46 protein-coding genes and 9 tRNA genes (1 of these 55 running past the window's edge) are annotated in these 55,807 nt (G+C 46.0%); 29 read left to right on the top strand and 26 right to left on the bottom strand.

Annotated elements, in window-relative coordinates; translation table 11 throughout:
* Window positions 1-111: 111 nt before the first annotated feature.
* A complete protein-coding gene (locus tag WCK19_RS07140; protein ID WP_342396683.1) occupies window positions 112-1,104 on the bottom strand; it encodes a tyrosine-type recombinase/integrase in 993 nt (330 codons plus the stop codon).
* A 249-nt stretch (window positions 1,105-1,353) separates the two neighbouring features.
* Here WCK19_RS07140 and WCK19_RS07135 point away from each other — a divergent pair, with 249 nt between their 5' ends.
* The 3 genes from WCK19_RS07135 to WCK19_RS07125 all read left to right on the top strand — a co-directional run bounded on the left by WCK19_RS07135 (window position 1,354) and on the right by WCK19_RS07125 (window position 4,868).
* Entirely contained in the window at window positions 1,354-2,550 is a 1,197-nt protein-coding gene (locus tag WCK19_RS07135; RefSeq protein WP_342396682.1) for an acetyl-CoA C-acetyltransferase, read from the top strand.
* A gap of 181 nt (window positions 2,551-2,731) precedes the next feature.
* Window positions 2,732-3,235 carry a hypothetical protein gene (locus WCK19_RS07130; RefSeq protein ID WP_342396681.1) on the top strand — a complete coding sequence of 168 codons (504 nt, stop codon included), beginning with the start codon at window positions 2,732-2,734 and terminating at the stop codon, window positions 3,233-3,235.
* Between the two features lie 292 nt (window positions 3,236-3,527).
* Window positions 3,528-4,868, top strand: a complete 1,341-nt coding sequence (locus WCK19_RS07125) for a hypothetical protein (protein WP_342396680.1) — start codon at window positions 3,528-3,530, stop codon at window positions 4,866-4,868.
* Window positions 4,869-4,929: 61 nt separating this feature from the next.
* On the opposite strand, the gene WCK19_RS07120 is transcribed toward WCK19_RS07125, so the two are convergent.
* Entirely contained in the window at window positions 4,930-5,901 is a 972-nt protein-coding gene (locus WCK19_RS07120) for an L-threonylcarbamoyladenylate synthase (protein WP_342396679.1), read from the bottom strand.
* Window positions 5,902-6,175: 274 nt separating this feature from the next.
* Here WCK19_RS07120 and WCK19_RS07115 point away from each other — a divergent pair, with 274 nt between their 5' ends.
* Entirely contained in the window at window positions 6,176-7,123 is a 948-nt protein-coding gene (locus tag WCK19_RS07115) for a uroporphyrinogen decarboxylase family protein (RefSeq protein WP_342396678.1), read from the top strand.
* 47 nt (window positions 7,124-7,170) lie between these two features.
* Here the strand turns inward: WCK19_RS07115 and WCK19_RS07110 are convergent, their stop codons facing one another.
* Window positions 7,171-7,872 carry a hypothetical protein gene (locus WCK19_RS07110; RefSeq protein WP_342396677.1) on the bottom strand — a complete coding sequence of 234 codons (702 nt, stop codon included), beginning with the start codon at window positions 7,870-7,872 and terminating at the stop codon, window positions 7,171-7,173.
* A 376-nt stretch (window positions 7,873-8,248) separates the two neighbouring features.
* On the opposite strand from WCK19_RS07110, the gene WCK19_RS07105 reads away from it, so the two are divergent.
* The 5 genes from WCK19_RS07105 to WCK19_RS07085 all read left to right on the top strand — a co-directional run bounded on the left by WCK19_RS07105 (window position 8,249) and on the right by WCK19_RS07085 (window position 13,887).
* The gene (locus WCK19_RS07105; protein ID WP_342396676.1) at window positions 8,249-8,596 is read left to right on the top strand and encodes a hypothetical protein; all 348 of its coding nucleotides are present in this window, start codon (window positions 8,249-8,251) and stop codon (window positions 8,594-8,596) included.
* A gap of 282 nt (window positions 8,597-8,878) precedes the next feature.
* The gene (locus WCK19_RS07100; protein WP_342396675.1) at window positions 8,879-11,266 is read left to right on the top strand and encodes a glycosyltransferase family 39 protein; all 2,388 of its coding nucleotides are present in this window, start codon (window positions 8,879-8,881) and stop codon (window positions 11,264-11,266) included.
* A 106-nt stretch (window positions 11,267-11,372) separates the two neighbouring features.
* Window positions 11,373-12,146, top strand: coding sequence for a 5-oxoprolinase subunit PxpA (locus WCK19_RS07095; RefSeq protein WP_342396674.1), 774 nt, complete (start codon window positions 11,373-11,375; stop codon window positions 12,144-12,146).
* Window positions 12,147-12,148: 2 nt separating this feature from the next.
* Window positions 12,149-12,952, top strand: a complete 804-nt coding sequence (gene pxpB, locus WCK19_RS07090) for a 5-oxoprolinase subunit PxpB (RefSeq protein WP_342396673.1) — start codon at window positions 12,149-12,151, stop codon at window positions 12,950-12,952.
* Between the two features lie 5 nt (window positions 12,953-12,957).
* A complete protein-coding gene (locus WCK19_RS07085) occupies window positions 12,958-13,887 on the top strand; it encodes a biotin-dependent carboxyltransferase family protein (RefSeq protein WP_342396672.1) in 930 nt (309 codons plus the stop codon).
* 202 nt (window positions 13,888-14,089) lie between these two features.
* On the opposite strand, the gene WCK19_RS07080 is transcribed toward WCK19_RS07085, so the two are convergent.
* From WCK19_RS07080 to WCK19_RS07055, 6 genes are all read right to left on the bottom strand, one after another.
* Window positions 14,090-16,504 carry an ATP-binding protein gene (locus WCK19_RS07080; protein WP_342396671.1) on the bottom strand — a complete coding sequence of 805 codons (2,415 nt, stop codon included), beginning with the start codon at window positions 16,502-16,504 and terminating at the stop codon, window positions 14,090-14,092.
* A gap of 402 nt (window positions 16,505-16,906) precedes the next feature.
* Entirely contained in the window at window positions 16,907-17,752 is an 846-nt protein-coding gene (locus WCK19_RS07075; RefSeq protein ID WP_342396670.1) for an alpha/beta hydrolase, read from the bottom strand.
* Window positions 17,753-18,010: 258 nt separating this feature from the next.
* Window positions 18,011-18,466 carry a hypothetical protein gene (locus tag WCK19_RS07070; RefSeq protein WP_342396669.1) on the bottom strand — a complete coding sequence of 152 codons (456 nt, stop codon included), beginning with the start codon at window positions 18,464-18,466 and terminating at the stop codon, window positions 18,011-18,013.
* 21 nt (window positions 18,467-18,487) lie between these two features.
* A complete protein-coding gene (locus tag WCK19_RS07065; protein ID WP_342396668.1) occupies window positions 18,488-18,613 on the bottom strand; it encodes a hypothetical protein in 126 nt (41 codons plus the stop codon).
* A gap of 122 nt (window positions 18,614-18,735) precedes the next feature.
* On the bottom strand, window positions 18,736-20,334 hold the full coding sequence (locus WCK19_RS07060; RefSeq protein WP_342396667.1) for a tetratricopeptide repeat protein: 1,599 nt from the start codon (window positions 20,332-20,334) through the stop codon (window positions 18,736-18,738).
* A gap of 82 nt (window positions 20,335-20,416) precedes the next feature.
* Window positions 20,417-21,634, bottom strand: a complete 1,218-nt coding sequence (locus WCK19_RS07055; RefSeq protein ID WP_342396666.1) for a hypothetical protein — start codon at window positions 21,632-21,634, stop codon at window positions 20,417-20,419.
* Between the two features lie 277 nt (window positions 21,635-21,911).
* Between WCK19_RS07055 and nth the strand changes: the two genes are divergently transcribed.
* Window positions 21,912-22,595, top strand: a complete 684-nt coding sequence (gene nth / locus WCK19_RS07050) for an endonuclease III (protein WP_342396665.1) — start codon at window positions 21,912-21,914, stop codon at window positions 22,593-22,595.
* Between the two features lie 60 nt (window positions 22,596-22,655).
* Window positions 22,656-23,297, top strand: coding sequence for a tetratricopeptide repeat protein (locus WCK19_RS07045; protein WP_342396664.1), 642 nt, complete (start codon window positions 22,656-22,658; stop codon window positions 23,295-23,297).
* 157 nt (window positions 23,298-23,454) lie between these two features.
* On the opposite strand, the gene WCK19_RS07040 is transcribed toward WCK19_RS07045, so the two are convergent.
* A complete protein-coding gene (locus WCK19_RS07040) occupies window positions 23,455-23,748 on the bottom strand; it encodes a hypothetical protein (protein ID WP_342396663.1) in 294 nt (97 codons plus the stop codon).
* Between the two features lie 68 nt (window positions 23,749-23,816).
* A complete protein-coding gene (gene xylA / locus WCK19_RS07035) occupies window positions 23,817-24,986 on the bottom strand; it encodes a xylose isomerase (RefSeq protein ID WP_342396662.1) in 1,170 nt (389 codons plus the stop codon).
* 621 nt (window positions 24,987-25,607) lie between these two features.
* Here xylA and WCK19_RS07030 point away from each other — a divergent pair.
* From WCK19_RS07030 to WCK19_RS06990, 9 genes are all read left to right on the top strand, one after another.
* A complete protein-coding gene (locus tag WCK19_RS07030) occupies window positions 25,608-26,378 on the top strand; it encodes a dolichyl-phosphate beta-glucosyltransferase (protein WP_342396661.1) in 771 nt (256 codons plus the stop codon).
* Window positions 26,371-27,582, top strand: a complete 1,212-nt coding sequence (locus WCK19_RS07025; RefSeq protein ID WP_342396660.1) for a glycosyltransferase — start codon at window positions 26,371-26,373, stop codon at window positions 27,580-27,582. Before WCK19_RS07030 ends, WCK19_RS07025 begins: the two co-directional genes overlap by 8 nt.
* 8 nt (window positions 27,583-27,590) lie before the next feature.
* Window positions 27,591-27,929, top strand: coding sequence for an STAS domain-containing protein (locus WCK19_RS07020; protein ID WP_342396659.1), 339 nt, complete (start codon window positions 27,591-27,593; stop codon window positions 27,927-27,929).
* Entirely contained in the window at window positions 27,922-29,436 is a 1,515-nt protein-coding gene (locus WCK19_RS07015) for a SpoIIE family protein phosphatase (RefSeq protein WP_342396658.1), read from the top strand. Before WCK19_RS07020 ends, WCK19_RS07015 begins: the two co-directional genes overlap by 8 nt.
* Window positions 29,436-29,891: an ATP-binding protein gene (locus tag WCK19_RS07010; RefSeq protein ID WP_342396657.1), complete on the top strand. Its 456-nt coding sequence runs from the start codon at window positions 29,436-29,438 to the stop codon at window positions 29,889-29,891. The genes WCK19_RS07015 and WCK19_RS07010 overlap by 1 nt, the downstream gene beginning before the upstream one ends.
* 2 nt (window positions 29,892-29,893) lie before the next feature.
* Window positions 29,894-30,238, top strand: a complete 345-nt coding sequence (locus tag WCK19_RS07005; RefSeq protein WP_342396656.1) for an STAS domain-containing protein — start codon at window positions 29,894-29,896, stop codon at window positions 30,236-30,238.
* Between the two features lie 18 nt (window positions 30,239-30,256).
* Window positions 30,257-30,625 carry a response regulator gene (locus WCK19_RS07000; protein ID WP_342396655.1) on the top strand — a complete coding sequence of 123 codons (369 nt, stop codon included), beginning with the start codon at window positions 30,257-30,259 and terminating at the stop codon, window positions 30,623-30,625.
* A 3-nt stretch (window positions 30,626-30,628) separates the two neighbouring features.
* Entirely contained in the window at window positions 30,629-33,508 is a 2,880-nt protein-coding gene (locus tag WCK19_RS06995) for a response regulator (protein ID WP_342396654.1), read from the top strand.
* A 186-nt stretch (window positions 33,509-33,694) separates the two neighbouring features.
* Entirely contained in the window at window positions 33,695-36,688 is a 2,994-nt protein-coding gene (locus WCK19_RS06990; protein WP_342396653.1) for an alpha-galactosidase, read from the top strand.
* Between the two features lie 52 nt (window positions 36,689-36,740).
* Here the strand turns inward: WCK19_RS06990 and WCK19_RS06985 are convergent, their stop codons facing one another.
* On the bottom strand, window positions 36,741-38,030 hold the full coding sequence (locus WCK19_RS06985) for an NAD(P)/FAD-dependent oxidoreductase (RefSeq protein WP_342396652.1): 1,290 nt from the start codon (window positions 38,028-38,030) through the stop codon (window positions 36,741-36,743).
* A 100-nt stretch (window positions 38,031-38,130) separates the two neighbouring features.
* On the bottom strand, window positions 38,131-39,876 hold the full coding sequence (locus tag WCK19_RS06980) for a hypothetical protein (RefSeq protein ID WP_342396651.1): 1,746 nt from the start codon (window positions 39,874-39,876) through the stop codon (window positions 38,131-38,133).
* Window positions 39,877-40,207: 331 nt separating this feature from the next.
* Here WCK19_RS06980 and WCK19_RS06975 point away from each other — a divergent pair, with 331 nt between their 5' ends.
* Window positions 40,208-40,471 (top strand): helix-turn-helix domain-containing protein, encoded by a 264-nt coding sequence (locus WCK19_RS06975; RefSeq protein ID WP_342396650.1) that lies wholly within the window; start codon window positions 40,208-40,210, stop codon window positions 40,469-40,471.
* 122 nt (window positions 40,472-40,593) lie between these two features.
* Window positions 40,594-40,797 (top strand): hypothetical protein, encoded by a 204-nt coding sequence (locus WCK19_RS06970; protein ID WP_342396649.1) that lies wholly within the window; start codon window positions 40,594-40,596, stop codon window positions 40,795-40,797.
* A gap of 88 nt (window positions 40,798-40,885) precedes the next feature.
* On the opposite strand, the gene WCK19_RS06965 is transcribed toward WCK19_RS06970, so the two are convergent.
* The 10 genes from WCK19_RS06965 to WCK19_RS06920 all read right to left on the bottom strand — a co-directional run bounded on the left by WCK19_RS06965 (window position 40,886) and on the right by WCK19_RS06920 (window position 42,951).
* Window positions 40,886-41,881: a universal stress protein gene (locus WCK19_RS06965; RefSeq protein ID WP_342396648.1), complete on the bottom strand. Its 996-nt coding sequence runs from the start codon at window positions 41,879-41,881 to the stop codon at window positions 40,886-40,888.
* A gap of 190 nt (window positions 41,882-42,071) precedes the next feature.
* A tRNA-Glu gene (locus WCK19_RS06960) sits at window positions 42,072-42,145 on the bottom strand.
* A gap of 13 nt (window positions 42,146-42,158) precedes the next feature.
* Window positions 42,159-42,241, bottom strand: a tRNA-Leu gene (locus WCK19_RS06955).
* Window positions 42,242-42,254: 13 nt separating this feature from the next.
* Window positions 42,255-42,336: transfer RNA gene (locus tag WCK19_RS06950), tRNA-Leu, on the bottom strand.
* Between the two features lie 17 nt (window positions 42,337-42,353).
* Window positions 42,354-42,430, bottom strand: a tRNA-Ile gene (locus WCK19_RS06945).
* A 29-nt stretch (window positions 42,431-42,459) separates the two neighbouring features.
* Window positions 42,460-42,531, bottom strand: a tRNA-Cys gene (locus WCK19_RS06940).
* A gap of 34 nt (window positions 42,532-42,565) precedes the next feature.
* A tRNA-Trp gene (locus WCK19_RS06935) sits at window positions 42,566-42,638 on the bottom strand.
* 27 nt (window positions 42,639-42,665) lie between these two features.
* A tRNA-Val gene (locus tag WCK19_RS06930) sits at window positions 42,666-42,739 on the bottom strand.
* Between the two features lie 31 nt (window positions 42,740-42,770).
* Window positions 42,771-42,845, bottom strand: a tRNA-Met gene (locus WCK19_RS06925).
* A 34-nt stretch (window positions 42,846-42,879) separates the two neighbouring features.
* Window positions 42,880-42,951 (bottom strand) — tRNA-Met (locus tag WCK19_RS06920).
* Between the two features lie 221 nt (window positions 42,952-43,172).
* Between WCK19_RS06920 and WCK19_RS06915 the strand changes: the two genes are divergently transcribed.
* Window positions 43,173-44,300 (top strand): glycosyltransferase, encoded by a 1,128-nt coding sequence (locus tag WCK19_RS06915; RefSeq protein ID WP_342396647.1) that lies wholly within the window; start codon window positions 43,173-43,175, stop codon window positions 44,298-44,300.
* A 4-nt stretch (window positions 44,301-44,304) separates the two neighbouring features.
* Here the strand turns inward: WCK19_RS06915 and WCK19_RS06910 are convergent, their stop codons facing one another.
* From WCK19_RS06910 to WCK19_RS06900, 3 genes are read right to left on the bottom strand one after another with little or no spacing between them, the layout of a single operon-like run.
* On the bottom strand, window positions 44,305-45,702 hold the full coding sequence (locus WCK19_RS06910; protein ID WP_342396646.1) for a folylpolyglutamate synthase/dihydrofolate synthase family protein: 1,398 nt from the start codon (window positions 45,700-45,702) through the stop codon (window positions 44,305-44,307).
* Window positions 45,703-45,706: 4 nt separating this feature from the next.
* Complete coding sequence (locus WCK19_RS06905; RefSeq protein ID WP_342396645.1) at window positions 45,707-47,203, bottom strand: hypothetical protein; 1,497 nt, start codon at window positions 47,201-47,203, stop codon at window positions 45,707-45,709.
* On the bottom strand, window positions 47,200-48,243 hold the full coding sequence (locus WCK19_RS06900) for a glycosyltransferase family 2 protein (RefSeq protein ID WP_342396644.1): 1,044 nt from the start codon (window positions 48,241-48,243) through the stop codon (window positions 47,200-47,202). Before WCK19_RS06900 ends, WCK19_RS06905 begins: the two co-directional genes overlap by 4 nt.
* A gap of 228 nt (window positions 48,244-48,471) precedes the next feature.
* On the opposite strand from WCK19_RS06900, the gene WCK19_RS06895 reads away from it, so the two are divergent.
* The 6 genes from WCK19_RS06895 to WCK19_RS06870 form a co-directional block, all read left to right on the top strand.
* Complete coding sequence (locus tag WCK19_RS06895) at window positions 48,472-48,948, top strand: DinB family protein (RefSeq protein ID WP_342396643.1); 477 nt, start codon at window positions 48,472-48,474, stop codon at window positions 48,946-48,948.
* A gap of 101 nt (window positions 48,949-49,049) precedes the next feature.
* A complete protein-coding gene (locus WCK19_RS06890; protein WP_342396642.1) occupies window positions 49,050-50,153 on the top strand; it encodes a hypothetical protein in 1,104 nt (367 codons plus the stop codon).
* A 43-nt stretch (window positions 50,154-50,196) separates the two neighbouring features.
* Window positions 50,197-50,421: a hypothetical protein gene (locus tag WCK19_RS06885; RefSeq protein ID WP_342396641.1), complete on the top strand. Its 225-nt coding sequence runs from the start codon at window positions 50,197-50,199 to the stop codon at window positions 50,419-50,421.
* A gap of 92 nt (window positions 50,422-50,513) precedes the next feature.
* Window positions 50,514-54,494, top strand: a complete 3,981-nt coding sequence (locus WCK19_RS06880; RefSeq protein WP_342396640.1) for an AAA domain-containing protein — start codon at window positions 50,514-50,516, stop codon at window positions 54,492-54,494.
* Window positions 54,495-54,620: 126 nt separating this feature from the next.
* Entirely contained in the window at window positions 54,621-54,866 is a 246-nt protein-coding gene (locus WCK19_RS06875; RefSeq protein WP_342396639.1) for a hypothetical protein, read from the top strand.
* A 40-nt stretch (window positions 54,867-54,906) separates the two neighbouring features.
* Window positions 54,907-55,807 carry the beginning of a hypothetical protein gene (locus tag WCK19_RS06870; RefSeq protein WP_342396638.1) on the top strand. The gene runs 1,061 nt beyond the window's last position, so 901 of the gene's 1,962 nt are visible here — the first part of the coding sequence; it begins with the start codon at window positions 54,907-54,909; its stop codon lies off the right edge, out of view.

The following is a 55,807-nucleotide window of genomic DNA, read 5'->3' as shown; positions in this document are numbered from 1 at the left end:
TTTTACTTCTGTCTTTTTTTTCGCTTCTCCTAATTCTAGCAAACCTTTCTTCTTTGTAGTTCGCCAACAGTATCAGCCCTGCTTTATGCCGCATTACTCCTGCTCCTATTCCTAATCAAAGGGCAACTTTATCAACTCTGCCGCTTTCTGCTTGGCAACCTCTCCTCTCCGGTCATAGCGAGCGGTGGTGGTGACGCTGGCATGTCCTGCCAACTTCTGCACCGTGGCTATATCCGCCCCCGCATCCAGCAAATCTGAAATGAAGGTGCGCCGCATATCATGGGGGCTGAAATGCTCTAGCCCTGCCTCCTTGCCCCGCTGCGCCAAAATCCATAACACCGCTTGGTCGCTCAAACGCCTTCTCAACAGCTTCCCCGTTTTGGTCACCGGCAAGAACAGCGGTCCAACTTCTTCGCCTCTGGCTTTAATCCACTCTCCCAGCGCTTCCCCTGACCGTTGTCCCAAATAGGTCACGCGGTCTTTGCCCCCCTTACCGGAGCGCACTTTCAAGGAATTGTCTTTTAGGTCAAAATCCTTCAAGTCCAGTTTGACCACCTCACTCCGTCTGAGACCGGCGCCATACAATACCGCCACCATCGCCAAGTCTCTGATTCCCTTGGGGCTGTTATCTTTCTGGCAGACCCGGACTAGCAGGGTTAACTCGGTGGGAATTAGCGCCCTGCCTTTGGGCAGACTCTCACCTCTGATACTCTTAATTTTGGTGGTGCGGCGGAAATCGTCAGCGGAGATAAGCCCAAGATTCTCGGCTTGGGAAAGTACCCCTCTGAGGGCGGAGAGCATGTGGTTGACGGTGGCAGGACGGTAGCGTTCGGCGAGTTTAGCGCGTAAGGCTTGGGTGTGTTGGAAGCGGAGGGTGTGCCAAGGAAAGTCGAGCGGGTCGGAGGATTCGCCCTTGATGGTTTCAACTATGGCAGTAAGGGCGCGGCGCATTCCGCGACGACCAACCGGGCGGAGCGAAGCCAAGTAGATGGCAGCGGGGTTCTGGTCAAGGGGCAGCGAGGGAGGCAGTTCTACTCTGACCAACTCCATGGTAGCGGAGGCAGGGACAATGGTTTCGGTATCCAGCTTTTCAGGCTCCGGCATAGTAAGGTGCTTTCGGTTGTTCAGTCAACAGTCGAGTTATCTCTATTGCACAATCTGGTATATCCGCAATAAAGGCTACATAGGTTATATAATTAGGAAGGAGGTAGTAGGGAGCGGTTAGGCGACCAATTAGTGGACGGCTACTCCTCTCCACTGGAGTAAAGTATAGCATAAATATACGTAACTTTGAACAACCCATGCTATCATAGGAATAACAATTCAGATCATAAAAAATGGAAGAAGGCTGACATGGCAAAATTAAAAAGTGACGAAGCGTTAATTGTAGGCGCAACTCGTCTGCCTACCGGTAAGTTTCTCGGCGCATTGAGCGGGTACACCGCTCCGGAATTGGGCGCACTTGCTATTCGTGCTGCCTTGAAACGCGCTGAGCTACGCCCCGAATTGGTCGAAGAAGTGATTATGGGAAACGTAGTACAAGCGGGAGAAGGGCAAGCCCCAGCGCGACAAGCAGCTATAAAAGGCGGCGTTCCTGCCGAAGTTCCGGCGCTAACTATCAATAAAGTTTGTGGAAGTGGCTTGAAAGCGGTAATGCTGGCAGCTAATTCGATTAAAGCGGGTGAGCAGGATATAGTGGTAGCAGGCGGTATGGAAAGCATGAGCAGCGCACCTTATATGCTACCTAAAGCTCGTAACGGCTACCGGATGGGTAATGGCGAACTGGTTGACCTTGTTGTTCATGATGGGCTGTGGTGTGCCTTTGAAAACCTGCACATGGGTATGAGCGCGGAGTTAATAGCCGATAAATTTGAAATTAGCCGTGAAGCGCAAGACGAATTTGCTTACAACAGCCAGCGCAAAGCCGCACATGCTATTGAAGCAGGGGTTTTCAAACGCGAAATTACTCCGGTTGAAATAAAAAGCAAAAAGGGTGTGACCTTGTTCGAGGTGGACGAACCGCCCCGCCCTGATACGACTCTTGAATCGTTGACAGCCCTGAAACCCGCTTTTAAGCCACAAGGCGGTTCGGTTACGGCTGGCAATGCGCCCGGTTTGAGCGATGGAGCAAGCGCAATGGTGATACTCAGCCGAACCGCTGCCGAGCAATACGGAATTGCGCCACAAGCCCGTATCACCGGATATGCTTCCGCCGCGCTTGCGCCTAAATATGTCTTTGCTGCGCCACCCCTTGCGGTAAATAAATTGCTGGAACAAACCGGCTTAAAGCTAGGCGATTTTGATTTGGTAGAAGTCAATGAAGCGTTTGCGGCGCAGGTGTTGGCAAACCACAAAGAACTGAACTTCGACCTCACCCGTGTAAATGTGCGGGGAGGCGCAATCGCTTTAGGGCATCCAATCGGGTCGAGCGGCGCAAAAATCCTAACTACTTTGATTCACGCCTTGCAGGATACCGGCGGCAAGCGAGGGCTTGTAACTTTGTGCTTGGGCGGTGGCGGGGCAGTGGCTCTCAGCATAGAACTCGTCTAAGTCTGAAGCGAAACCAAAAAACGAAGATGGTTGCCAATGCCCCACAGTAAATTTCTATTCAGGGGTTCTTTTAACGCTTGAAATAGTATATAATTGCTACGATCTTCAAAGTGGATGTATTAATTACATCCATTTTTACTTTCCAGCTTACACAATTGGTTACAGGGGAAAAAGAAATCCGATGCCTCAGTTGAAACGTAAAAAGTATCTGCTCGTGCCATTAGCCTTATTATTGCTGTCGTTGATTCTAGCGGCATGCGGCGAACAAAGTGCCTCCGTTAGCAATAAGGATTACAAAGTGCCGGAATATACTGGTACTACTCCAATATCACTTGACACTGCCTTTACCGCCGAATTGTTAAAAGATAACAATAATGCTAGTTTTCCCAACCCGAAAGTAAGCGCTTACAGCACAAATTCTGCTCTTTCCGATACTCAGAACTGGTATCGCAACGAAATGACCAAGCTCGGTTGGAGTGATCGCACCCAAGAAATTCTTAAAGCCACCACGCTGGGCAGCAACGGTTGGGTATTGGGCTTTGTAAAAGACCAGCAGGTACTGTCCGTTATTATGATTGGTACAGGTGGGCGCAACGAAGGGATTTTAAAATCGTATGCAGGCAGCCTACCCGCAGGTAATATTCTGGTTGTGCTGGAAGCGGGCTATAAAGCGGTTGCCAAATAAAGGTTTGGCTTAGAATTTGCCTGTTTTTATCTTCAGGCTAGAGGAGGAGAGTTGTTAACCTCTTCCTCGATTTATATCTCTCCTTCAAAGTTAGTGCAAGCGGGAAGATGCAAGGGACAGAACAAGTATCCTGAAATCACATCTTTACCAACATATTTGAATATTCTGTGAGGTTACTCATAGACTCTACAGTAATCTAACTATATTATTGGTTAATACGGCTGTAACAAAATTAATCAGAATTTTCCCAAAAAATCTGAACCAATTAGAGTATTAGTGAAAGGGTTGGAAAATGAATCCTCCACAGGGTCCCGGTGGAAATTATGGAAATTATCCGCCACAGGGCGGCGGTTACGGTCAACCAACCGACCCCGGTCAGGGTAGTTATCCCCCTCCGGCGGGCGGTTATCAACAACCCGGTGGTTATCCCCCTCCGGCGGGCGGTTATCCTCAGCAACAGGGCTATGGGCAAGGCGGTTACGGGCAAACGCCACCACCTCCGAAAAAGGGTAACACCGGTTTAATTATCGCTATCGTGGTCGGGCTAATTGTCATAATCGGCGCTATCGTGGGTATCGTATTGGTAGTGACAAGCGGCAACAAAGGGGATAGCACGCAAGCTTCCGCCTCTACTGCTACTAGTTCATCCCAAGCAACTCCCGGCGCAAAATCCACTGCAATAGGCACGGTTACCGCTGGAAGTAAAACCACTGCCGCCGGAACGACTAGCAGTGGTAATAGCAGCGTCTCAAATATTCCGGCTTATCCGGGCTTAACAACTGTTACTCTTCCCGATGCGGTAAAGAGTCAATTCGCCGATAGTATAGGAAATGTACCTAACGGTACAGTGGATGCTTTCAGCAGCGCCGATGATACTGCTACGATTAAATCGTTCTATCAGAGCGAATTTCCTAAACAGGGCTGGAACGACCTCACCAACACAGCGATGGGACAAGCAGACTCCGGTACTTTATCTCAACTTGAAACCCTAGGTGCTTTCATCATTATTTACCAGAAGGGAGCCAATGCAGTGGGTATAGTTGGCTTCCCCGGTAGTATTGCTAGTGCAACAGGTATTACCGGAATCAACGCTAAAGATTCGCTGATACTTATCATCAGTGGCTCAGGTGCAGCCTTCACCGGTACAACCAAAGCAGCCACTACTGCGGCAATTGGAACGACCAAAGCAACTACTACTGTGGCAGTTGGAACGACCAAAGCAGCCACTACTGCGGCAGTTGGAACGACCAAAGCAACTACTACTGTGGCAGTGCAGCAGGGCAGCAGCGTTGTTTCGGTGTATCCCAACGCACAGCAACTTGAAATCAATTCACTGGTTAAAAGCGCATTTGAACAGAGTTTCTCCAGTTACAAACAGTTCAACTACAATCTCTATGCCAGCGGTGACTCGCAGGATAAAGTAGTGGCTTTCTACAAAGGTGAACTGAGCGCCAAAGGATACTCTAACGTGACCGAAAGTAACACTTCGGGACAGCGTACTATTACCGCTTTTTCCTCAAACTTCACTGATGGTTTGCTGGTAATGGTTTACGATTCAACTATGGCGAAAGCATACACTAATACAGATGTCACAGGGAAAACCGTATTTCTGGTATTGGGCTTCCAGCTATAGCTTTTAAATAGCCCCTATTCCTTTACCGGAAGGGGCTTTTTCATTAGATTTTGTCTTTAGCCTAAAGGGGTGTTTCGGCAGCTTTATTAAGTCGGTTCATAAGCGCACGCCCAATGCCTTTTTCCGGCAAACGTTGGGCGTAAACCTGACTTATCTCCCTACGGTCGCATTCTCGCATGAAAGCGAAAAGCTCATGGGCATATTGCACCGCAGAATCAAGAATCAGTTGGAAATCGGTTTCAAAAGCAGGCGGCTCAAGCCCAATATAAGCCACCGGATGTTCCAACAATCCGGCGGAAGGTTGACTCCCTCCTTCCAACATAAACACACGAGCGCGAGGGGCATAGTGGCGGTATTTCATACCGGGTAACGCTATTACCTTATTGGCAGTATGTGCCACAATACCCGGTACAAGTTGTGCCAATTCTTCCAGTGTAATGATGCCGGGTCGTATTAATACCGGATTCGTACCTGTACAATCCACAATTGTGGACTCCAACCCATGTGTGGCTTCGGGACCGCGCAAAATAGCCCCTACTCTACCGTCCATATCTTCTAGGCAATCCTGCCAACGGGTGGGACTAGGGCGACCTGAAATATTGGCACTCGGCGCAGCTACCGGCAAATTACAAGCTACGAGAAACTCGCGAGCTATCGGCAAGGAAGGCATTCGCAGACATACCAATTTGCTACCCGCCGTTGTAATATCGGGAATGATAGAGTTTTTGTGGAGTAAAATGGTAAGTGGACCGGGGAAATAATGCTCCATAAGCTTATAAGCGTAGGTAGGCACACTATGCGCGAGTTCTTCTACTTGCGTCAGATCGTGAATATGCACGATTAGCGGATTATCGGCAGGGCGTTGCTTGGCTTCATAAATCGCCAATACTGCCGCCGGGTTAGTCGCATCCGCGCCCAGCCCATACACCGTTTCGGTTGGAAAAATAACTGTCTGACCGAGCCGTAAGCATGCGGCGGCTGCTTCTACCGAATCCGTTATTAAAGTGTGATATTCCACCATCTGACCATTCACATTACATCCTTCCAATACTTTAAGCTTCATTGCCCGCGAAATTATACTTTACCTATTTCCTTAAAACAAGAGTAGATTAACGCTTAAGAGAACGTTATAATTTTGAGAGTATGCAGGCTAGGACAGTTATTTTATAATAAGCAGCGATTACATTTGTCGTTAAATTATGTGATACATGTAGATTTCGAGCAGTTATCGGTCTAACTATTCCCGCGCTCCACTAAACTGGGGCAATCTCACAAAAAAATGATGCCATTTCCAGAAAGGAATTATTATGAACAAGCGCGATGCAATCTTAAGTGTGGTTGATAGTAGCAAACCATTTTCCTACATCCCAGCCGCCTTTTTTCTGCATTTTCCAAATGAATTTCACACCGGACGTGCGGCAGTTGAGAAGCATCTGGAGTATTTCCGCTATACAGGTATGGACTTGCTAAAAATACAATATGAAGGTAAATATCCCACGCTTCCAGAAATCCAGTCTCCCGCCGATTGGCTCAAAATGCCGTATTACGGTCGCGAGTTTTATGAAGGACAATTGGAAGCCATAGAAGGTTTAGTTAAGGCTATCAAACATGAGGCAGTGGTGGTAGTTACGCTTTACTCCCCCTTTATGTGTGCAGTACATTCTACCAACGATGAGATTGTCACTGCGGCTTTAAACACCGAGCCTGAATTAATCAAGAAAGGTCTGGAAACAATTACCGAAAGCCTTTTGCTGTTCACGCGAGAGTGTATCAAGTTGGGGGTGGACGGTTTCTATACTTCTACACAGGGTGGTGAAACCGGGCGTTTTAATGACCCGACAGTCTTCGAGAAATATATCAAACCCTATGATTTGGTTTTAATGGAAGAAGCCAACCGGGAATGCTTGTTTAATATTCTGCATGTTTGTGATTACCACCTCGATTATGACGATTTTGGGAAGTTCGCGGATTACCCCGGTACAATAGTAAACGCTCCTTTAAAAGTTGGGAATAAAGCATTGACTCCCAAAGATGCCGCGCAATTCTTTAACCGACCCTATATGGGGGGCTTGGAGCGCAAGGGAATTATTACCAATGGTACGCCTGCTCAAATCCGTGAAAGCGTAGAAAAGGTTATTGAAGAAGCGCCCGAACGCTTTATTCTGGCGGCAGATTGCACCGTACCATCCGAAGTCTCATGGAATAACCTAAAATATGCAATTGACCTTGCACACAATTACAAGCTGAAAAGCTAAAAACAAGTCCGGGCAAAAATTCTCCCGGATTTGCTCAAGTATTGTAATTAATTGGCTTTAGCCTCAACAGGGGCTTTTTCAACATTAGCCTCTGTTGAGGAGAAACGCTTTACAGCCCTTGATAAAATTCCGCCGGCAGCCTGTTTTGCAGGCGACTTCGGCAACTGCACACTTTTGGGCTTGGATAAAATATTGCCAGAAGATTGTTTCGTAGGCGCCTTTGGCTTTTCTTCATCAAACAGCTTGGAAGCAGGTTTTGATAGTTTCGTTGCAGCAGGTTGAGCAACAGGTTTTGGTAATTTTGCTTCAACCAGTTGTTGGACAACAGGTTTCACTTCCCTAGTGGGGGATTTTACGGCAGTTATTTTTTCCTTGCGGTTTTGAATAATTACCTGAGAGGCAAAGCGGGTGAAGTTAAGCTGCCCTTCAATTTTGCCTAAGCCTTGTTCGGATAACAGCGCATTCAGGGTCTTGTCACCTGACCCAACGCTATCTAGGTATAATACTACACTGGTAATAGTTGCCAGATCCACCGCTTTAAGTTTGAGCAAACTCAAGGGGATTTTAAGATCGCTTCCTTCTTTTTTGCCAAATTTACTCTTGGCATTTTCGCCCAAAGCTTTGAAAAAACCGGCATGCTTTTCTCCGGCTAATTCCCTGATTTCCTCTACTAATTCCTTCACAGTTTTGTCAGGGTTAAAAGACCTCACGACTTTCGTTGTAGCTTGGACGGGGTTTTCTTGAGACATGTTAACCTCCCGGTTAAATCATTTCTACAGCCGACTGAGCATAAAGAGATACAGCTACTACAATAATACCAGATAAAATTTCAAGCTACTATATACAAAGAGAAATTTAGGATTGCAGATTGTGCGGCTATGTTACAAGCTGTTGTAAATCCCATATATTAGGCGCAAAGCGCTGACAATCCTTGTGAATGGAGAAGCCATCTTGTTTTTGTGCAAACTCAAACATAGTATCCATGCTTTCTTCACAAAACCGCGATTTTGTCTGTGCGGGATTTATGCTAATATTAAATGGAAGTTATACAGCATATATTTTTTCAAGCCTTGTATTACTTCTACCAATACTGAAATTTCTTTACCAGAATAGGAAAATAAATATATGGAACCCGTACTAATTACAACCAAATATCAGGATTTATACCGCTTGCTGGCAGCAATGGAAGTAATGGTTTACGAGAATGACAAGCCTGAGAACATTTTGATTTGGTCTCCTGAAAGTTCTTCACGCCTATTAAACAGCCTCGACAAACTTGAAGTGGTCAATCGTTATGCGGGCAAGTTGGGCGTTAAGGTGGTTCTATCGGCAGCATCAGATAATAAGCTGAGGAAATTGGCGAAAGCGGCAGGCTGGACGGTAGTTTGGGATATTCCGACCCTTGATAACTCAGCATACTCTTTCGACTTCAATCTGAATCAGATTAATACCGAGCATCAATTGGCATCATAATTGCAAACCTACTAATAAGTTAGCTAAATAAGAAACAGGATGACTCCACAATACGCATGGAGTCATTTTGTTTTCCAGATAAATCTGTTGTAATATTGCCAAATATTAAAGCTTAAGCAATTTCCCATCTTCCCATTCGAATCGTGGAGGGAGCGGTGGAAAACACAAACAGTTGTTATAGATTTTGGGGAAATACGGCGTGGGTTAAGCGCAAAACCTGACAGAAGATTCCAAATATCTACAGCTTAATATATGTAATCAATTAGGAAGGGACACGCAGCTTTGGGTATAACAAGTCAAAAGCAAACAGAAACCAAAATTGAAGTTGCTAACCGAGCTATAAACCTAAAAATCATTCTACAATGGGTTTGGCCTTCTCTAGCATTAGTCACAATTCTATTTCTTTTTGCTACTTCTCTGGTGCAAGGCTCAGTCTCATATAGTGCTGGTACGGGTTTGCCGAATATTGAACCTAATGTAGAAGGAGTTTTTGGGGAAGAAAAAAACGAACAGTTCGCCTATCGCTGGACTCGCCCTGAGTGGAAAATTTCGTTATTAGTTGCGCCAATCCGCCCGTACGAATTGCGCCTAACCGCTTTGAGCCTACAATCTCGTTCGGTTGAGGTGCGTGACGACAACGATAATTTGCTATTTACCTTCACTCCTGATAACAATTTGCAAAACTACCGCTTTGATATTCCGGCTTCAGCAATATCTTCCAAAGGTATGATTCTTAAGTTCAAGACTCCCAGCTATTTACCCGGTGATGGTCGCAGATTGGGCATCTTGTTAACCGAAATTGAGCTAAACAGTAAAAATGGATTTGGATTACCCGGTCAAACACTTATCTATATTTCTATAGGACTGGGAATTGGGCTGAGTTGGCTCTTTACCGAGATAGTAGTGGCGATAAGGGGCTGGCGTAAACGTCCTCTATGGCCCTATGCTATCGGGTTAGTGAGTGGTGCATTTGCCTGTTGGTTTACGGTTAATGCTCAATCAGATGCTCTCCGACTCTTGCCCATGCCAATCACTTATATTTGGGATGCTGTAGGAATAATTTTCCTTTCTCTTGGGTTGGCGTGGCTACTCAATTTTGCCAGCAAATATCTAACTTTTCTTCAATTTCGCCCAACTGAACATGAAATAAATGTGTTGCCAAAACCGAGAGAAACTACCCCTAAAAAATACCTGTACATTCTGGCAGCAATTGTGTTAATAGGCTTTGCCGGACGGTTGGCAAACCCGCTTGTCTTACCTATTTTTGTGGATGAGACTTTCCATACCAAAGCGGGAGCTTATGTAGTGGATGGCACAAACTCGTTGTTTTTTTTGGCATCGGAAGGGAGAATTCTTTATAGTTGGGTTTTATCGGCTGTGTATCTCTTCACAGGTTTAGACAACTTGCTGTTGTGGGGTCGCTGGCTAAGCGCATTTACCGGATTAGTTACAATTCTGGTATGCTACAAAATCGGCGAACGCCTTTTTTCAGCACGGGGCGGCTTGATAGCGGCAGGATTATGGGCAATTATCCCTTATTCCTTCTGGCATGAGCGTATGTCACTGGTTGACCCAATGTCTGCAACGTTCATCGGTATCACTATATACTTCACCCTGCGTTTGCTGGAAGTCTCCAAGCCGCGTCAGGTTTTGTTGTTCGGCATACTGACAGGGTTGGCGCTTTCTGCTGCTCTACTTACCAAGTTACTGTCATTGCTGATGTTACCAATATCAGGGTTATTGCTAATATTTATATATTCGCCAAGACGTTGGGCTAACTATTTGCCGCGAATAGGGATAACATACGCAACCTACTGGCTTAGCACAATTTTCTTTGTAAGCCAATATCAAGGAGATTGGGATTCTTCTCATCGCTTCAGTTATGTAGGCAGCCCCACCTTTAACGATATGTTGAACAGTGTTTCGGAGTTTGTTCAGTGGTTTTATGCTTATGTAACCCCTCCCCTTTTGCTTGTTTGCTTGATCGGAATTGGCTGGTTATTTACTCAACGTTGGCGGATTGCTACCCCGTTGGTATTATCCACTCTTTTCGCGATTGTTCCGCTCTTTCTCTTTTCACGACTTTTCTTTCCTCGTTATATGCTGTATATAATGCTACCGCTGATAGTAGTTGCCGCCGGGGGATTGGATTTAATCTTTAATAAATTGAGACAACACCGAATGATTAAATGGGGCTATATTGGGCTGGCAATAGTGTTATTACCGGCACTCTGGTTTGATTACCTAGCGGTAACAGCGCCAGTTGAGGCTGCGCTCCCTCAACTTGATAAAGTCCAGTATCAAATAGGTATGTCGTCAGGTAAAGGTGCTTCTGAAGCAAGCGACTTTTTACTCAAAGAACAAGCGGTACGTCAACAGCCATTAGCTGTTTTGGAATATTCGTGGGTTAGTGATTACCTTAGTGTACTAATGTATGGACACAGTGAATTTATACATATTAACTTCAACAATATCGATTCGTCAAAGGTACAAAAACAATTATTGGCAAGTGACAAGACCAATCTGTTTTTGATTTATGTTTCGTCAAAACTAGACCCTACTCAGGATTTTTTGGCATTGTATCCTAATATAAAATTTAAGCAGGTACTCGCAATCGCCCGTCCCATAGATACTATGTATATTTACGAAGTGACGCGACCGCTTCCTTAATAATCAAGACAGTTATATTTCAAAGTAACAATAACACTCGATGCTAATCATCCGCATTCCGTCGGTTGTCTTGCTATAGTGAGAAGTGCTTTATTGGGTGAGATTAATGCAAATTGATATAAATTGCGATATGGGCGAGAGTTTCGGACATTATAAGCTTGGAAATGACATTGCCTTGTTGGAATATGTTACTTCTGCAAACGTGGCATGCGGTTTCCACGCGGGTGACCCGCTGGTAATGTCCGAAACGGTAAGGCTGGCGTTAGATAAGGGTGTAGCAGTTGGGGCGCATCCCTCTTACCCTGATTTGCAAGGCTTCGGGCGGCGCAAAATGGAGATGACTCCTGCTGAAATCGAGGCATTTATCCTGTATCAAATCGGCGCGTTGGCAGCTTTTGTCCACACACAGGGTACAACCTTGACCCATGTTAAGGCACACGGGGCGGTTTATAACGTGGCGGCGTTGGAGTTGCCGGTAGCAGAAGCAATTGCGCGGGGCATCGCCCGCTTCGACCAAACGCTGATAATGGTCGCGCTTGCAACCTCTCCCCTGATGATTGAAGCAGGACATCGAGCAGGTTTGCAGGTGGCGCGAGAAGCTTTCGCCGATAGAAAGTATAACCCAGATGGCACGTTGGTAAATCGAAAATTGCCGGGTAGCCTTATTACCGACCCGGTTAAAGCTGCAGAACAAGTGGTGCGTTTGGTTAAAAAAGGCGAAATCATAGCAAGCGATGGCTCAATCTTGGAATTACAGGCGGACACGGTGTGCATACATGGCGATGGTCCTACCGCTTTGGAAATTGCCCGACACCTACGCGAGACGCTTGCCACAGAAAATATCAAGACTTGCGCCTTACAAAAGCGGGGCGAGAATTAAAAGTGTCAACCGATTTTCCCGTATTGCCTCACCGTATTCTCGACCCGCGCCCTTTAGGAAATAATGCTATTCTGGCGCGGCTGACCTATCCAAGCGGCGCTGAAAATCATGCAGCGTTGGATGCCACAACTCGTTACAAACGGCTGTTGCTGGCGCGTGGTTGTACCCAATATCTACGCGAAATACACCCAGAATGGGAAAAGGGCTTGGTAGCGGGTTACGATAGTGTACTGATTCCGCTTGAACCAACCCAACCCAACATGAGGGCAACTCTGAGTTGGCTTCAGGAAGTGGGCGAATCGCCTGAATTTGCGGAATACTTGCGCCACTATCTGGCAGGGGGCGGCTTGAATCCGGCAAGACGGCATCGCATCCCAGTGGTTTATGGGGGCGACTATGGCGAAGACCTTGAGGAAATAGCGCGGCTTAAAGGTTTGAGCATAGAGGAAGTCATCAGGCTACATTCTTCCGCTATCTACTCGGTATATATCGTAGGCTTTACCGCCGGCTATGCTTATATGGGCGCATTGCCGCCTGAAATTGACTTGCCGCGAATAGCACGACCCCGCACGCGAGTCCGGCGTGGCGCTGTAGCGCTGGCTGCCGGAATGACGGGCATCTACCCGCTTGATATGCCGGGCGGGTGGAGGTTGTTGGGTTATACGCCGCTCTCAGTTTTCGAGCCGATATGCGAACCGCCCTCTCGATTTCAACCCGGTGATTTGGTACAGTTTTTTCCCATCACCGCGAAAGAGCTTGACCATTACCAGCACAATATACACAACCTTGATTCCAGTTTGGAGTAAATAAAATGTGCAACCATCCTGAATGTCGGGTTCATGTGCAGAACGGGGGGATTTTCTCCACCCTTCAGGATTTAGGACGTACCAGCGGCAAGCCCTACGGAGTAACGCCGGGTGGCGCTTTAGACCGTTTCGCCCACCGTGCCGCCAACGAATTGGTCGGCAATAAGCCACATGCCGCTACTCTCGAAATGACCTTGCGCGGGGCAACACTTAGATTCGAGCAAAAGGCGTTGATTGCGATAACCGGCAGCGATTTCAAACCTCGCCTTAACAAGCGTCCTATCCCAATGTGGCACAGCGTGTTTGTGCGTGCCGGACAAACCCTCGATTTTGCAGGGGCAGAAGGCAGGCTGGCATATCTGGCAGTGCATGGCGGTTGGGATGCGCCCCTACTGATGGGCAGCCGTTCCACCAATGTACATGCTCGCTTTGGCGGTTACGCCGGGCTAGGGCGTACTTTGAATGCAAGCGATATACTCACCAACGCTAACGATTATCTTAAACCTGTGCAGCATTTGGCAGGGGCGGCAGGACATTCGTACTCGCAAGATTTGCGCCCACACTACGGCAAAGAGGTAATAGCGCATATTGTTCCGGGACCTTATCTTGAACACTTTGCGCTCGATTCGCTAGAATTACTTTGCCAAGCGTCCTACGAAATTAGTAGCGAATCGGAGCGTATGGGCTACCGCCTAAAGGGTGAGAGGGCGCTATATCGGGGCGAAGAATGGGCAGAAATTGCGGTATGTGGCACGGTTTTTGGCACAATCCAAGTTCCACCGGACGGACAACCGATTATCCTGATGGCGGATCATCAAGTTACAGGCGGTTATCCCATTATTGGTGTAGTTGCCGAAACCGATTTGCCGCTTATCGCACAATTGCTACCGGGTCAAAAAGTTCGTTTCAAGCTGTTCGAGGAAGAACTCATCTAAATCTGGCGGTAGCGGCACTGGATTGATTGGTGGCTTAAATACCAATGTAATGGTTTGACCTATATGGGTGACGGTCATAAGACGGCAAACCATTCCAAGAGACCAATGAAGGTTGGTCGGGTTTTATATTCTCCTAATCCTGATTTTCTCAATGCAAAAATCTGACACGCCTCCGAATCACATTTTATATGAAATCAGACCGTTAATTAAGTTTGTTATCCAATACCGTCCGCACTTTGGAGATAAACTCAATAGCGGTGAAAGGTTTTTCTAGGAAGTTCAATTCTTCGGCTAAATTCAAATTAGGGACCAAATCGCTGGAATATCCCGACATAAGTAGAACCTTTAGATCGGTGTATTTTTTCATCAATTCTCTCGAAAGGCTCCATCCTCCCATTTTGGGCATTACCATATCACTTATTAATAAATGAATTGTATTTGTAAAATTTTCAGAAACTTCCAGTGCCTCGAAGCCATTTTGTGCCTCTAGTACCGTATAGCCATTTTCTTTCAGAATTTTGCTGGCAAGTTTCCTTATAAGCTGTTCATCTTCGACCAGCAAGACAGTTTCTGTGCCTTTTGTTACAATCCTATTGGTTGGTTTTAAATCCACTGCTTGCTTTACCAACGCTGAGACCAACGGCAAATAAATTTTAAATACAGTTCCTACCCCTTTTTCGCTATAAACCCAGAGATGCCCGTTGTTTTGCTGTACTATTCCATACACAATTGAAAGCCCTAATCCGGTGCCTTTGTTTGGTTCTTTGGTGGTGAAAAATGGTTCAAAAATATGGATTTGTGTTTCATAATCCATTCCTATTCCATTATCGCTAATCTCTATCAGGATATATGCTCCCGGCTTGACCTCGTAGTGTTCACCCGCATATGCCTCATCTAGGGTTACATTAGAGGTTTTAAGCTTGAGGGTGCCTCCTCCGGGCATTGCATCACGGGCATTCACAGCCATATTCATAATTACTTGCTCTAGTTGTCCAGCATCTGCCCGTATTTTACCTAGGTTAGGTTGTAAGTCGTAATCAAGCAAAATATCCTCACCGATAAGCCGTTGTAGCATATTATTCATATTTGAAATAATTGGATTTACATCAAGGACTTCGGCTTTTATTACTTGACGGCGACTGAATGATAACAACTGACTTGTCAAGGAAGCGGCTTTTTTGGCGGCTTTTTGTATTTCAGTTATAATATCAGTATCTTGCGCTTGCTCTTTAAGTTCAATTTCTAACAATTCTGTATATGATAAAATTATTGTTAATATGTTATTGAAATCGTGCGCTACGCCACCGGCTAACCTTCCGATAGCCTCCATTTTCTGGGTTTGTCGCAGTTGCTCTTCTAGGGACAATAGCTCGCTTACATCTCTAACGGTGTTGGCAATTGCAGTTAATTCCCCTTGACTGTTATATATCGGTGCGGCGCTGATTAGTAGGGTGCGCCAAGTTTTATGGTCTGGCTGGAAGCGAACCATTTCATCTCTAATTATTTCTCCTTGAGAAATAGCGCGTTCCAGCGGCCATTCTTCCGGTAAATATTGCGTGCCATCTTTATGGAAGATTCGTATGTTTTGATAATCAAATATTCCATTATGGTGGTTAACATCATATTGCCAGTGCTGTTCCATAGCAGGATTCCAGCGCAATAATTCGCCGGAAGGAACTTGAGATATAAAAACACCGATTGGCAGATGCTCTATGACAGTTTCAAGGAAGACATGCTCTGCTTTTAACTGTTCAAGGATTTGTTCACGTTCGAACTCAGCATGGCGAGCTACGGTGACATCGCGGAAAACTAGAACCACGCCTATGATATTGCCTAAATCATCGAGAATTGGTGCGCCACTATCAGAGATAGGGGTATGATTACCCTCTTTCGAAATTAGCATGGTGTGGTTAGCCATCTCTATTGTTTTGCCCTCTAACAATACTTTTTCTACCGGGCTTTCCACTTTCTTTCCGCTATGTTCGTTAACTATTTCGAAAATGCTGGTTATAGTACGTGTCAGCGCTTCTTCTTCTTTCCAACCGGTTAATCTTTGTGCTTCTGGATTTATAAGCGTGAGGCAGCCGTTAGAATCGGTTGCAATGACCCCATCTCCAATACTTAATAAAGTTACTCTCAACTGTTCACTTTGCGCTTTTACAGTGGCTTCTGCCGTTCTAAGTTCTTTTATTACTATTTCAGAACGGTTTATATATTTGCGTAAATTGTGAATCAAAAGATTGAGAAGCATTGAATCGAAGATAAAAATCAGAAGATTGGGCAAGCCCGAATTAGAAAATAACGAAATATTGTAAATCGGCGCTACGAAAAAAAAGTCTCCAGCGATTGCACTTAAAATTAGGGTAATAATTCCCGGCTTAATGCCGCAATACCAGACGGCAAATATTATTGCGGGGATATAGACTAAAAAAGGGACAGAAGGGTCTTTAGGGTTATCCGTTGAATAAACTAAAGCCAGCTTTATAAGTGTGGCAAATATAACCAAAAGTAAGGCAAGCCCATAACGATACAGGTAAGCTTTTTCAGGTATCGAATATAATAAAAGCTTACTAATCGTTTCTTTCTTGCCTATTGTCTGTGACTCAATAATGGTCATCTATCTTCATCCTTATCGGCGTAGATAAGTGCAGGAGCAAATATGTGCAGTAAATGTAGAAAGAAGATACCCATGTTAAAGATAGTTTATCACAAACTGCAATTAAAAAGTAGGGATGCAATATTAATTTTCATATAGAAAATGCTTTTGATTTGAAATTCGAGCCTAAATATAGTTAGAATGGTTCGATTTTAGCCAGATTCTTGTAACCGTTCATGGATATCTGAAAAGTTATATTATAGGAACATACCCATAACATTCTATGGTATATATGCGCTTTCCAAGGGGAAATGAGAAGTAAGAAACAGGCAAGCGGTTTCAAACCACTTGCCTGAAAAAACGTTTTTGTGCTATGGGGAGAAGTGAACAAAACTAACAACCGGAAACCACCGTCAGTAGGGATTAATCGATAAAATCTCTTATAAGGTTGTTCAGTTTGGCTGCTCCCTCGATAAACATGAAGTGGCTGCCTCCCTCGCTTTCATTGAATATTGCCAGTTGCGAGCCGGGGATTTGTTGATGTACCCACTCTATAGCTTTTGCCGGAAATATGCTGACCGTTCCGCCGATTACTAAGCTAGGAATGTTAATTTGAGGAATCACATCGCGCCAGTCTTGCGTGCAGTGATTGTACAATAGCGTGGAGGCGTATTGACGCGGAAACTTTAGGTTCAAATCAACAGCCCACTGTTTCAATTCATCAGCGGCGGCTCCTGTGAACATGCTCCCAACCAAACCGGCGCTGGTAGCATCTCCCTCTGGTCCGGCTATTCCATTGCATAGACCAACCAGTGTCGGATGGTCAAAAATTGCGCCTGCCGCTTCCAGTTCTTCCGCGCTCCAATCCGGGTTCGAGGTCACGAAGGCTACCTGATCTATTAGCACAAGTTTTGAAATCCGCTCTGCGCCAAAGGTATCCCAATAGCTCCAAATTATTGAACAGCCCATCGAATGACCCAGCAACACCACGTTTTGCAGGTCAAGCGACACCAATATGTCATGCAAATCCTGAGAGAAACGCGCTATTCGGTAGCCGCTATTGGGCTTGTCTGAATCCCCATGCCCGCGCATATCAAGGCTAATAACTCTATAGCGATCCGAAAGACCCTCGATTTGATGGCTATATTGGGCGGCTGTCTGTGACCAACCCGGAATCATCACGAGCGGTTGCCCCTCGCCCGCCTCGATATAGCGCAAAGTTACGCCATCTCCGGTAGTAATCTCCCCGGTTTTGGTAGCTACATTCATCTTTGTGTCCTCCATTCATCATTGATTGGCAAGTTAAGCAATAAGAAATAGTCCATACATTAGTATATGGGTTTAAGAATAATATCGGGTGAAAACGAATTTCACACCCTGAAAATCTTAATAGAAGCCTATAGTGGCGAAAGCACACTTTTAGAAGATTGTCACGGGCTAATGATACGATTGTGCATATTATAGCTGGGTTTGTGGGTGCGTGGCAAAGTAGAACGGACTGATTTTTCCAGACAGACCGCCTTAAACTTAGGTGCGAAGTAACGAATCAAGCAAAATTTGGGGGTGGGGGCGGTCGAGTTGGTTGCGCCCACTATAGGCAAAGGTGATTTTGCCTTCCGCGCTCACTGCAAAGTCCCCCCCTTTCTGCAATACATCCTCACGGGTTTTGAGGATTTTCTTGCCTTGTGCCGCATATAGGGTATATTTCGCCAGCACGGAGGGTCCGTACACCGTCAGCATTGAGTATTTGCCCAATCCATAAGCACGGTACACTTTCAGTAATGGGTCATTGAGAAAGACTGTCTGCTGTAGCAGTTGATTGACTTCAGGCGTTCTCTTTTCTGCTATTTCGGGCGCAAGGTGAATCTGCTTCCAATACTCCCGCCATTTGCGGAAATGTTCTGGAGGCGCAAATGAAATCACCAGTAAGCGTGCTTTCAGAGTGACCAATTGCTCTATAAAATTAGGCTGATGCAACTGCACCAGATGTTCTGCTCAAGGCATTCAAGCCAAATGCCGCATAAAGCAAATTAATTGCGGTTGTTGGTAGTCTGATAGGCGTATCAAGGAGCCATCCGGCGCGGATAATTGAAAATCGGGCGCGTTTGCACCTATTTTAGGTAATGCCATAATTTTTACCTCATTTTTACTTAGTAGAGCGGATTATAGCAAAGGATAATTGTGAAAAGAATAGAGAGTGTGCCTACAATGAGGTAATTCGCTTATTATTCCTGAAAACTTAACGCAAGGAGTTAATCGCGACGCACCCAGCGGCTACTGGGTTCGATGTCGTTAGCCATATCAAAATAGCGGGTAGCTTGCTCTTTATCGCCTCGCTCGAAAAAAGCAATGCCCAAACGGTAAGTAGCAAGGGGCCAGTTGGGTTTCATTTCCAACGCTTTTTGAAATTGGGTAATGGCAAGGTTGTATTTGTTGCACAATACGTTGGAAAGCCCCGCAAAATACCAACTATCAGGGTCTTGCGGGAAATCTTGTACCACTCGCTCAGCAAACATGCTGCCTCTACCGCAAGGGTCAACCCCAATTTCAGTATAGAGTTGTAGAAGCAATGCTTCCACGTTCAAGCCGGAAATTTGCGCTTTATCGTTCAGTTCTAGTGCTTTGATATAGGCTTCTTCCGTTTTGCTGTACTGTCCTTGCACCATATAAAAGCGTGCTAAATCCACCTGCAAGAGCGGGTCATCGGGGCGTTCTTTCAATAAACCTTGAATTAATCCTTGTGCATAATCCCTAGCTTTATTGACCTGTTCGGTAGAATTAACGGCAGGTTGTGCATGTTGCAACTGGTCTATCAGCAATTGTACAAAAATCTGGCGGGCAAAGCGGTTAGTGGGGTCGGTTTTCAAGACTGAGTAAAGCGTATCCTGTGCTTGCAAAACTCTGCCGGTGCGCCAGTAAATAGAGGCGAGGTATGCCTGAGCGTCCACGAAGCCGGGAGTAAGTTGCAGCACCCGCACCAGTTGTTCTTCCGCCAACCCAAATTCCTCTCCATTTAGCAGGGTGTAACCCGCTTTAGTGCGCCGAACCGCTTCGGCTTCTTGGTTTGAGTCTGCTGGAAGCGGTGCTGTAATTTGCCGTATGCGCTCGTTATATTTGGAGATGCTCCAAGCCAGCGGGGCGTTATTTTGCCATTTACCATCGGGGAAAATCGAAGCGGTGCGTTTGAATTGGGCGCGGGCATCGTCAAAACGCAAGTCGCTTAGTAGCAGCAGGGAATAAAGATAGTTGGCGCGATACGCTTCGGGTGTATCAAAAGAGCCTCCCAACTTTATGGATTCGTAAATGATAAGACGCGCTTCTTGAAAGCGACTTTGCCGATAGTAGTTTTCCCCCATCGCCAGCAACATCCGCGCTCGATATTCGTTATTAGTAACAGCAGTCAGCGTTTGTTCCGCTTGCTCATACTTGCCGTCATCGGTAAGGGCGCGTCCTAGCCAATAGGTAGCGGCAGGGTCATCGGGGTGGGTTGCGAGTACATTGCGTAAATATCCGGCGGCAGGTTGCGGCTGTTGCAATTGCAACAATCCTTGTGCCAGCAATAAACGGCTCTCATAATCGGATGGGTTTTTGCTAACATACTCCCGCAGTCGGCGCACCGCTTCGGTATAATGTCCCTCATAGTAGAGGTTACGGCTGCGGTCAAGCTCAGTTTCAACGGTAGTCAGCGCAGTGCGCCACCACATTACCGCCACAACCGTAAACAGTACCAGAGCCGCACCGCTCAACGCCAATTTCAACCAGTGGGCGTGCCACCACGATAGATGCGGTTCGCTTATCTCCACCGCAACCGGAACTATGCTTCTTTCAGGGTGTTTCGTAAATATCGGCATTTATCTCAGGTCTGTTTAACAAATGTAACCTACGTTGAATTATACGGCATTTATGTAAAGCAATTCAAGGAGGTTTGGCAAACTATATATGGCTGGAAGACACACAGGCAAGTTGGTTATTGCCGCTAGAGAGCGGGACGGTTAATTGTTGGAGGCTGAACTTGGCAATTTTAATGCCGTATAGCAGGTTGTTTCCATCCAATATCAACCCTTTGGAGTTTATACCTGTGCCTGAGCCATCAAGGGTAATCTCTGCCCCTGTACTACATCTGCCATAAATCAACGCGCCTGCTTGCAAGTTGTGATAATTCAGCGAACCGGTAAAATTAATTTGTGTTACAGTCGGCTGGAAAGTAATTGCCTCGTCCGTCCCCGCGTTTTTGATAGCCCATGAAAAAGCCCCGCTTGTACCCCCCGTACCATCATCCGCTTGGCTGGCAACCTCCCATCTTTTTGTTGCTGTGATAAAATTAACTTTGTTAAGAAGTAATTTGTAAGGGTCTCCATGCCAATTACTGTCAAGCTGCACGCTAATAGTAAGCTTATCCCCAAAGGTGGAAGGGGGCGCAGTTTGAGGCGCAATCGTTGTCAAGTCGTTTGCAACTCCATCCAGCGTAAAATTTTTATAAACTACCTGATCGCTGCTATTTATCTCTCCCTCGAATAAGAACGTATGCCAACTATTACCCAGAAGGCACTGGTGGAGAGGGTTAGGCAGGTCTGACCAACTACCCGAATTTCCGTTTGCGTTCCAGTAATGCCATGCAGGACCATGCGTTGCAGAATAACCATCCCACACATTTTGATATTGGAGCGCGAATTCGTATCTTTTTGACAGGTAAAATTTGTTAAAGGTAAATTCCAGTGCCTGTATTACTGAGGAGATGCCTCCTGCATTATCGCAGGTAGTGGCAGGTATCCAGAAAGAAAAGCTTAGGATAAAGCTTTTCGAGTTGGGCTTGGAGAGCATATCATGATAGCAATAAATATTGGCGTAAGGGGAATTGCCGGGTTCAATCGAGCATTCCAAAGATCCTCCGCTCTCCGGGACATAGCGTTTTTGTCCGTAATAAGGGGATGTCGGTCCCTCGCAATACACCCCCCAATCTTCGGCGTAGCGTTCCAGAAATAGGGCGCGGGATGAACGGGGGTTAGTTGGCGATTGGTCGCATAACGTTGTCGCTAGGCGTGTTCCAGTCGGAATGGGAAAATGTACCGAGTATAATTTTACCGTTAAGGTTAGAAATACCATAATTACAATGGTAATGGTAAGTAGCAATTCTGGGAGCCATCGTTTCATTTGCTTATTATATGTGGATAAATAAATTGCATGACTAAGACTACAACGGAAATAATTGACGAATTAAAGATTACTTCACCATGCTAATTATACAACACCCGCTAATCAGTGGAATAAGCTTATTAATTGCAGTTGGCGGGAGAAAAATCCCGGTCAGCCATGTATCTGCTTTCCCATGCTTACCTAACAGTCAGACCCGGCACAGCGTGTTATAATTCTGCGAAAGAAGCGATAATTACCAACAGCCGGAATCAAAGTTGCAGGAGAAATCATAGAAGTGGAAGACGCAGAACAGGAATATTATTCGAAAATAAAGCGCCAATTTGAGATAATTTACCCCCGTTTGGTCGAACGCTACCCTGACGCACATTGCGAATTGAACTACCAGAACGCTTTCCAATTGTTGGCGGCTACTATCCTTTCGGCGCAATGCACCGATGAGCGCGTGAATATGACCACTCCTGCCCTTTTTGCTCGCTACCCTAACCCGCTAACCCTCTCCGAAGCGCAACCGGAAGAACTGGAAAGTATCATTAAAAGTTGCGGCTTTTATCGCAATAAAGCGCGTAGCTTGCTTGGCATGAGTAAAATGCTGGTGCAAGATTTCAATGGTCAAGTGCCGGATACAATGGCAGAACTCATTCGCTTGCCGGGAGTGGCGCGTAAGACTGGCAATGTGGTGTTGGGCAACGCGCTTGGCAAGAACGAGGGTATTCCGGTTGATACCCATGTGATGCGATTAGCTGCGCGTATCGGTTTATCCAAACAAACAACCCCTGAGAAAATCGAGCAAGATTTAATGCGAATTTCGCCCCGTGAGGAATGGGCAATGGTTTCGCATCGGCTCATTTGGCACGGGCGGCGGGTTTGTAACGCCCGCAAGCCTTTGTGCGAACAATGCTCGCTTGCGTCTGCTTGTCCAACCGGAAAGCAAAATCTGAATCTGACAAATCAGCCCTAGCCTATATTGGACCAATTTTAGTGGGGTGGTAACCCCTGATTTCACAAGAGAAAACTACACATGGCAACTAGACAAAAACCTCCAAAACCCGGCGCTGTAACTCGCGGTCGTGATATTCCTGAAGTAGTTGAAGTTAACAAACTATCTTTTTGGAAACTTTTCTGGATAATCCTGTTCGCAGGAATAGTTCTTTTTACGCTCGGCTATGGCGTATGGCGTTTAATGGGCGGTAGCTTCAAACCTCAGCCGGTGGGAGAATGCGCCGATGCTGCCAAACGAGCAGTGATACTCGACCCAATTACCGCTAACCCAACCGATTTTACAGCCCAATTGAAATATGCCGATTTCGAGTACGGCTGCCGCGAGTTTGCTGGCGCGATTACCAACTATAGCAAAGCGGTACAAGTGGCGACTCAGCCCAATGCCGCGGTAACAAAAACCGACCGATTGAAGGCGCAATTGGGTTTGGGTTTTTCCTATTTCTATAATCAAAATTTGAAGGAAGCGCAAGCTGAACTGAAAAAATATCTGGATGAGGAACCCGACAAAACGCTTGCGCTTTATGTGTACGGCTATGCACTCAAAGCGGATGACCCTGCCAAAGCTATCGAACAGTGGCAAAAGGTAATTAAGCTTGTGCCTGCCGGAGACAACCTCGCGGTTCAGTCGCAAAAAGCCATTGACGAAGCAAAAATAAAGTAAGCAAAATGTACCCTGAATAAAGGCAAGGGGGTTTAAACCCTCTTGCCTTTACCTAACTTAGTGATTCACCAGACCCTTGCTCCGGCATTTTGCTAGTATTGGCGAGGGTTCTTTGCGCCCGGAATGGCAATGGCTACAATACGATAGCAGCTTAAAATTAACGATCTTGGGGAAGGCGATTGAAGAAAATCAAAGAATCAAGACCGCCCCTGAGTGCTTGATTGGCAATCGAAAGAGCTTTTGTCAAGTTATCGTAACGTAAATTCAACTCAGGTTTTTCAGGCGCTTTCTCACCTTTACGCGCCACTTTATAAACCTCAATCAGAAATTGTCCTTGGTCTTCCCTATCTAACTGACGATGTAGCGTAACCTTATAAGCGCCATTTTCGGTGAGTTTGGAAACTTTACCGTTTTTCTCAAAACCTTTTAAAGCAGCAGCCATACTCAGCATAGAAAATTTCCTCTTGGCTTACACGTTGGGAACGTATCTCTTAACACGTTCCCATATTAATCTAGGATTTAGCGAATTCCTAGTAACAATTCGATTACAAGCTGGTCAAGTTGTTCATACATCAAGCCCAATTTGGCAATATTATCAATATCAAAGCTGGCGGCTTTGAGCGCCTCGGCAGTAGCGCTGTTGTAATTTGCGGTATCGAAAGGTGAATCGCTACCTAATGATTTCAATTCCTTGAGAATCGCCTGTATTTCAGGGTCTTCCTCGAAGCGATGCACCTTTTCTTTGAGTATCATGTACGAGCGCATACAACCATAGGCGAAAGTCCATACGCCTTCCTCATCTTCGGAACGGTAAGCGTGTGCATCAAAATGGCGAGGACCCTCATAGCCGCTTTCTTCAAGTAGCTTAACCAAATAGAACATGCCTTTGATGCTCTCGCTACTAAAGCGCAAATCTTGATCATAGCGTCCGGGCTTCTGGTCATTCAGGTCAACATGGAATAGCTTACCTGCTTCGATTGCCTGTGCGACCCCATGGTAGAAATTTAACCCGCTCATTTGCTCATGGGCTACCTCAGGATTAACGCCTACCATATTAGAATGCTCCAACGTTTCGATAAAAGCCAGCATATGCCCGGTAGTGGGGAAATATATGTCACTGCGAGGTTCGTTTGGTTTAGCTTCGAGCGCGAATTTAAAATCATAGCCCATATCAATGTTATAGTGGCACAGGAAGTTCATCGCCTCGCGCATGCGTTTAATCGCTTCGCGTGCATCTTTAGAAGCATCAACTTCAGTGCCTTCGCGCCCTCCCCAGAAAACATAAATCTTTGCGCCCAATTCTGCGCCCAAATCCATTGCTTGCATAGTTTTCTGTAGCGCATAATGGCGCACCCGCTTGTCATTACTGGTAAAAGCTCCATCCTTGAAAACGGGATGGTAAAAAAGATTGGTGGTAGCCATTGGTACTACCATTTCGGTATCATCCAATGCTTTCTTGAACTCTTTCACAATCCGGCTACGCTCTTGTAGGCTTGCTCCAAAAGGTATGAGGTCGTTATCATGCAAATTTACGCCCCATGCGCCCAGTTTTGAAAGCCTTTCTAGGCTGCGAATGGGCGAAATGGTATCGCGTACCGCTTCCCCAAAAGGGTCACGCCCACGATTACCAACCGTCCAAAGACCAAAGGTAAATTTATCTTCTTTTGTAGGTGTATATTGATTTCCCATTTTATTTCCTTCCTCTTCACTAGATTGTTGGTCTGACATCATTGTCACCACAATAGCAGTATTCTATTATACCAATTAAAAATAGTAACTATACAGCCCGGACGAAAAGGGGTGCAGGGGAAACTCCCCGCCGGGGTAATAGGGGTGTCCCCTATACTCCCTTCCTCTCTTTCCCCCCTTGAGGGGGTTAGGGGGTGAATAGTTACTAAAAATATAGTTTTGCCGTTTATAAATGTTGCGAAATATCTAGTGTATTCAAAATGTGGTTAGCTTTTTTTTAACACAACCGGGAAGGTGAGTCAACAGCAAAAGACTGAAATAAGGTAAAGGAGAGGCAATATGCGGCGGTTTTTAGTAATTAATTATTATTTGCCTTTGCCAACTATAATAATGCGTAGATTTATAACATCCTATATTAAAAAACATTAAAATTTCACAATATCAATTGTTATAATTGATATGTAGTAATAAAATAATATCAAACACAATGCTTTGTATTATTATAGTTAAAAATGAATTATTGTGCTTAATATAATGGTAATATTATCGTAAATATGGTGTAACATGCTTATGTTATTATAAAATTAATAGTTACTTCTTGGTTTCTAAGGGGCGCAAATTATGAGCTATGATGCCTACGAAAATTGGAAAACAGTTTCTATCAAGGGCGAACCTTACCTCTCAATAGTAATTCCGGCTTATAACGAAGAAGAACGGATTGTGCCTACGATTGGCGCAATAGCCTCGCACGTTTGCAGCTTTGGCTATGATTGGGAATTAATCATTGCTGACGATGGTTCAAAAGATAATACTGTAAAGCTTATCAAAGAACTCGAATTGGCGAATCTGCGGGTGTTGGTAGCCGAAAAGAACGGCGGGAAAGGCAGCGCCGTCAAGCGGGGAATGCTGGCAGCGCGTGGCAAGTACATTCTTTTCGATGATGCCGATAATTCTACTCCGGTAGAAGAACTCAATAAGTTGTTAGCTAAGCTGGATAAAGAGCAATACGATGTTGCCGTAGGCTCGCGGGCGGCTAACGGCTCACAGGAAGCGCATCGTACCATCTTGCGCCGAATACTAAGCGGGGGGTTACGCTGGATTGTGCGTTATATTTTCCGAATCGGTGTGCGAGACACTCAATGTGGCTTTAAGCTTTTCACAAAACAAGCAGCACATCGGCTGTATGCGGCGCAAACTATCAGCGGCTTTTCTTTTGATTTGGAAATACTTTACCTAAGTTCAAAATTGGGCTACAAAATAGCAGAAGTTCCGGTTGAATGGGTAGATGCGCCCGGCTCAAAAGTGGATACCTCCAAAGAAATCCAACGCTTCTTGCGCGATTTGGTCAAAATCAAGATGAACGATATAAAAGGAGTGTATTCCAATGCCTAGCTATAAAATTGCGCTGATAACAACCTTCCCACCCGGCAAAGGCTCACTCAACGAATATGCCTATCATTTTGTCAGATACCTACGCCAGAAACGCGAAGTTAGCGAATTGGTACTACTGGTTGATTACTTGCCGGGTAAGGAGCAATATCCTGAGTTTGAAAAAGACGGCTATGCGCCCACTCGTATAGTCCCTTGCTGGGATTTTGACTCAAAAACTAACGCTTTACGCATTTTGAAGGCAGTGCGGCAGGAAAAACCCGATGTAGTAATACTCAATCTCCAATTTGCCAGTTTTGGCAGTGGCAAGGTAGCAGCAGCATTAGGTCTTACAACCCCTGCATTAATCAGGCTCTCCGGTTTTCCGGTTATCACCTTGCTACATAACATTATGGAGACTATTGACCTAAAAAAAGCTGGCTTTGGCGGAAACCCTTTACTGGAAAAATTAATTCGCGTTTTTGGCTACATCTTCACCCGTTTGTTGCTACTCTCAAATCTAGTGGCAGTTACCATTCCAAAATATGTTGAAATTTTGGAGAATAAGTACAAAGCTAAAAATGTATTGCTGACTCCGCATGGTTCATTTGAGGAGGCAAGCGCAGACCCCGTTTTTGAACCGCCGCCGGGTCCACAACGCATCATGACCTTTGGGAAATTCGGCACTTACAAAAAGGTCGAGCCATTGGTAGAAGCTTATAAAATTTTGCAAGCTAAAAACCATCACGATATGGAGCTTGTAATTGCCGGAACAGACAGCCCCAATTCTCCGGGCTATCTTGAGTCGGTCAAGCAAACTTACTCCGAGGTGAAATCCATCTGCTTTACCGGTTACGTGGCAGAAGAAGATGTGCCTAAAGTATTTGGTGATGCCTCTGTAGTGGTCTTTCCTTATAATTCCACCACCGGTAGTTCGGGTGTGCTACACCAAGCCGGTGAGTATGCCCGTGCAGTTGTGCTACCAAACATAGGGGATTTTGCCGCCTTAGTAGCGGAAGAAGGGTTTACTGGGGAGTTTTTTGAACCAGATAATACCGAAAGCCTTGCCCAAGCTATAGAGAATATACTGGATAATCCGATACGCCGTCTTGAGATTGCTTCTCAAAACTTTGCTGCTGCTACCGGGTTGCCGGTTTCAGATGTAGTAGATTGGTATTTGTTGCACATACAAACCTTAGTCTCAAAAAAACCGAAAGCTAAGAGGTAAAGCTCATTATGGAAATGGTTAGCAGGGTATCGGGGAATATTTCAATTCTTGAATTAAAAGGTCGCTTTGATGCTTATGAGTTGAAACCTGTGCAGGAATGGTTCGAAAATAATACAAGTGTGAGCAACCCAAAGTTGGTAATAAATCTCGCTGGCGTACATTTCCTTGACTCCTCTGCGCTTGCTTCATTGGTACAAGGTATGAAGCGCTCTCGCGATAAAAACGGAGATTTGCACCTGTGTAATTTGCAACAATCGGTCAGGATTATCTTTGAGCTAACCAAAATTAACCGGGCAATTGATATATTCCCAAGCGAGCTAGAAGCGGTCAAGGCGTTCAATGAATGAAGCTTTACAGGCATTACGGGATTTGGTAATGTCGCGCTTCTCTTATTTTGAAAAACTCGCCAATTTGTGGCAGTCAGCAGGTGCAACCTCCTTTGAAATAGTCGGCGGCGGTGAACAAATCATGCGCTGGGATTATCCCGGCAACGCAGCAGGTATTGTTATAGCTCCACTGGAAGTGGATGGCGAGATAATTGGAGAACTGCGCGTTCAAGGATTGGATGAGCAATTATTTTTTGCTCGTTTGGAAGCAGACGCTACCGCTCTTGATAATCTGATTCGATATGAAGTCGAATTGGGGATGTTGACTTCTGAATTGGTTCAGAATCAGGATCAGCTTCTGGCTCTATACGAGCTTTCTAATTCAATGCGCCGTTATTTAAACCCAGAGGAAATTTTAGCCACGTTATGTAAAGAAGCCGCGCGTTTGTGTTCTTGTGATAAAGCGTTTGCCATGCTGTTTGAATCTGGGAAACCGAAGCTGCTGATTCAATATCCTGATAATTTTCTCGAAGAACAACAAGCGCAAGAACTTCACAATAAGGCGCGGGCAAACGACAGACCATTGGTGCTGAATAGCGGCTACAACGGAACAAAAAACTTACTATTTCTGCCCATAACGATAAATAATGCGCCATTTGCCGGTTTGGGACTGGCTAATCATCACAAGGCATTTTCTATGCCTGTTATCAAATTGGCACAGGCAATTATCCAACATGCAGGAGCGCAGCTTGAAAACGTCATTCTATATTCAGAAACGCTTTCGCAAGTCCGCATGCGTTCAGAACTTGAGTTGGCAGCCAGTATTCAGCTACGGTTGTTACCACAGAAATTTCCAAGTATAAAAGGACTAGATATTTTTGCGGTCTCCTATCCTGCTCGTCAGGTTGGGGGGGATTTTTTCAATTTTATCAGCCACTCAAACGGGTCTCTTAATTTTGTGGTGGGTGATGTTTCCGGCAAGGGTCTTCCTGCCGCTCTGATGATGGCAATGGCGCGTATAGCTTTTCAGAATACCTCTCGTTTCAGTCATCTGGTAAACCCAGCAAAGCTGATGAGCCGCGTAAATGAAGATTTGTACGGAGATTGCACAGATCTGTCAATGTTTATTACAGCCTTTTATGGGTTTTATGAGCCTACTACCCGCTGTTTAAGTTATGCCAATGCAGGTCATTCTCCGGTTATATATTGTAAAGCAGATGGCGTAATCCAGTTCTTCGATGCTGATGGACCCGCCTTGGGAGTTTTACCCGTTTCACTATCAGAACGGCAGGAAGTACAATTTGAATGTGGTGATATACTCGTAGCTGCTACCGATGGTTTTAGCGAAGCCTTTAATGCCGCAGGTGACATGTACGGGTATGACCGGTTGTTGGAACTGGTAAAAAATAACCGCAGCTTAACTGCAAAACAACTATCTGATTTATTATTCAAAGAAGTTTTAGCATATGAAGCGGGGGCTGAACAATCTGATGACCGCACCTTGGTTGTTTTGAAAGGTATTGAGTAATGAACAATAGGGCTGAATCGGAAATTTTAATCAAGTTGGAATTACCGGCTGATTATAAATATTTGAATATACTTGGTTCGCTGATAAATGGCATCCTTGAAAGAATTGAAGACCTAGAAGAACCGGAAAACCTCGCGTATGGTTTGCAATTGGCGGTTCACGAAATTTGTACAAATATTGTTGGGCATGCCTATGAGGAAAAACCGGGTTATCGTATCTGGCTGGAGTTTCGATTACTAAATGAACCCTTACGCATCTTGGTAAAAGTCAGTGATACCGGAAAAGAATTTCAAAGTGACATCGAAACAGCCCCAGACCTTGAGAATGCTCAGGTGCATGGTTACGGTCTGTTTCTAGTCGAGCAATTGACCGATTCTTTCGAGTACAGGCGCGATGGTTTATACAATCGCTGGACTATAGAAAAAGCCCTAACAATAAGCAAGAAAGATATTTAATTATGAACATCAATGTTTTTGACATAGTAATCAGAATTGTAACGCTGGAATTAGAAGGACGGTTGGATGCGTTCACCGCCCCTCAATTGCGGTCAAAATTGGATGAATTGCAAAATCAGTCAGTTATCCGTTATGTGCTTGACCTGACCAACCTTGAATTTATGGATAGCGCCGGAATGGCTGTAATGGTAACCTTACTAAAGCATGCCCGCCAGCAAGAAGGGGATGTGAAAATGGTATTGCCAAAACTTGAAGCGGCTCGGCGAATTTTACGCTTGACTCGATTTGATCGGGTCTTCGATACTTTTGAAACCGCAGAAGAAGCTCGAAAAAGCTTCAGCATATAATTCAAGGTGTTAATTACGATGAGTACGATACTAGTTGTTGACGATAGTCTTATAATTCATAGAACGCTTGGGTTTACCCTTAGAAAGCATGGTTTTGAGGTTCTTCAGGCTCTAAACGGACAGGAAGCCCTGACTTTGCTTGAGAAATCTACGATAAATTTGGTAATATCCGACCTGGCTATGCCAAGAATGGATGGTATGGAATTGTTGCGTAGAATGCGCCACGATAAAAATTTAGAGGCAATTCCATTTATTATGTTGACTGCAAGCGGTCAGGATGAGGATAGAATTACTGCACGAAAAGAGGGCGCTAATGGCTTTCTTACAAAACCAGCCAGTAGCAGTGAAGTTATCCAGGCTATTGGCGCAGCGCTTGAACAAAAATAGGAAATGATAGAGCCTCGAATACCTGCCGATGAAGCCGAGCGGCTTAATAGTCTCAGAGCCTTAAATATACTCGATACAGATAGCGAAGAGCGCTTTGACCGTATTGTACGCTTAGCCACTCGCCTTTTTAATGTTCCTATTGCATTGGTAAGTCTGATTGACGAAAAGCGGCAATGGTTTAAAGCTTATTTTGGGCTGGATGTACGGGAGACAGGTCGCCAAGTTTCTTTTTGTGGGCATGCTATCCTAAGTGATGAGATATTTGTTGTTGAAAATGCCCTAGAAGACCCTCGTTTTTTTGACAATCCCTTGGTTGTTGGTGAGCCACATATACGCTTCTACGCCGGATACGCTCTATCTAGTACCACAGGTTATAAAATTGGTACTCTTTGTCTAATAGATAATATGCCTCGCAAGTTTAGCGAGACTGATAGAGAAAACCTGCGTGACCTCGCTATGATAGCGCAAAATGAGTTGAGTCATATTGACCTAGCAGAATTGCTGACTCAAAAGATACAGAATGAGCAAGAACTGTTGGAGAGTCAGCGATTCGTCGAGAGCATAGCTTACACTTTACCTTATTTGCTGTATGTTTATGATCCAGTTAACGATCTTAATCTGTACGTAAATTCTGGAATCGAAACATTGTTAGGTTATAGCCAGCAACAAATTGCTGAGATGGGTGAGGGTGTACTCGGCAAGTTAATATATCCTGAGGATTATCCTTTGTTATTCACTGCTTTGAATAATTTGCAGGAAAGCGCACCCGGCAAAATAGTTGAAATAGAATACCGCATGTTAAATGCCAATGGAGAACTGCATTGGTTCAATGACCGTGTTATTGCTTTTAAACGGGATGCTACGGGTAAGCTTATCCAAACACTTGGCGTTTCTCAGGATATTACCGAGCGTAAAAACATTGAGTTGGAATTACGTACCCAGCGAGATTTTGCGCTAAAAATAATGAATACGATGGGGCAAGGCTTGACTGTAACTAATCAGGAAGGCAAGTTCGAATATGTCAACCCTGCTTATGCGGCAATGCTGGGTTATAAATCAAAACAGTTGATTGGTAAGTCCCCTCTTGATTTTACCTTTGAAGAAGATATTCCCTATATGCAGCAAATATGGGAATTGCGTTTAGCAGGTAAAACTTTTAATTATGAAATACGCCTTTGCCATAGTTCCGGCAACCCTATCTATGTACTTATTAATGGTTCTCCGCGTTGGGACAATGGGAAAATCATAGGTTCGGTGGCAGTTATCACAGATATGACAGAACGCCGCCAAATAGAGCAAGCCTTGAGAACGGCTAGAGATGAAGCTCTGGAAGCTTCAAGGCTTAAATCTGAGTTTCTTGCTACTGTCAGCCATGAAATTCGGACACCGATGAACGGTATCATTGGTATGTCCGAATTGCTATTAGATGCGGGGCTTGATGAGGAGCAACTTGAATTTACTACAGTTATTAAAGATTCGGCATATGCTCTTTTGTCAATAATAAATGATATTCTCGATTTCTCAAAAATTGAAGCCGCCAAACTGATTTTGGATGAAGCACCTGTGGAGATTACAGGCGTAGTGGAGAGCGCCGCAGATTTACTTACCGCAAAAGCAACTGAAAAAAGAGTATCACTCCTTACTTATGTAGCGGTTGATGTACCAAAACGAATTAGTGGCGATGCCGGACGTTTAAGGCAAATCCTGCTTAATTTACTGGGCAATGCCATTAAATTTTCGGATAAAGGCGAGGTTGTAATACAGGTCGTTTGTATTGAGGAAACCAAAGATAATTGCATCTTGAAATTTTATGTGCGTGATAATGGTATCGGTATTTCCCAAAACAAGAAAGATATTATTTTCCAGCCGTTTATTCAGGCAGATAATTCAACCACTCGCCAATATGGAGGAACCGGTTTAGGATTGGCAATTACCCGGCGATTGGTTGAGAAAATGAACGGCGAGATTGGAGTTGAAAGCGAAGAAGGAAAAGGAACTACTTTCTGGTTTAGAATCCCCTTTAAGGTTCTGGAAGGCGCAACTATGCTTGAAAATCCGCTTCTCAGAGGACGCGAGGTTATTTTGGTTAGCAGCAGCCAAAATATAAGGGATATTCTATATCGTTATTTGGAACCGTTAAAGCTCAAAGTTAAGCGGGTAGCAACCGGTAAAGCTGCTTTGGAATATTTTAATTCCATGCCTGAAAATCAACAGGCCGATTTTTGTTTGATTGATAATAGCCTAGATGATATGAGCGGGTTAGATTTGGCTAAGACTATAAAAACTAAATATGAATTAAAAGCCAACCATTTAATACTACTTCCAAATTATGAAAGTCGCCTTGAATTGCGCGATTATTTCAGCGCTGAGTTGAGCCGCCCATTTAAACAATTACAACTTATAGATACACTCGAAGAATTGATAAGAAAATCAAGAAAACAGGGCAAAAACCTGCCAAAAACAAGCATCAGATCCGAAATATCTTATACAAAAGAATTAAAAGCAGGGCGCATGATATTAGTGGTAGAAGATGTAATTGCCAATCAAAAACTCGCTAGTAGCCAATTAGAGCGGCTTGGTTATGCGTCGCACATAGCTGCAAACGGTCAGGAAGCCCTTGTTGCTCTTGAACACATAAATTATGGTTTGATTTTGATGGATTGTCTAATGCCGGTAATGAATGGATTTGAAACCACTCGTAAGATTCGAGCCAATGAAAAGGTTACTGGTAAGCATATACCGATTATTGCAATTACCGCCAATGCGCTGCCAGAAACCCGGGATGAGTGTACTGCGGCTGGAATGGATGATTACATGCCCAAACCTGTTACATTACAGCAACTCGAAAAGTGCCTAAACCAATGGCTGCCGCCGAAAGCCTAGTTTGAAACACCTTAAATTACCCTATGACAAAAATAACCTCAATAAATACCTTGATAAGTCCCCTAAATTCTTGAATTGTCACTGATGTACTTGCGTTATCACTTATCTCTCTAATAATAGATAGTATGCTATTATATCGCATTAAATCTTGTTTTATGGCTTTTTCATTCGGAGAATGTTGAACAGTTGCAGATATTACGACTTAGAAAAATCTCAATTCTTGCGCTTACGCTGCTATGCCTTGTCGAGCTTGTCCAAGCCGGCGATGTAACCACCATATCCTATGCAAGTACCAGCAACGCTATTGGAAAATTTAGTAACCTCTGGTCACGTAATGATATGCCTGTTGCGGCAGGTCAAGCGGCGCGTAGCTGGCTGTGGGGAACGCAGCCCATTAAAGTTGATTTTGAACCTTATCTTGAAGCTCCGGGCGGTTCGCGACAGGTGGCTTACTGGGACAAGAGCCGGATGGAGATAAATAACCCCAATACCGACCCTACTAGCCCTTGGTATTTAACAAATGGCTTATTGGTGAAAGAACTGGTGAGCGGGCAAATACAAACTGGCGACAACCGCTATAGCGCTTCTTCTCCTGCTACTGCTCCGGTTGCAGGCGACCCGGCACAAGTTAATCCCGCTGCTCCTACCTACGCTACTTTTACCATTTTCGCTTCTTTAAATAACGACCATCGCGCTACCCAAAATATCGGCAACCCTGTAAATCAGTGGATAGATAATAGGGCAAATCTAAGGGTGGATAGCTTACTTGAAGGCTATAAGGTGGTCAATAGTTATTATGAGCCTTTGGTGGGGCATAACATCCCGGATGTATTTATTAATTATTTTAATTCGAGGGGCGTTGTTTATAAAGATGGCTATTATTCGTATGACCGACTTTTTGATTGGGTTTTCGCAGCCGGTTTGCCGATAACAGAGCCTTACTGGATTACAACAAAGATTGCAGGTAAAGAACAAAATGTATTGGTTCAGCTTTTTCAGCGGCGCGTCCTAACCTATAACCCGGCAAACTCTCCTGAATGGCGCGTTGAAATGGGCAATGTAGGGCAACATTATTATACGTGGCGGTATGGTTCGATGCCATCGGCTGCTATACAGGGTACGAAAACTGCCAGTTTTGTACGATTTGCTGATAACTGGCAAGGCGATAAATTGCTCGAAATCGGCAACGGCGCTATCCAACGTGAAGTGCTTTTTGGGAATGAAGGCGGAGCAATTTCAACCAGCCTTCAGAATCTTCTGACCGGGCAGGAATATTTATCCAGTTCGGGGGCTGAGTTCAGGATTACTCTATCACACGAACTAGCTGGTGAACCCGATAATAATGTTGTGCTGGACTCTGGCATGTTCAGAGCCACCGCTTTTGAATTACCGGTGCAAGGTATTACAGGAAGTGTGGCGCGAGTACAGTTAGAAGGCGAGTTTCAGGGAGCGTTCGTAAAGGTATGGCTCTATTATCAGGCTTTATCGGCTGAAAACTTTATCAGGAAATGGATTGAGGTTGCGCCTTTTGAAGCCCCTGATTGGGTTATTAAACAGGTCATTCTGGAAGATTGGCAAGCAATACCCACGCTTGAGCCGATTGCCCCTGCACAACGCTTTGCACAAACCTTTGGGTCAGCCGAACCGAACTACGATGCCTCGATAGTCAAAAAACAGGTAAACTTAGATTCATTGTCGGAGCGTTATTTTGTTGCAAACGAATCGAACGCTATTGCTGCTTTGCATAATCAAAAGGAAGGGTTGTATTTCTTTGATGAGTCGCTATTTGGAGATGAGCTTTTTACCAATAAAGGCAATCTGAAAATTGGGAACACCGATTTTGTAGAACCTGCTAAAGGTTTTAGAAGTGGCAGCAGTGTGCTTGGAGCGTGGCGCGGCAATCTTGAACTTGGGTTTAAACGCTACAACGAATATATCTATAATCAGTATGCGGTGGTCAAAGGCAAGCGTGACCCGGTTTGGTTTAGCACTTGGTATCCGTATGAGCAGGAAATAAATGAGAAGCTATTGCTAGATGTGATTGACCAGATGCAATTGGTAGGCTTTTACGATATGCTGCATATTGATGCGGGTTGGCAGTTAGGCGCACCGCTTCAGGTAAATCCCGAACGCTTCCCCAACGGACTAGACCCTATTGTAGCAAAGCTCAAGGCAAATAATAAAACACTTGGCTTGTGGATTAATCCTTTCAGTCGCAGCTATGAAGCACAGGAGGGCTATAACGAGTTTGCCGCACAACATCCAAAATGGGTGGATAAGCAAGACCCCAAACAACGGTTTTGCCCACTTTCAGGCGCAGGCGATTATATTCATGCTCGTATGCTAGAAATTGCCCGCAATTATCCGCTTGAGGAAATATATTGGGATGGTAGGGACTGGTATATTAGCGGTTGCCAGAGTAGCGAGAGTCGTTGGCGCACTCCTGACGAAGAGCATCATGAGATGATTAAATATTATGCTTCTCTCCTAAGCGAGCTAAGAACCATTCGCCCGGATTTGCGAGTTGCGTTATGGAGCGCCCCGGCGAATGTTCATTGGTTGAGCGTGGTTGATCAGGTGCAATTATCTGACCTCGATACACCTCCGATACTGGAAGGCGAACTAGCACGCCGCCAGCAAATATTTCAGGCAACCTATGAGTATCCCTATAGCTCTATCTGGGGCGATTGGTATGGCGTTAACTATCGCCGCACTTTGAATCAAGGGTTGGGGCAGCCTTTGAACATTCTGAAGTACGCAACGATTAGCGTTATTGGAAATGGGGCAACGCAAGCGGGAGGTTCGCTTGACCTTACAAAAGTACCCAAAGAATATCTGAGTTTTCTCAAGGAATTATTCAACTGGCGCAAGCAATTTGCCGAATATTTTACGGTTTATCAGCATGTGCTTAACTTCCCTGATGGCGTGAATATTGATGGAGCAGCGCATATTCTGAATGGGCGTGGTTTTATTATCCTGTTCAACCCTTCGCCAAATTCTGGTCAGGTTGATTTGCCGCTCTCAGAACCAAGCCTTGAACTAAATGCCGCTACTGCATATACCCTTAACGACTGGACAGAACTAACAGAGCCTATCCAGATGGGCAAGGTGAAACCCGGCGATACCTACAGGCTCACCATTCCCGGCTATGGCTATCGGATAATCGGGGTGAATCTCTAAAAGGAATCAAAAAACCCCTTTCCGATTAGTTGGGATAGGGGCTTTTGCTTTACTATAGCAGTTTGGCGATTTTCTCGCCAAGCTTGATACTGTAATTCTGTCCTCGGTCTTGCGGGTACACGTGCGCCATATTTGCCAAATATACATTGGGGATGGGCGTTTCGTGCGGTGGAAGCTTGGAATAATAGTCCATCGTTACAATTGGCTGAGCGTAAGGTCCGCCCCAAACCCAGAAACGGTTTATCCAACTTTCGTCAAAATCCGGGTTGATGCGTTTGATTGCCGGAATGAATTCCTTGACCATTTCCTCAGCGGTTTTTGAAAAATAGGGGTGCGTGTGCGGCAAGTAATTGCCCATATAAAGCAAGTGTTGCCCATCGTAGTCGGAAGTAGGCATAAAGTTGGTATGCTCCACCATCGCTAGGAAGGGATAGCCGGGGTCGGTGATACTCAACCAATAGGCGGGCATTACCGAGCGTTTGAGCGACAATACTACCACCTGCGCCCCGTAATGCTCCACCGAATTTGCCCCACCGTATTTTTCAATATAACTTTGCGGAAGGCTTGATTCCGCCATTTTGGTAAAGACGCGGGTCGGTACTGTAGTCACTACCTTATCGAATATATACTCTTGCCCACCTTCGGTAATACTCACTTTGCCATCTGGCTTGGGCTTGATGTCGCTGATGTTTGCGCCAAATCGCACTTGCCCACCGGCTTTTTTGACCGCTTTTTCTAACGCAACATAAAATTTATTGAACCCGCCCTGCATATAGCCTAGCGCAAAAGTGCGCTCATGGATACGACTCCACAGCCACGGCATGGCAATTTGGTCGTATTTGTCGCCGAACTTGTTGAGCAGTTGCGGCTTCCAAACCACCTCGTAGCTGTTTTTGCCCATCCATTTTTGCACCCAAGCATTGGCGGTAGTTTTTGCTAAACGCTGGTAGTTGCCTTCCAGCTTTAGATATAGCCCTACTACTCCCATACGAATCCGGTCAATGAAGGGGATGGGCTTCAGGCGCAAAATGCTGACTACCCCATCCAATCGGAAAATCTTGCCATCGCGCAAAATGGCAGAATTGGGCTTTTTCCAGACCATTTCTGAGGTTAGCCCAAGCTCATCAATCAGGCGAATAATGTCTTTGTCTGTACCGAAGATATGATGATAATATTTCTCAAGGTGTGAACCATCTTTGCCCTTTGCAGTAACGGGGAAACTAGCAGCAAGTCCGCCCGACTCTTGTCCTTTCTCGAAAATTACCACTTCATCGCCTGCTTGAGCGCGGCGCAACGCCACCGTCAAGCCTAACGCTCCTCCGCCAATAACCCCTAATTTCATCTTTCTTCCTTTTTGCATATCTGTATGTTGCTGCAAACCAAATTCCATTATAATTGCTTCGTAGCTCTGATTTCACGCGAAATGATACCATGTTTGCGCTTTACCCGCAGCGTTTGCTTTTATCTTTGTCCTTTGGTTCGTAGATAGTGGCGCGGTCTGGACAGGTCTGGTCGTAGTTTTCCAGAATCGCGCTTGCCAAGGCAGGTGATAAATAAATATCCTGCAATTGTCCACCTCCGCTCACTCGTTTCTGGATACTCTCTCGCAGGACAATAACCGAGAATTTGCGTTCCCTGACCATTTGCACCAATTGAGACTCATCCCAACGCCCGTAGAAAGTGGCATGGGTTTGGGTGAAGGTGTCGGTGGTAAAAATGCGCTTTCCGGTAGGCATTACCAACGAAACATCATCACTGTAGATTAATGCGCCTGTATCGTTAGTAATAAACTGCACTACCCGGCTATAGCCGTTAATCTGATCGGGTTGAGGGACACGATATTGCAAACTGAGCCATTCCGGGTCGCTGAAACGGTCGCGCAGAAATGTTAAGCTTGCGCGGGTGGGCGCAATTGTACCCAATACCGGGAAATCGGCAGGCTTGACCCGCCCTTCAGCCACAAACATTGCTTGCGCTTGCACTATCAGCAGCAAAAGCACCAGCGGGTAAAGCCAGCGATACGGTCGCTTTGAGGAGCTTTGCCACCATTCGCGCAGATGCGATAGACTCAAGCCGACTCCTAAGCTCATTGCGGCAGCAAATTCGAGCAAGTGATTATGGTTGCCTCCATACGTTCCCGCCGACAGTGTGACCAACAGTGCAGCAGCAGCATAGCCCAATAGCAAAGTAGCAGGGTTTTGCGCCAGCGTTGGAAAAGGATTGCGGCGTTTGAGCAAACGAGGCAACATCTCAATCAAATAGAGCGCGGCAAAGAAAAGCGCAATGACTAGATATATCTGGTAGTTTAGGGCAAAAGCAGAAGCGAATTTCCAATAATTACTGAAACTCCACGGCAATTCGTGTACCGTGACAATGTGCCACCAGAACCCGCCGTTGCTCAGTAGATTTATTATCAGCATCGGCGCGAAACCTAGCAGCAGATATACCGCCAGAAACTTGAGCGCGGCGAGAGGTTTCTTAATTAATGCAAAGCACAGCACTGTAACGGCGGCAGCAAAGGCGGTTTGTTTGGTTTGTAGCGACAAGGCAGCCGCCAGCGCGGACAAATAAAGCCAACCCTCTGTACCTAGAAAGCGAAAAGCTCTTTGCCCAAGCCCCCATTTTGTCGCAAACCAGATTGCCAGCAAGTTAAAAAATACTGCCGTAATATCCGGCTTGACTGCCCCGCCCCAGAAAGCCGCCAGCCCCAAACTGCCCCAACTTGTCGCCGCTATAACCGCACTGCTAAACGAAGGCTTTTGACGGGTTTTGCCATATATATGCACCAACTTGAAAATCAGCAGGGCGATACCGAGCATAGCGGCAAACGAAATAAGCCTACCCGGTTTGAAACTGCCGGGCATTACTTCCAGAAAGGGCAAATTCAGCCAATAATAGAGCGGTGTATAGGGCGCGGAAATAAAAATGTCGCGAGAGGGCGGAGCAAATATATCTGCGCCTTTCGCCAGCATCCCGACTTCCGCCACAATCATTCCCTCCGACTCGTCCACTTGAAATGGATAATTGAAAATTTGCCACATAATGTTGAGAGAGAAAATTATTTTAGCAAGTAGCAACCCGCAGAGTAGCAAAAATAAGGCTAAAACCAGCCATTCTGAGGCGGTAACGGGCAGTTTCAGCCCTGAGTTTAGCGAAGGCTTTTCAAAATTCTTGCGGGTTATTTGCATAGCGCAATTTTAGCAGAAACCGACGCTCGTACCAAATTTGTGGTTCTCTCGCAATTCTAACCACTTAAACTTTCGACAAGAGCGAAGGGGCAGCTTCAGTATAAAATAAGTCGTTCCGAATCCAGGACGGTTGCAAGTATAAATACTGACTATGCAACAGCCCTGGCTTTAGGGCTGTTATTATTGACAAATATCTATAGGTTTGCTAAAATAATTTTAGACGTTCTAATTTATTTAAATGGTAAAATGTTGTTAAATGTCAGAAATTAATCAAACAAAATATACTCCCGAACCTGAGTTCGTCATTTCCGATTTAGAAACCTTGAAAGTCATGGCAGATCCTATGCGTCAGAGCATTATGGAAAAGGTATGTGATATGCCGATTAATGCCAAGCAAATTTCAGCACATCTAAATATCCCCGTGACCAAGCTTTATTACCACCTCAATATGATGGAGGAATATGGACTAATAAAGGTGGTAGGTACTCGTTTAGTATCGGGCATCCTTGAAAAGCAATATCAATCCAGCGCATACACCTTTCTCATCAACCGTTCTCTTTTCGATTTCTCTAAAGGCAGATCCAAACAGGCATAGTCTGTTATTACATGCGAGGAAATTAAAAAACAGCCTAGTTATATTTGCATGCCCCCATACCCTCGAGTTTTCAAAATACACCTGTTTTAAACAAAGAGGTTTAATCAAATGGGAGGTTTCAAATGATTCCGCTAAATCCCGATATTGTAAAGGCTGAAGCAGATTATAGGTGTAGTGCTTATCGCAACGAAGCAGAAAATATGCGCCAATGCCAAATGGCACAAGACAGCAGAACTAAAAGGGAAGCTAAAATTAATCCAGTGCGAAAAATAGTGGGAAAATTACTAACGCGCTGGAGTAAGCAACGAGCCGATAATAATCAATAAAGGTGCCACCCTCAATAATTAATAAGTGGTCTGACAAGTTAATACCAGACCACTTGGCTTTTTATAACGCAATAAAAGCGTATACCGCTTAAATAGTGCCTACCAATTTGTCAGCTTCTTCTACCTTATTGGATTTAACGTGAGGATAAGTATGTACCAACATTACGGGCAAGTGCGTTTTCCGAACAACTTCATCCGCAACACTACCCATCAAGAACTGACCAAATCTACCGCGAGCGTGAGTTGCCATCATTATAAGTGAAGCATGGCAATTATTGGCATAGTTTATAATCTCATAAGCGGGATTGCCGACAAATACAACCGAGCGGCATTTTACGCCCTGCTCTTCTATCTTCAGTTGCAACTTGTTGAGATAAACAAGCCCTGCATTTTGGCGTTCTTCCAAGTCTTTATCTAAATCGTAGCTATAAGACGAAATAGGCACACCATATTCCACCGGTATAATTGGATTAATCACCTGCACAAGCTGGATTTCGGCGCCCGTTTCTTCCGCAAAATGAATAGCAGTGGGCAATACTGCTTCCGATTCATGCGTACCATCCAATGTCACAACCAGATGCTTGATGCCATCTTGAACGCTGGAAGGCTCTAGCATCAATTCGCTAATAAGCTCGGAAGTATCCACCGAATCAGGGCGAATTAACACCATCGGAACATTGCAATTTCTCAGTACGCGGTTTGCCATACTCCCTACTACCACTCGTGCCAGTCCAGTTCGTCCGTGTGTAGTCATAACCACCAAATCGGCTTTCTCACGAGCAATCAAATCTATTAGGTCTTTTTCATGCTCACCGTAAACTGCCAACGCTTCTACTCGCCCGGAGTTAGCGTATAAATCCAGCGCGGAATCGCAAATATTCTGCTTAATATCATCAAGGTATTCTTCGGCGGTTTTTACAGCCAAAAGCTCATGCTCAGAGGTATCGGTGGTAAAAGCTGGAAGTTCGGCAACCCGTAACAATACCAGTTGCGCTTTATAAATGTTGGCTAATTTAATAGCACAGGGTAAGGCTTTTTCCGCCAGCGGTGAACCATCCAGAGGTACCAGAATTTTAGCAAACATGAGAACCCTCCTTATGTACCTTACTAACAGACTTCATTGTCATATAATACTCTGTTACAAGTTTAACAAAGTTTAGTGAATAAATCGGTCAATAAAGATATACATACGGTTAAGGTGGTTGGAGGGTGAAAATTTTAAGAGGAAAAGGGAAGAAAAAAAAACCTCCCAGTGGGGGAGGTTCTAAATTTAGTAGCGCATACGGGATTCGAACCCGTGGTCTCATCCTTGAGAGGGATGCGTCCTAGGCCGCTAGACGAATGCGCCAGATTGGAAAGGATGCGCAAGGAGGGATTTGAACCCTCACGCCCGTACGGGCACTACACCCTGAATGTAGCGCGTCTGCCGTTCCGCCACTTGCGCAGGGGAATTATGATGCGGAAGGAGGGATTTGAACCCTCACGCCTTACGGCGCAGCCCCCTCAAGACTGTGTGTCTGCCAATTCCACCACTTCCGCAGTTGGGCTTTTTAATATGGTGGGCGCAACTGGTCTCGAACCAGTGACCTCATTCTTATCAGGAATGTGCTCTAACCAACTGAGCTATGCGCCCAAATAAATAAGCCCGATATTTAATTGTGAAGGTGACGGGCGGATTCGAACCGCCGGATAAAGGTTTTGCAGACCTCTGCCTTACCACTTGGCTACGTCACCCCTGTACTCTTTAGACTGAGGGTTTCGTGTTAGGCAGGGGCGAGAGGATTCGAACCCCCGACCGGCCGTTTTGGAGACGGCTGCTCTACCAGCTGAGCTACACCCCTACGTTCAAACCAATAATTCGCACAAAGTGGGCGATACTGGTCTCGAACCAGTGACCTCAGCGATGTCAACGCTGCGCTCTAACCAACTGAGCTAATCGCCCTTGTAAGACATAAAAGCAACAACAGTATTTATGGTTGCGGGGGCAGGATTCGAACCTACGACCTTTGGGTTATGAGCCCAACGAGCTGCCACTGCTCCACCCCGCGCCGGTATTGTTGCCACTTGCCTATTTTTTGTTAATGGCGAGGGAGAGATTTGAACTCTCGACCAAGGGCTTATGAGTCCCCTGCTCTACCACTGAGCTACCTCGCCGCATCGCGGAGCCACGATTGCTTTGCGGTTTTGATCGCTCGCTTTTGCACCGGGCATTGCTCAATTGCAGGTGCTATTATATCAGCCCAATTTAAGCTTGTCAACAAACTTGACCGTTCATTGTTTCAGGTTTAGAATGCGCTATAGTCGGGTTGTCTCTGCAACTGGCTATTCATTACTTATATCAAATGAAACCTGATTTATCCTGCAAACGGATTTAAATGAAACTTGTAATACAGATTCCTTGCTTTAACGAAGAAGAGCAACTACCTGTCACTCTTTCTACCATACCGAAGCATATCGAGGGAATTGATTCTATTGAGTTGCTCATTATTGATGATGGTTCTACCGACCGCACAGTCGAGGTAGCACGCCAATGGGCAATTGCTAATAATTTCCCCTTGCAAATCGCCCACCATACCCGTAATCGGGGGCTTGCCGTCGCCTTCCAGACGGGCTTGAATACCGCACTGGCGATGGGCGCGGATATTATTGTTAATACTGATGCCGATAACCAATATCCCTCCGAATCAATTCCAGACCTGATTCGCCCTATCCAGCTAAAGCAATTGGATTTGGTTATAGCAGATCGCCAAACTCAGAGCATCGAGCATTTTTCGCCCATCAAGAAATTTTTGCAAAAAGTAGGCAGTTATACCGTCAGCATTTTTAGCGGCTCAAAAGTTACCGATGCGGTGAGTGGCTTTCGTGCTATGAGCCGTGAAACTGCCCTAACTTTAAACGTTATTACCAATTACACCTATACTGTTGAGACTATTTTCCAAGCCAGCAAGCGCAATCTGGCTATCGGCAGCATCCCCATTTTTACCAACCCCAAAACTAGAGATTCAAGGCTGGTTAAAAGCGTTTGGGGCTATGTCAAACGCATGGGCGCAACTATGGTGCGAATTTACGCCATGCACGAACCGCTCAAAGCCTTTTTCTACTTCAGCATACCTTTCTTTCTGGTTGGCGGTTTTTATATCTTCCGCTTTCTCATTTTATCAATAATCGAACGCAACATCGGGGCGCGTTTTATCCAGTCGGTCATACTTGGCGGAGTGAGCGTAATGCTAGGGGTAGTGCTGATAATGATTGGCTTGCTGGCAGACCTCATCAGCCGCAATCGCCGCTTGATAGAAGATTCGCTGTTCAGGGTCAAGCGCATTGAACTCGATATGATAAAACAACGAGAGCGAGAGGAAGATTTACTGGCAGAAATTAAGGCGCTAAGAACAGACTTAAAAGTCGAACCCTCCTCGCCAAACTCGCTTAAAAGTGGAAGTCACCACCATCTGACTCAGGTTGAAGAAATAATAATCGAAGATGTGGTTCCGGGAAAGAGTTGAGCCACTAATCAGGTGAACCATCGCTTTCCAACGCCAACCCATAATATTCTCGCGCTTCCGCTGCCACAAACAGCGACCCGGCAACACAAATCAGGTCGTTCTTTCCGGCGATTTTATGCGCTTCCTCAAGCGCGGTTGCTATGTTTTGTACCAATTCCGGTTGTTGTGGCGTATCACTGAAACCCCTGTCTCTTAGCATAGTAGGCGCAGCCGCGCGTGGATGCCGTGAGCGGGTCAGGATAAAGCTCACCGGAGCAGTGGCGTGGCGCAATTCCCGAAAAACTCCTTCTATATCCTTGTCAGAGGAACTACCGACTACAAATACCAGCTTTTCAAAGTTGAAAGCGCTTGCCAACGCCTCCCTTAAACGCGCCGCGCTTTCGGCATTATGCGCCCCATCTGCTATGACTAGAGGCTTATCGGGCGTATCTTGTAGAACTTCAAGACGCGCCTCCCACCGAGCTTTCTCAAATCCGGCTTTTATCGCGCCTGTATTAATCGACAATCCCTTGTGGCTTTGAGCTTGTAACAATAATGCGCCAAATGCCAGAGCAGCGTTGGCGTATTGATGCGCCCCCCTTAGTAACAAGCTCACCTCTATTTGAGCATTCCAAGCGGGCGCAGAAATAATAATAGGCTGTACAGGCTTTATTCTTTCTCTAGTTATGTCAACTGAATCAGTAGCTTTGAACGTGAAATCTTCGCCTACCCGATACAGCTTTGCGCCTCGTTCGCGGCTGATACTCTCGATTACTGCCATTGCTTCGGGCGGTTGTTGTGCGCTGATTACTAATCCCCCCGACTTGATGATACCCGCTTTCTCAGCCGCAATTTTAGCAAGGGTATCGCCCAACACTTCGACATGGTCGTAGGAAATTGAGCTAATCACCGAAACCAGCGGCGTAACCACATTCACCGCATCCAGCCTACCTCCCAAACCCACTTCCAAAATCGCTATATCTACTCCCGAATCCGCGAAATGCTGCAAGGCAAGCGCAGTGCCAAGCTCGTAGGTAGTAATCCGCCCAATGCGTGCGTCCGCCTCCAACGTTTGCTCCACATAAGGCTTGAGACGTTCTACCAGCGCCACCACTTCCTCGCAGCTGATTAACGCGCCATCTACCCGGATTCGCTCGCGGTAAGTGTGCAAGTGCGGTTGGCTATACAGTCCTACCCGGTAGCCTGCCTCTTGCAGAGCCGAAGCGCACAATACCGCCGTTGAACCCTTCCCTTTGGTTCCGGCAATCATAATAGAAGGATAACTGGCTTGGGGGTTACCCAGCAATTCAAAAAGTAAGGCAATCCGTTCAAGGTTATAAGCGGCGGAATTAGCGGCAGGCATTCCGCTTTTCTCGTAATTGATGAAGCTATAAAGATAATCCAGAGCTTGCTGGTAGTTCACGTTTTCAATCCTTCAGTTTGAATACAGCCATATTTTTCTGGTCGAACTTCTCAAGGTAAGTTTCCTGTGGCTGGAATACTTTGCGCCCTTCCAGTTCCAGCAGGTCGTTCAGGCTAGGATACCATGTGGGCAGCATGGCAAAATAATTTGCGCCATCGGTGCGTACACGCTGCAAGATTTCAGACTGGTTTAGCATAATCGGAATGTAGGCGGGCGTAACCAACCCGGCTGTATCCACAATGCGCCGCCCGCTAAAGTAACCGATTGCCCCAATATCATGGGTTGCCACTATCGCCCCGGTGGGAGTGTTATCGTGCAGCCATTTGCCCACCCGCACCTGTTCATCGTTGATATATTTTACGTCAAAACGGTAGGTTTCTGCTCCGGTCAAAAGGCTTATAAATACCAGCAACGCCGCCAATCCCGGCAACAAACGCGCCAGCCTGAAAAAACGCGAGTCACGCAACGCTTGTAACAATTGTCCGCTGCCCTTCACCCCGTATAGGATAAAGACCGGAATCAAAGGCATCAGATAACGGGCGTGATGGTAAACCACCGGCAACCGCCAAGCATAGAGCAACAATAACGCGCTCGCCCACACCAGCGGTAGCCAATTAAAGCGTACTGACCTACGCGCTATCAGCCAGATAAAGCCGGGAAATAGTGCGATTGCGCCCCCCCTGAGACAAATTTCCACAACGGCATTTAGCAAATATGCCAGCGCATTCAGCAAATTATGGTCGGAGGTGTAAAAAGCGGTTTTGGCAGAAAAGGTATTGGGCAGCACCGAACCGCTCACGCTGTAATTAAACAGAGCGTAGGGCAGCAACGGCAATAATAAGCCTAAACCCATCAAGCCCCACGTCTTGTACAGCGCGATTAACGGCTTGCGCTGGATTGAACGGTTTGCAAGGATTCTGCGCCCCGCTTCTAGTCCAACCAAACCCGCCAACACGATTCCTTCAGGGCGCGTAAGGGTTAGCAAGCCCCCCGCCAAACCTGTCCAGAAAACCGGAGCGCTCGAGAGTGATAGGCGCAGAACCAGCACCGAGAGCCACGCAAACAAGAGCGTTTCCATGCCGCTTACGCTTGCCCATCCCAACCGCCATTCAAACATGGTAAAAATCAGGGCGACCAGCGCGGCAAAATCCTGTCCCTTCCCGAACAGCAAGCCATATACCCGGTACACTTCCAACGCGGTCAACGCCAGACACGCTATGCCAAGCAAATACGCCCAAATCATGTAGGTATAATTGAACAGATAGCCCGGAACTAATAGCAGCGTCCAGAGCGGCGCAGTAGAACCGGAAGCAAGTTCGCCAGGGTTATAGCTGAACTCGCCATGCAAAAACAGATTCCGTGCAAACACCTGATGAATCCAAGCATCATCGAGCGGGAAGCCGAAAGGAGTGGCAAGATACGCCCACAGGAGAAATAGCAACGCCACTGAAAACGCGCCCCCGAAAGCAATCAGGTATGTTCTAGGCTGTAACCTGCTCATTTTCGTTTACCGGGTATAGCTATTGCCAGTTCGTCCATAGTTCGCTGCAAAGCAAGATTGTTGCCAAAACCGGAAGAAGCCAGCCAGCGCCGCAACTCCGCAATACTAACGCGCCGATTCTGCTGAATTTCGCGCCGCTGTTGCCGGAGGCGTTTCAAATGGCGCGGACGCAATGCTGCCAACCTTCCCCGCAGGGAGTGAATATCGCGCCGAAATAGCAGCGTGTATAGCACAGCCGCCAAATCGTAAAAAAGGATGAGCGGCAAGTAACGCAACAGCAACGCGCCGGGCATATCTTTAAGGATAACCCACAAGCGGTTGCGCCCAAGCTGAAAGCTCTTGAAGGGCGAACCCTGCCCGCCTGTCCCGCTATACAGGTGCATAACCTTCGCATCCGGTACATATAGGCTGCGATAGCCCCGCAAACGCAAGCGCCACGCTAAATCGGCATCTTCCAGATAGGCAAAAAAAGCCGGGTCAAAAAAGCCTGTTTCCTCAATTGCTTTCCGGCGATATAACGCCGCACCCGCGCACACTCCAAAAATTTCTTCTTCTGCGCCGGGCTTCCATAGTTCGCCGCCTCGCCCATCCAACGCCAAGCCATTTTTTCTCACTTCAATTCCCGCGCTGGCGATTCGGGCGGTATCGGAGGCGAACAACATCGCGCCACAAACCGCCGCCCACTCGTCCGAGCGGTTTTCAAGGCTGTTAACCAGTGTTTCCAGCCAATGTGAATCGGCTTCGGTATCATTATTTAGAGTGGCAATATAACGCGCTTCGGGTTCGGCATGCCTCAAGCCTTCCAGATTGCCGCCCGAAAAGCCCGTGTTTTGCGCCAGTTCCACCAGTTTTAACGTACCTTCTGCCAGCCATTCCCCGAATGTCTCACGTACCAACGCCGCCGAGCCGTCCACCGAACCATTTTCGACTAGAATCACTTCAAAAGCTCGGTAAGTTTGCCCACGCAGCGCATTAAGACACGGCTCAAGGTAGTTGCGCCCGTTCCAATTGAGGATTAAAACTGATACATTTATCGGCATGGATAAATAGTACCACATACCGGAAGTTTAGTTAATTCGGGCAACTCTCCAGCATGAAAACAATTATCACCTGCGCCAATTCCTCGCCCTTATCTTTTTTGCTGGAAAAAGATTAGAACAAACCTGTGGGGCTTGCAAATCCCTTCGAGATTTGCAAGCGTCAAGGGTCAGGGATAAAATGCGCTTGGGTTTATATCTACCGGAGTAGAAAAAATTAAGGAGAATTAAATGGCTATAGTAAGGGAAAAGCTTATCACGCAGCTTGAGCAAACCAACTCCGCGCTTGTTAAATTGGTAAATGGTTTAGAGGATAACGCGCTCGATTTCAAGCCCGAAACGGATAGCTGGAGTATCCGCGAAATTCTGGCGCATCTGGTAGATGATGAGATGTATGTAATGCGTTTACGCCTTGTGCGAATTGTAAGGGAAGATTTGCCGCACCTAGTCCCGCACGATGAAAAGAAATGGTATCTCCACCGCAATAACAGCCGTGACAAGTTGGAAGAATTGTTGGAAGATTTCTCGATACAAAGAAGGGCGAGTCTCGGCATAATCCAGATGATGCGAGAGTCTGATTGGATTCGGGAAGGCATTCAGCCTGAATACGGGCAATTCAGCGCGGAGAAATGGCTGGAAAAATGGGCAGGGCATGACGTAGTCCATCTTAAGCAGATTAGCCAGAATCTGGCAGCTTTCCAAAAGTAGCGGCAGATATTAATATAAACTTTAACAAGCATAACCCATTTTTAGAGTTATAATTAATATAGGGCTATATATTATTGTTTCTTAAAGTCAGGAGGTGTCCGATGGGGTACACTGAGCGCCTGGAAATTTACCACAAAATTGAGCAAGCCCGTTCGCGCCCGCTCATTACCTACGTTACCAGCATCCGACCCAATGTAAACGCCTACATCGCTGGAGATGCTATTTCTGAGCTTATCAAACAAATCAATCTTATTCCACCGAAAGAAACCGCTGTTGATTTTTTAGTCATCAGCAATGGAGGTGATGCTATTGCAGCTGCCCGTATAATCAGCCTGTTGCGAGAACGCTTTGAAAAAATAGCGGTGCTGATACCATATGTCGCTTACAGCGCGGCAACCTTACTGGCGATGGGAGCGGATGAAATTATTATGCATCCTTACTCCAATCTTGGTCCGGTTGACCCACAACTGACCGTCATCCGCAAAAGTGGAGATGGCAATATTGATAGTATCAATTACGGCGCAGAGGATTTGCGGAATTATTTCAATTTTGTGCGGCAAGATGTGGGGATAAGTGACCAAGAACAGATGACCAGAGCGTTTGAGATGCTCTGCGCCGAAACGGGTCCAATACCCATCGGCATTGCCAAACGTAGCACCCAACTATCGCTGGCGTTGGGCGAAAAGTTGCTCAGCTTGCACATGAAAGATAACAGCAAAGCCAAAGCGATTACCGAAACGCTCAGCCTGTCGTATCATCATCACGGCTACCCGCTCGGACGCACCGATGCTGAAAAAGTAGGGCTTCCGGTTAAGAAACCGTCCGATGAAATTGACCATTTGATGTGGGGAATTTGGGAAAATTTTCAAGAAGAAATGTTATGCGATACAGCCTTTAACCCGCTGGAAATCGTTTTGAATAGCCGTTCCGCTGAAATCTTACTAGCGCCTACTCCACAGGTGTTTGTGCCGCTAAACCTACCGCCAAGCCTTGCTTCTGCCGCGTTACAACACATCTTACAAACAATCACTGTTCAGGATGTGATGCCAGTTGATTACGAGCTTTTGCTTTCTACAATGGAAAGTACGCGCTGTCGCAGCGAAAACCGGGTCAAGGGCAAAATCTTGGCAACGCGCCTGCCCGATCTTAATATTAGGATTAATCTGGTACAGCTTTCGCAGGGCTGGACATATTTCAAGAATTAGGGTATATAAATAGTAGGAAGGTATTTTGTGGAGGTGATTGCCAATGTATGTAAAACTATCATTTAATAATAACCAGCCATTTAAATTTACAGGTCCGTTTAGGTTTTCTACGACAGACCAGTCTTTAAGTGGCGTTATTGACTATAATAATACCGAAACTATTACAGCCATTGATTATGGCAATACGCTTGAGTACAAGGGTAACAGCTATAGATTCTCTAGAATCATTCTTCAGAGTGAAGAAGAAAGCAATCCGTCTCAAGAGTAAAAATTTTCTGCTAAAATAGCATCAGTAATGCTCGGTTTACCACCGGGCATTTTTTAACACACGCTTCGCAAACACTAACGAGGTATGCAATTTTGGCTCCAGAGCGCAAATCCGACTTAGATTCCAAGGGTCGCCGCCTGACCCTTGCCCCCACCGGACTGGCACAATACCTGAGCATGGATAGCTGCGATCGCTATCTGCGCTTTTACCTGTACAAAGGCGAAACCGAAGCCCTTGCCAAACGCCTCTCCCAAAGCGGTTTGAGGTTGGCGTTGCAGCCTATCAGCCCTCTAATGTCTGAATTGGGCGACCGGATTGAATCACAGGTGGTCAACAGCCTAAGCGTGTATGGCTACAGAGTTTTGGACTTGACGAATCAGGATTGCCGCGCCACGCTAGATGCTATCCAAAATGCCCCAGCAGGGATTACCTATCTTTATCAAGCGCACCTGTCCGAAACCTTGAACGGCTGGCTCTTTGAAGGCAATGCCGACCTCATTCGGGTGAAACGTGGTGCGAATAGCGCGATAGATTTGCTGGTGGGCGATGTGAAATCCACCCGCAAGGATAAGGTAAACCATCGCTTGCAGGTAGCAGTTTATGTAATGCTGCTCAAGCAGATGGCAGAACAAGCAGGATTGTCGGTGGTTGAGTATGCCGGAACAGTGGTGCGGCGCAACCCGGACGGCGCGTTGAACGACCCCGAAACCGCCCAGTGCTTTGATTTAACGCCTTATTTCGCCGCAATTGACCAACTTACCGCAGGCGAAGAGTCGGCATTGGCGCGAGTTGACCAGAATTCGCTCGACCAACTGCATTATTATCTTGACCAAAAATGCGATGGTTGCTTGTTTAACCCCATCTGCTTTGTGGATAGTGATGAGCGTAAAGATGTGGCATTGGTACCTTTTCTGGAAAGCTCTGAAAAGCGAGTGCTGGTAGAGAACGGAATCCGCACCGTTAATGACCTTGCTGCGCTCAAGCAAATCCCCGACCTGAAACGTGATGAAAATGCCCCTCCGCCCGAACGTAAACTTGCTACCACGCCGGGTAAAGAAGCGTTGGTCAAAAAGCTGTCCGATTCATGGATGATTGGCGCAAAACTCGACCGGATGGTACAGCGTTCGGCGCGGGTGTTACGCCGTCTCGACCCAGAACATGCGCCACGTTCCCTCTCCTATTTTCTCGACTCAGGGCGTAGCATCCTGCCCGATGAAAAGCAGTTCCCCGATTTGATAAAAGTCTTTCTGGACGCGCAAACCGATTATCTGGAAGACCGGATTTATCTGGCAGGGGCATTGGTGAAGGGACCAAAGGGGCAAGAAACGATTGTGCAGATGACTCCGGGCGTACCGAACGAACAAAGCGAGCGGGAATTGCTGATAAACTGGATTGGCGGTATCTTCAAAGCGGCGGTTTCGTTGGCTGATGACGCTACCAACGCGCCGATACATCTGTACCTGTACAATCGCCACGACCAGAAAGCACTGCTGGAAGCCTTGCGCCGCCATCTGGAGGTGTTCGCTTCGATACCTACCCTTTATAACCTGCTAACCGATTCTCCCGCGCTAAAGCAATCGGCGGTTTCCTTTGTATATGATGAGGTTAAAGAGCGGCAGAATTTACCCTCAACTGGGCATACCCTGCAAGCGGTGGCTTCACAACTTGGCTTTAAGTGGGATGATGGTGAAAAAGCGCAATACTATCGCCTTTTCGAGCAAGGGATGTTCGACTACCTGTGGCGGCGTGAAAACAAGCGCACTATTGAATCTTCAGCGCGTTTTTATTCTTCTATCCCGCTGGAATACGCTTATAGTGCTTGGGGCGTGCTAAAAGCCGAGAATTTCAAAACTTCGCAGCAACGTGGGCGTATTTCGCGCTTTTCGCACGCCAACACACAAGTTATACGCGCTTTTCAGGCAAAGCGGCTGGAAGCGTTGGCTTATATCGAAAACAATTTCAAATTCAAAAACGCTTACATAAAAAAGGAACCGCTTGATTTGCCGCAACTTGGCGCATATATCGCAGTGCCTCCACCTTTCCGCAAAGTGCTGGAAGAATTTTTGTTTATCGAGCATTACGCCGGATTGCAAGAATCTTTGGAGTTATTCAGCCAGCCGATTTTGAAAAGAGCGCAGCAAGGACGCGCCCTTCTCGCTCGTTGCGTGAACATTTATGATGAAGAGTATCATGGCAAACCTTCGGTTATCGCGCAGTTCAAGGTGGACTTTAGCGGCTTACCGCTCGACCCTGTTTTGCTAATGCAATTCAACAAAATAAAACAGGGCGGTTTTGTGGCATTGAATACGCTGGAGAAAGACGCGCAACCGTGGGAGTTGGTGCGAGGCAGATTGTGTATAGTCAACAGCTTAGAGGGCGATACCTTGTTTTTGAAATTGCTGGATATGTCATTTCCTAAAAATGGCAAGCAAGACCCGCCGTTTCGCTACCCTCACGCCACCAAACTTTTGCCAGAACCGGGCGAATATTACACGGTTGACGAAATGGTGGATGATTTGAACGGCGATAAATTACTTGAAGCCTGTCGCAATGCCGAGCAAAACCCCTTTTATCACCTGATAGCGCAGACTTGTACCGCCGAACGCAATTTACGCGCAACTATTATGCAAGAGAAAGCGCAAGAATTTGCGGGATATGTAGCTGAATTAGAAGGCAAGCACGCCCCTACCGCCAACCAACGCGAAGTTATCGCAGGACACCTGCAAGACAAGCTCTTTCTGGTGCAAGGTCCGCCCGGAACGGGCAAGAGCCATACGCTAGGTTGGGCGGCATTGGCGCGAATCTATGCCGCATTGGCAACGGGCGGTACTATGCGAATAGCCGTTTCCTGCCAAACGCATAACGCCGTTAAGATTGTGCTGGAAAGCATCGCGGACAAGCTCGAAAAGCTGCGCCGTAAATACGGTTGGGCATGGACTGAAAACCTGAAGCTTTACAAAACGGGCGACCCTGATGAAAGTATTGCGGTAGCGGGGGTGCAAGTGCTTGACCCGTGGGAGAACCGCAAAGAGCTATTCGGGATTTTCAATGCACCCGCATTGGTGGTAGGCGGCACACCGGGCGGTCTTTACAAACTGCTCAAGCAAAAAACAGGCGGTAAAAACGGCGCGGCGATGTGGACGGACAAACCTTTTGACTTGGTTATACTGGACGAAGCCAGCCAGATGAACCTACCCCAAGCCTTGCTGGCAACGGCATGGCTGCATCCGGAAGGGCAAGCTATTGTAGTGGGCGACCATCGCCAAATGTCGCCTATTCTGCTGCATAGCTGGGAAGATGAGGAGCGCATGAGCGCAATTGCGAGCCAGCCCTACCGCTCGGTGTTCCAATACCTAATAGACCAGAAATTCCCGCGTGTGGCGTTGGAGGAAAGTTTCCGGTTGCATCGCGTCCATGCCGAATTTTTGCATGAGCATATCTATCGGCAAGACGGCATCCAGTTCCACTCACGGCGTGAACAGTTGCTGCCGGATTTTGCGGATGACGTAAAGCTAGAACCTTATCTTAGAGCGGTTATGAATCCGGCTTATCCGGTTATAGTGATAGTGCATGAAGAGAAAGCTTCACAGCAAGCAAACCCGCTTGAGGTTGAGCTTATTACCCCAATAGTGGATTACTGCCTGAACTACCTTGAACTGGACGGCTCTGACGGAATCGGGGTAGTAGTGCCGCACCGCGCCCAGAAATCATTGTTGCGCGACCATTTCCCAGATTTGGCAGCCTGTAATGCCATTGATACGGTAGAGCGTTTTCAGGGTGGAGAGCGCGAAGTCATTATCGTTTCTGCCACCGCTTCCGACCCGGATTATGTCCGCGCCGAAGCCGATTTTCTGCTCAATCCCAATCGACTAAACGTAGCATTATCTCGCCCCCGAAAAAAACTGGTGGTAGTAGCCTCTAGCGCCGTATTTAAATTCCTTTCCTCCGACCTTGATGTATTCAATCAGGCGGTGCTATGGAAAAGATTGTTGCTACAGTGCGCCGGAAACGAGCTATGGCAGGGGGATTTCACCGGAATTAACGTTAGAGTTTGCGGCAAACCTGCACAGTGATTACTCACTATAGATAAAGCTTCGGTAATGGGCTAGTTTCTACCAGCGAGTGCTTTATTTGCTTATAATTGTGCCGTTTGTTGCTCAATAGGTTAATTTAAGCTGGGATTTAAAAGAGGTTCTTAAATGCAAACAATCGGATTACTTGAGAATATTTCAAACAAACGGACTAGATTTTCTAAGCTCATACCGGAATGGATTCAGGTGCTATTGGCTTATACTTTCCTTACCATACTAATCACATGGCCTTTGCTACCTAACATGGGTACTCATTTGGTTAATTCGACCCCAACCAGTGATGCTTACCAGCATATCTGGTATAACTGGTGGTATGAACGCTCTAGAAACTGGACAGGACCCCACACAAACTAACATGGTTTTCGGGCTACTGCCTTCGGTTCAGGCGCTTCTTATGAGTGTTGTAAACAGCTTTTTGATGTGGCCTGTGCGTTTATTATTTGGTCCTATTGCGACTTTCAACCTTCCAGTATTGATTTCTTTTCCTCTTTCCGCCTTGTTTGTTTATCTATTGGCTGGTGAGTTTACTAAAAGTCGGGGTTCTCGTTTTGTGGCTGGGTTCTTGTTTGCTTTTTGCAGTTATCATTTTTCCCGTACCAACGGTCACATTGGATTGCTAACAATTCAATGGTTACCTTTCTACGCTTGGCGGCTTTTCGCGCTTCTCCACAAACCGAACTTAGTCAACTGCTTGCTGGTGGCGGTTGGCTTTGCGTTAGCCTCTCTTTCCGATTTATATTACCTAGGTTATTTTGTGATACCTTTTAGTTTTATTTTCGTGGCGTGGTTTGGCTGGTTCGATAGGAAAAAAGGTTTTTGGAATCTTGGTCGTTTAAAATGGTTGGTTTTGTCTCTGATAGCAGGCGCAATAATTACTGCTCCTTTCTACAGTGTTTTTTTCCGGTTGGATTCCAGTATGAAAGAAGCGGTATTGGTAAGAACCAATGACACTATAAGTTATTCTGCAAATTTGCTCTCATTTTTTTTACCTTTTCCCGACAACCCTTTTATCGGAAATCTTACTGCACCGATATATCAAACTTTTCAGGGAATCTATCTAACTGAACAGGCTGCCTATCCAGGTTATGTATTACTAGTATGTGGTCTCTTTGCGACTTTTCTTAAATCAATACGGCGAAATGAAACAGCCTTCTGGGCATTTACTGCTGGATTGAGCTTTTTGCTGGCGCTTGGTCCAACTCTTAAAATTGGCACATGGGAAATTGGATTACCTTTACCCTATAACATTTATACACACCTGCCTTTTTTGAATAGTTTTCGCGCTCCAAGCCGTA

This window comes from Candidatus Chlorohelix sp. (assembly GCF_037138995.1).
GTDB lineage: Bacteria > Chloroflexota > Chloroflexia > Chloroheliales > Chloroheliaceae > Chlorohelix.
Note: the sequence above shows the minus strand (reverse complement) of the source record. Positions and strands in the feature narration are given on the sequence as shown.

Coding starts and splice junctions, on each gene's coding strand:
- WCK19_RS07030 (WP_342396661.1), top strand. CDS start 25,608: ATGAGCTATGATGCCTACGAAAATTGGAAAACAGTTTCTATCAAGGGC.
- WCK19_RS06885 (WP_342396641.1), top strand. CDS start 50,197: ATGTATGTAAAACTATCATTTAATAATAACCAGCCATTTAAATTTACA.
- xylA (WP_342396662.1), bottom strand. CDS start 24,986: ATGGGAAATCAATATACACCTACAAAAGAAGATAAATTTACCTTTGGT.
- WCK19_RS07075 (WP_342396670.1), bottom strand. CDS start 17,752: ATGAATGTAGCTACCAAAACCGGGGAGATTACTACCGGAGATGGCGTA.
- WCK19_RS06905 (WP_342396645.1), bottom strand. CDS start 47,203: ATGAGCAGGTTACAGCCTAGAACATACCTGATTGCTTTCGGGGGCGCG.
- WCK19_RS07080 (WP_342396671.1), bottom strand. CDS start 16,504: ATGACCATTATTGAGTCACAGACAATAGGCAAGAAAGAAACGATTAGT.
- WCK19_RS07105 (WP_342396676.1), top strand. CDS start 8,249: ATGGAACCCGTACTAATTACAACCAAATATCAGGATTTATACCGCTTG.
- WCK19_RS06995 (WP_342396654.1), top strand. CDS start 30,629: ATGATAGAGCCTCGAATACCTGCCGATGAAGCCGAGCGGCTTAATAGT.
- WCK19_RS07125 (WP_342396680.1), top strand. CDS start 3,528: ATGAATCCTCCACAGGGTCCCGGTGGAAATTATGGAAATTATCCGCCA.
- WCK19_RS07065 (WP_342396668.1), bottom strand. CDS start 18,613: ATGGCATTACCTAAAATAGGTGCAAACGCGCCCGATTTTCAATTATCC.
- WCK19_RS07085 (WP_342396672.1), top strand. CDS start 12,958: ATGTGCAACCATCCTGAATGTCGGGTTCATGTGCAGAACGGGGGGATT.
- WCK19_RS07000 (WP_342396655.1), top strand. CDS start 30,257: ATGAGTACGATACTAGTTGTTGACGATAGTCTTATAATTCATAGAACG.
- WCK19_RS07040 (WP_342396663.1), bottom strand. CDS start 23,748: ATGCTGAGTATGGCTGCTGCTTTAAAAGGTTTTGAGAAAAACGGTAAA.
- WCK19_RS07020 (WP_342396659.1), top strand. CDS start 27,591: ATGGAAATGGTTAGCAGGGTATCGGGGAATATTTCAATTCTTGAATTA.
- WCK19_RS07115 (WP_342396678.1), top strand. CDS start 6,176: ATGAACAAGCGCGATGCAATCTTAAGTGTGGTTGATAGTAGCAAACCA.
- WCK19_RS07135 (WP_342396682.1), top strand. CDS start 1,354: ATGGCAAAATTAAAAAGTGACGAAGCGTTAATTGTAGGCGCAACTCGT.
- WCK19_RS07095 (WP_342396674.1), top strand. CDS start 11,373: ATGCAAATTGATATAAATTGCGATATGGGCGAGAGTTTCGGACATTAT.
- WCK19_RS07110 (WP_342396677.1), bottom strand. CDS start 7,872: ATGTCTCAAGAAAACCCCGTCCAAGCTACAACGAAAGTCGTGAGGTCT.
- WCK19_RS07025 (WP_342396660.1), top strand. CDS start 26,371: ATGCCTAGCTATAAAATTGCGCTGATAACAACCTTCCCACCCGGCAAA.
- WCK19_RS06975 (WP_342396650.1), top strand. CDS start 40,208: ATGGCAGATCCTATGCGTCAGAGCATTATGGAAAAGGTATGTGATATG.
- WCK19_RS07140 (WP_342396683.1), bottom strand. CDS start 1,104: ATGCCGGAGCCTGAAAAGCTGGATACCGAAACCATTGTCCCTGCCTCC.
- WCK19_RS07015 (WP_342396658.1), top strand. CDS start 27,922: ATGAATGAAGCTTTACAGGCATTACGGGATTTGGTAATGTCGCGCTTC.
- WCK19_RS06895 (WP_342396643.1), top strand. CDS start 48,472: ATGGCTATAGTAAGGGAAAAGCTTATCACGCAGCTTGAGCAAACCAAC.
- WCK19_RS07010 (WP_342396657.1), top strand. CDS start 29,436: ATGAACAATAGGGCTGAATCGGAAATTTTAATCAAGTTGGAATTACCG.
- WCK19_RS07130 (WP_342396681.1), top strand. CDS start 2,732: ATGCCTCAGTTGAAACGTAAAAAGTATCTGCTCGTGCCATTAGCCTTA.
- WCK19_RS06915 (WP_342396647.1), top strand. CDS start 43,173: ATGAAACTTGTAATACAGATTCCTTGCTTTAACGAAGAAGAGCAACTA.
- WCK19_RS06965 (WP_342396648.1), bottom strand. CDS start 41,881: ATGTTTGCTAAAATTCTGGTACCTCTGGATGGTTCACCGCTGGCGGAA.
- WCK19_RS07060 (WP_342396667.1), bottom strand. CDS start 20,334: ATGCCGATATTTACGAAACACCCTGAAAGAAGCATAGTTCCGGTTGCG.
- WCK19_RS06890 (WP_342396642.1), top strand. CDS start 49,050: ATGGGGTACACTGAGCGCCTGGAAATTTACCACAAAATTGAGCAAGCC.
- WCK19_RS07045 (WP_342396664.1), top strand. CDS start 22,656: ATGGCAACTAGACAAAAACCTCCAAAACCCGGCGCTGTAACTCGCGGT.
- WCK19_RS06980 (WP_342396651.1), bottom strand. CDS start 39,876: ATGCAAATAACCCGCAAGAATTTTGAAAAGCCTTCGCTAAACTCAGGG.
- WCK19_RS07055 (WP_342396666.1), bottom strand. CDS start 21,634: ATGAAACGATGGCTCCCAGAATTGCTACTTACCATTACCATTGTAATT.
- WCK19_RS06970 (WP_342396649.1), top strand. CDS start 40,594: ATGATTCCGCTAAATCCCGATATTGTAAAGGCTGAAGCAGATTATAGG.
- WCK19_RS06900 (WP_342396644.1), bottom strand. CDS start 48,243: ATGCCGATAAATGTATCAGTTTTAATCCTCAATTGGAACGGGCGCAAC.
- WCK19_RS07005 (WP_342396656.1), top strand. CDS start 29,894: ATGAACATCAATGTTTTTGACATAGTAATCAGAATTGTAACGCTGGAA.
- WCK19_RS06985 (WP_342396652.1), bottom strand. CDS start 38,030: ATGAAATTAGGGGTTATTGGCGGAGGAGCGTTAGGCTTGACGGTGGCG.
- WCK19_RS06875 (WP_342396639.1), top strand. CDS start 54,621: ATGCAAACAATCGGATTACTTGAGAATATTTCAAACAAACGGACTAGA.